Origin of the sequence: Streptomyces sp. CBMA152, from assembly GCF_014596475.1 — a bacterium.
GTDB lineage: Bacteria > Actinomycetota > Actinomycetes > Streptomycetales > Streptomycetaceae > Streptomyces.
Genome location: NZ_MECJ01000033.1, coordinates 114,367 through 169,309, shown reverse-complemented (window position 1 = coordinate 169,309; position 54,943 = coordinate 114,367). Strand labels below are relative to the sequence as shown.

Genomic DNA, 54,943 nt, shown 5'->3' with positions numbered 1-54,943 from the left:
GCGACCACCCACGGGATACCCATCCGCCGCAGCTTGGCGTCCGTCCGGCGGGCTTCGTCCGCATCCATTGCCCTCACCTCTCAGTCGTAGGTGCAGGAAGCCTAGCCATCGTCACCGTCCCCGCCGCCTCCCGAGCAGTGGGAAGCGCAGTTGCCGGGGTTGATCGGCCCGCACCCTCCCGGCTTCGGGGTGTGAGAGCAGTTCGCGGCCACGGCGACCAAGGCCGTGGTCGGTCCCGTCCACAGCTCGCAGTCCACGCCGTACCCCGCCTGTTCGATCAGCGCTACCGTGCGGGTCAGCGCGTGAGGGTCGTGCCGTTCCCGGTCGGGGCGCTCGGGCCAGTGATGCACGAACCGGCCGAGCCGGTCACAGAGCTTCTCGTACAGGTTCGTGTGCAGGATCAGCGCGTGCCATCCCTCGTCCACGATGTCGGACGGGGTGATCTTCACCGTGGGGAACTGGGCAGCAGCTGCCACGAACTTGATCGCTTCCGTCACGATCCGCTGTGCCGTAGCGTCGGGCATGTCGGGGTTGTTGTCGCGGACTGTTGCGACCACACCCCCGAACCCGTCAGGGGTCAGCAGGGTCCGTGCGTCGCGCATGTGCGGTACCTCCCTGATAGGGGCCCGCCCTGGTTGCTCGACCTGTCCAGGGGTTTCCACCAGCCGGGGCGGGCACTTGGACCTCACCCGGCCAACTCCGCTTCACGATCGCGTGCGGCCGGGCGAGGGATCTAGGAACGCGGGAGACGCTGGGCGTTACGGTGATGCCGGTGCAGGGCCCGCAGTTGGAGGAGTTCGCGGTCGTTTGCGTCCCGTACCGCGATGGCTCGTGTGTGCCAGCGAAGCCCGGACGGGCGGGTGAGTGTCAGCACGAGCCCGCGCTGCTCGCGTACCTCCCCGACCATCTGACTGGCCGCGTCGTACACCGGGGTCCCGGGCTTCCATGTCGTGTTCAGCGCGTCAGAGGTCACTTGCTACCCGCCTTCTCCGGAGCGCGTGTTGTAGCCATGCGCCGCATCGTGGCGCACCCTTCCGGACCTATCGCCGCATCTTCCGGGGACAGTTGGGGCGTTCGTCGGTACGGTCTTGAGAAGGCCCGAACGTCAGCGTCGAAGGGGTTGACTTGAACACCGCCTTACGCTCCGCCATGGACGATGCGGGTGTCACGCCCCGCCAGTTGGCACACCGGGTGGGGGTATCGCTGAAGCAGGTGGAACGATGGCTCGCGGACGCGGCACTGACACCGCACCTACGGAACCGCGAGGATGCCGCTCGGGCGCTGGGAGTAGATGAAGAGATGTTGTGGCCGCAGGCAGTGAAGGACCGGATCAAGACAGGCAACGACCGGGAGATGGTTCACAGTTATCCCTATCGGTCCGCCTGCCCATCGACCGTGTGGGCCGATCTCGTCGAAGGCGCGACGGCCGAACTGTTCTTCGCCGGGTTCACCAACTACTTCTTCTGGACCCAGGTTCCTCAGTTCTCCGAGACGATCCGGCGGAAGGCCGAGGCGGGGTGCCGGGTCCGCTTCCTGCTCGGGGACCCCGAGGGCGAGGTGACACGTCAGCGTGAGGCCATCGAGGATGTGGCGCTGACCGTATCCACCCGCATCAGGACCACGTTGGAGCATCTCGACCGCCTCGGCCCTGCGGAAGGCGTGGAGACGCGATTCTCATCGTCTCTCGACGCGATCAATCACGTGAGCCTGTCCGTGTTCCGGTTCGACCACGAAGCCCTCGTCACCCCCCATCTGGCGCGCCTGGTCGGCCACGACTCGCCCCTGTTGCATCTGCGCCGCCAGGGGGACGGGGGCATGTTCGACCGGTTCGCGGAGCACGGCGAGGAGCTGTGGGAACGGGGCAAGCCCCGACAGCCCTGATCATGCCGTTCTCCCCATCATCCCCAGGGGACCGTCATCCCCGTGCGGCCCCGTGTTCCGTCTCCAGCTCGGCTTCGAGCTCGGCGTCGAGCGGGTCTACCGGGAGTTCGGCGGCGACCTGGAAGCCGCCGCGCGGTCCGGGGCCCGCGTCGAGGGAGCCGCCGGCCGCCGCGAGGCGTTCGGTGAGACCCTTCAGGCCCGTACCGCCGATCAGTGGAGCGGTGGTGGCGGGCTGTTCGGATGGTACGCCGCGTCCGTTGTCCGTGATCTTCAGCCGTACGCGTTCGGGCGCGCCGTCGACGACGATCTCGCACTTGGTCGCGCCGCTGTGCCGTACGACGTTGGTCACCGCCTCCCGTACCACCCAGCCGAGCAGCGCCTCCGACTGCTTGGCCAGCGGGGGGCCCGACTGGCGTACGACGGGGGCGATGTCGGCCGCGATGAGCGCCGAGCGGGCCCGGTCGAGTTCGGTGCCCAGGCTCCCCTCGCGGTAGCCGGTGACGGCCTCGCGGATCTCGGTGAGCGCCTGGCGGCCGACCGACTCGATGTCGGCGACCTGGCTGAGCGCCGCGTCCAGATCGCGGGGGGCGAGGCGGCGGGCCGCCTCCGACTTCACCACGATCACCGAGAGGGTGTGGCCGAGCAGGTCGTGCAGGTCGCGGGAGAAGCGGAGACGTTCCTTCTCCACCGCCGCTCGGGCCAGCTCCTGCCGGGTGTCGCGCAGTTCGCGCACGGTCTGGGAGAGCGAGAGGACCGCCGCCGTCACCATGCCGGACAGGAACGTTCCGTACGCGATGGTCACGTCGTCCCACGGGTTGCCCGTGCGGATGCCGGAGATCGAGCTCACCGAGACGGTCAGCAGGACCATCACGGCGCTGAGCCGCCGGTTGCGCAGCACCGCGCCGCAGGCGAGCGCGAGCAGCGGGAAGAAGAGCAGCCAGGTGCCGCCGTAGCCGAGCGCGAGGCCGTACGTGATGACGCCCATCGTGGCGAGGGCCGCGTAGGTCCCCCGGGTCTCGCGCTTGTCCTTGTCGAAGGCGCGGAAGACCACCGAGATGTACAGGGAGTTGAAGGCGAGCAGACCCGCGCCGCCGATCCAGGGGTTCGGGGTCTGGCCGCTCACCAGGTTGGAGAACGAGCCGAGGCCCATCAGCAGCCAGGGCAGCATCGCGTAGCCGTTCGCCGGCGGGCCCGCGAGATCGTCGTCCCGGCGGCACTCGCCCTCGCGCCTCGGCTCTCGCTTCGACAGCTGCGGCAGTCTCGGCAGTCCCGGCAGGAGTTTCGCCACTGTCTTCTTCTCCCCGCTCATTGGCTCATACCGTCCTTGCGGACCGTCGGTAGGAGAACACGGCGTACGAGCCGAACGCCAGCAGCCAGCCGACCAGCACCGTGACCGTGACCGCGCCGGGCGCCGAGCCGTGCGAGACGGCCCAGCCGAGGTCGGCGAACCGGTGGGTCGGGGTGTAGCGGGCGATCGAGGCGAGCCAGCCGGGGAACGCGTCGACCGGGAACCACAGTCCGCCGATCACCGCGAGCCCCACCAGGCATGCCGGGTTGATCACGCCCACGGCCTGCGGGGTGAGCCGGTAGCCGTTGCCGAGCCCGAGGAAGGTGAACGGCAGGGCGCCGATCCAGAGCAGCAGCGTGAGCGCCGCCCACTGCCACAGTGCCAGATGTACGCCGTTGACGAACGCGCCCGCGGCGAACACCGCGGCGATCGCGGGCAGTACGGTCGCCGACGCGCTGATCGCCCGGCCGGTCACCACCCGGGAGGGGGCGATCGGGGTGATCCGCAGCTGCCGCAGCCAGCCGAAGTGCTTGTCGGCGGCGACGCCCGCGGCGCCGTTCAGGGACGCGCCGAGCGCGCCGTACGCCGCCATCCCGACCATCGACGCGACCTTCCAGTCGGCCGAATCGCCGTCCCCCGAGCCGATGTTGGTGAAGAGCAGGTACATCAGCACGGGCATGCCGATGCCGAAGACGACGAACGAGGTATCGCGGAAGGTCCGCCGCACTTCGAGCAGGATGTAGTCGAGCATGGGACGGTCTCGCTTTCAGGCTTTCGGGCGCGGAGCGGTTCAGACGCGGAACAGGAGGGGCGGCAGGCGGCGCAGCGAGTCCGAGTCGAACTCCGAGGTCAGCGAGAGGAACGCGTCCTCCAGGCTCGCCGGGGCCACTTCGAGGTTGCGTATCGCGCCCAGACGCGCCAGCTCCACGACCGTGGCGTCCGAGTCGTCCGTACGCAGCAGGGCGCGGTCGCCGCGCACCTCCACGCTGACCACGCCGGGCAGCGTCGGCAGATGCGCGCCGGACCCGCCCGCCAGGTCGAACGAGACGAGGCTGCCGCCCGCCGCCCGCTTGATCCGCTCGCCGGGGCCGTCGGCGACGATCTGGCCCTGGTCGATGACCACGATCCGGTCGGCGTTGTCGTCCGCCTCCTCCAGGTAGTGGGTGGAGAACAGCACGGTGTTGCCCCGGGCCGCGTACGCCCGCATCGACTCCCAGAACGCGCGGCGCGCCTCCACGTCCAGCGCGGCGGTCGGCTCGTCCAGGACCAGCAGGGCGGGCGACCCGGCGAGCGCCACCGCGAAGCGGACGCGCTGGGCCTGGCCGCCGGAGAGCCGGTCGACCCGGCGGTCCGCGAACTCGGTGAGCCCCGCGAGCGCGAGCGCCTCGTCGACGGGCATCGGCTCGGGGTAGGTCGAGGCGACGAACGTGACGAGCTCTCTGACGGTGACGCGGGGGATGGGCTGGCCCTCCTGGAGCATCGCGCCCACCAGGCCCGCGCGTACGGCCTCCTCGGGGGTGCGGCCGAAGAGCCGGACCTCGCCCGCGTCGGGCTCGTCGAGCCCGAGGAGCAGGCCGATCGTGGTCGACTTGCCGGCGCCGTTGCGGCCGAGCAGGGCGACGGTTTCGCCCCTTCGGATGTCGAGGTCTATGCCGTCGACGGCCCGCACGGGGCCGAATGCCTTCGCCACGGCGGTGAAGCCGACCGCTCGGTGTGATGTCTGCGTCATGTCTTCGACGGTACGGAGCGGCCGTGCGGCCCGGCAGATGTTGTTGTACGGGGTTCCGTGGGACAAATGTCCCGGTGCGTTGTTTGCTGCGGGCCGGTGGGGGCTTGTCGCGCAGTTCCCCGCGCCCCTGTAGGTGCAGGCATCTGGAATCTGACGGAGCGTCAGTGGGGTTCCCAATCCCGGAGTGCTGCGTTATACATGGGAGCCATCGAGCCCTAGAACGCGTTCTAGAACCGGCCGGGGGCCGGTCCCGCACGGCCTCGGTGCGGCCGACGGTGCGGACGGTCGCGCCGAGGTCTTCCCACCTCCAAGGAGCAGCCCGGTATGCCCATCGACGCAGCGCAGGCGCTCGCCGCCGAGCCCCGGTCCACCGAGATCGCCTGGGATCACAAGGATGTTCAGCTCTATCACCTGGGTTTGGGGGCGGGCAGCCCGGCCACCGATCCCGACGAGCTGCGCTACACGTTGGAGTCCCGGCTGCATGTGCTGCCCTCCTTCGCCACCGTCGCGGGTGCCGGGATGGGCGTGGTCGGCGGGCTCTCGGCGCCCGGTATCGACGTCGACCTCGCGGCCGTCCTGCACGGCGGCCAGGGCATCACGCTGCACCGGCCGATTCCGGTACGCGGTCGGGCCGTCTCCACGTCCAAAGTGGCCGCCGTGTACGACAAGGGCAAGGCCGCGATCCTGGTGCTGCGTACCGAAGTGGCCGATACGGACGGGCCGTTGTGGACCAGCGATGCCCAGATCTTCGTACGCGGCGAGGGCGGTTTCGGCGGCGACCGGGGCCCCTCCGTACGCGTCGAGCAGCCCGAGCGCGCGCCCGACCGGATCGTCGAGCGGGCCGTCCGCGAGGACCAGGCGCTGCTCTACCGGCTCTCCGGCGACTGGAACCCGCTCCACGCCGACCCCGACTTCGCCAAGCTCGCCGGGTTCGACCGGCCGATCCTGCACGGGCTGTGCACCTACGGCATGACGCTGAAGGCCGTCGTCGACACGCTGCTCGACGGCGAGGTGGGCCGCGTCCGCTCGTACACCACCCGGTTCACCGGGGTCGTCTTCCCCGGCGAGACCCTGCGCGTACGGATGTGGCAGGGACCGGGCCGGATCCAGGTGTCGGTGACGGCCGTCGAGCGGGACGACGCGCCCGTGCTCTCCGACACGGTCGTCGAACACGTCTGAATCGCCTCACGTACGGGTCAGTCATCAGAGGGGAGCCGCACCATGCGCGCAGCCGTACTGCACGAGATCGGCCAGGACAAACTCGATGTGCTCGACGACGTCGAGGCCGTGGGTTTCGGCCCGGGCAAGGTGAGGATCCGTATCCGGGCCACCGGCCTGTGCCACTCCGACATCTCGGCGATGAACGGCGTGCTGCCGCAGCCCGCGCCGTTCGTGCCCGGGCACGAGGGGTCGGGCGACATCCTCGACGTCGGCGACGGCGTCACCGGGCTCGCCGTCGGCGACCGGGTGCTGGTGTCGTGGCTGCCTGCGTGCGGCAGCTGCCCGTCCTGCAAACGCGGCCAGACCCAGCTCTGCCTCGCCTCGCTGATGAACGCGGGCACCCCCAACTTCAAGCGCCCCGGCGGCGACGTGTTCGGCTTCGCGGGTACGGGGACGTTCACCGAGGAGGTCGTGGTCGACGCCGGGTGCGCGGTCCCGATCCCCGAGGACGTCCCGTACGAGATCGCCGCGCTCATCGGGTGCGGGGTGACCACCGGGCTCGGCGCGGCGATCAACACCGCGAAGGTGGAAGCCGGTTCGTCGGTCGCGGTCATCGGCTGCGGCGGGGTCGGGATCTCGGCGATCCAGGGGGCGAAGGTGCAGGGCGCGGCGCAGATCGTCGCCGTCGACCCGGTGGCGTCCCGGCGCGAGGCGGCCCTCGCGTTCGGTGCCACCGAGGCTCTGTCGCCCAGCGAACTCGACGACGCCAAGGCCCGGATCACCTCCGGCGAGGGCTTCGACTACGTCTTCGAGGTCGTCGGCAAGTCCGCCACCGCCCGCACCGCCTACGACGCGACCCGGCGCGGCGGCACCCTGTGCGTGGTCGGCGCGGGCGCCATGGACGACTTCCTCCAGCTCAACATGTTCGAGCTGTTCTTCGACGAGAAGCGGATCCTGCCGTCGATGTACGGCGGCGGCGACGTACTGCGCTCCTACGAGCGGGCCATCGCGCTGTGGCGGGCGGGCCGGATCGACCTGGAGCGCCTGATCACCCACCGGGTGCCGCTCGCCGCGATCAACGACGCGCTCGACCAGATGCGTACGGGCGAGGCCCTGCGTACGTGCATCACCCTCTGATCCCTCCCATCCGAAAGGACGCGGTCGATCGATGGCACTGCCACTTGAAGGGCTCGGCGCGATCGTCACCGGCGCCGGGCGGGGTCTGGGCCGGGCCGAGGCCCTTGAACTCGCCCGGCTCGGCGCGTCCGTGGTCGTCAACGACTTCGGGCAGCCGGGCCGGGACGGCTCCGGCGAGGCGTCGGCCGGCCCCGCCGAGGAAGTCGCCGCCGAGATCCGCGCGGCGGGCGGCTCGGCCGTCGCCCACACGGGAGACGTGGCCGACCACCAACAGGCGCGCGAACTGGTCGAGTTGGCGATCTCCACCTTCGGCAAGCTGGACATCCTGGTCAACAACGCGGGCATCCTGCGGGACCGGATGATCTTCTCGATGAGCGAGTCCGAGTGGGACTCGGTCATCCACGTCCACCTCAAGGGCCACTTCAACACCACCCACTTCGCGGCCGCGCACTGGCGCGAGCGCTCCAAGGCGGCGGGCGGGCCGGTGTACGGCCGGATCGTCAACACCTCGTCGGAGGCGTTCCTCGCCGGGTCGGCCGGACAGCCCAACTACGCGGCCGCGAAGGGCGGCATCGTGGGGCTCACCACCTCCACGGCCCTCGCGCTCGCCAAGTACGGGGTCACCGCCAACGCGATCTGCCCCCGGGCCCGGACCCGGATGACCGAGGACGTCTTCGCGGGCTTCGAGGAGCCGGGCGAGGGGCAGCTCGACCCGCTGGCGCCCGAGCACGTCGCGCCGCTCGTCGGCTATCTGGCGTCCCCGGCGGCCGCCCGCGTCAACGGCCAGCTGATGGTCGTGCACGGCGGCATGGTCGCGATCGTGGAACGCCCGAAGGTGGCCGCCAAGTTCGACGCGGCCAAGGAGACCTTCTCGTACGCCGAACTGGACGAGCTGATCTCCCCGTACTACGCGGAGCGCCCGGAGAACGAGACGTTCGCGGCGGCGGAGGTGCTGGGGCTGAAACGCGGTTGAGCCAAAAGGGCCCGGGGTGTGGTGCACCCCGGGCCCTTTGTCGCTTGCCTTCGTCAGCCGAGGTCGCGGCTGCCGTCGACGTTCATCCGCCGGTGGCGGCCGTGTGCCTCGGTGGTCGACTCCTCGGTGGAGGCCGCGCCGCCGCGGTGCTTGCCGTGCCCGTCATCGTCCGTCATAGCGTCAGCGGCCGCCGCGGCGGTCAGTGTCTCGGACATGTGGTGCTGTCACCCCGTTGTAGATCGCCTATTGCGTTCGCCGTGGATTTTAACCAGGCGGTCCCGGCGATTGATCAAGGGCTAGGAGCGGCGGGTCAGGGGTGACTGCGCCAGGGGTACGGGTCGGGGGGCCTGCGGCTTCGGTGGTGCGGTGGCGGGGCGCGGGACGTCCGGCGGCGCCGGGACCCGGGCGACCGAGCAGCGCGCCGCCTCGGTCGAGCACGGCAGCCGCAGCACCCCGTCCCGGGTCCACAGACCCGATCCCGCCAACCACCCCTCGGGCGCGGCCAGTTGGTGCAGCCGACGCCCCGCCGGGCGCCACACGCCGAGCCACGTACCGGCCGCCGCGTCGATCCGCAGCGCCACCGCACAGCTCTCCGGCATCAGGACCTGCCCGGGCTGCACGGCGAACGGCGTGACCGCCGCGTCCGGCAGCCGCAGGCACTCCGGGAAGCGCACCGGCAGGGTGGACCCCAGCACGCCCCAGCCGAGCCGGTGGTGGCCCGGGGCGTCGGAGCGGAGCAGCAGCAGCCCGGTGTCCGGGTCGGCGAGCAGCAGCCGGTCCTCGCTCTCCTCGGTGATCTGGAGCAGCGGGGTCACCTCGCCGCCGCGTTCCAGGTCCACCGCGACCGTCTTGGTCCGCCCGTCCAGCTCCCGGTCGAGGGCGAGCAGCCGCCCCGTACGGTCCAGCCAGACGCCGCCCGAGCAGCGGCCCTTCACGACGGCCACCCGCTCCGGGCCGAAGGAGCCGCCCGCCACCAGCCACAGCGCGGTGCTGTCCGGGCCGACCGCGAGCGCGTACGCGCAGCTGCCGCCCGGGGACGGCGGCAGCAGCCTGAGATGCTGCTCGGGCGTGTCGGGGGTGACCGCGCCGAGGGCGAGCTCGCCGGTGCCGGGGCCGGTGGGGTAGAGCAGGGCGAAGGCGTCGCGGTCGGCGACGCGGCGGTGGATGAGGACCCGCCCGTCCGCCATCGGCAGCAGCGAGGCGTCGGGCTCCTCCGGCTGGTTGCCGGGCAGCGGCACCGCGTACGGCTCGGGGCCGTCCAGTGTCCACCGCTCCGGGAACCAGCGGTCCCCGGCCCCCTCGCCCCTTACCAGACGGGCCGCGTACGAGCCGTCCGCGGTGATCGTGAACTCCGAGTGCCGGACCGCGCCGTCGCCGGCCGCGGTCTCGATGGCCAAGGCAGTCATGAGATGGCTCACCTCCGGCCCATGAAGCTAGTTTTCGCACTTCCAGCCGAACAACACGAGACCACTGGCTTCACACCAAAGGATGGCCGTCGGGCGATTTCGCTGTGAGGCGGGCGGCGGGTGTGCAAGGGGAGGCCGGTACGGGAGGCGTCCTCGGGGCCCCGCTCCGGGCGACCCGCGCGGCCACCTGGGCAAGCGGCGGCCCGGAACCATCCCCGGAGCCATGGTGGGCGGGGGGCGCAGCGCGGGTAACCTGTCCCCGTGCCCCGTCTGTCTGAAGTCATCGCCGCGCTCGACGCTCTCTGGCCGCCAGAGCGGGCCGAGGGATGGGACGCGGTCGGTACCGTCTGCGGCGACCCCGACACGGAGATCCGGCGCGTGCTGTTCGCCGTCGACCCCGTACAGGAGATCGTGGACGAGGCCGTGAAGCTCGGCGCCGACCTGGTCGTCACCCACCACCCGCTCTATCTGCGCGGGACGACGACCGTCGCGGCCGGCCACTTCAAGGGCCGGGTCGTGCACACCCTGATCAAGAACGACATCGCCCTGCACGTCGCCCACACCAACGCCGACACCGCCGACCCGGGCGTCTCCGACGCCCTCGCGGGCGCCCTGGACCTCCGGGTCGTGGGTCCGCTCGTGCCGGACGCGTCCGACCCCTCGGGCCGCCGGGGCCTCGGCCGGATCTGCGAGCTCGACCACCCGATGACGCTCGGCGAGTTCGCCGCGCACGCCGCCGCCCACCTGCCCGCCACCGCGCAGGGCGTCCGGGTCGCGGGCGACGTCGAGGCCCAGGTCAAGACGGTCGTGGTCAGCGGCGGCTCGGGCGACAGCCTCTTCGACGCCGTACGGGCGTCGGGAGCCGACGTCTTCCTCACGGCCGACCTGCGCCACCACCCGGTGTCGGAGGCGACCCAGCACACTTCCCTGGGCCTGGTCGACGCCGCCCACTGGGCCACCGAGTGGCCCTGGTGCGAGCAGGCGGCCGCCCAGCTCGACGAGATTTCCGACCGCCATGGCTGGGACCTGCGGGTCCACGTCTCGAAGACGGTCACCGACCCCTGGTCATCCCACCACTCTTCTGGAGCCCCCAACTGAACGCCGCGCCCGCCGACCAGATCCGCCTCCTCGACGTACAGGCCCTCGACGTACGCCTGTCGCAGCTCGCGCACAAGCGGAAGTCGCTGCCCGAGCACGCCGAGATCGACTCGCTGAACAAGGACCTCACGCAGCTGCGCGACCTGCTGGTCGCCGCGCAGACGGAGGAGAGCGACACCTCCCGCGAGCAGACCAAGGCCGAGCAGGACGTCGACCAGGTGCGCCAGCGCGCCGCCCGCGACCAGCAGCGCCTGGACTCGGGCGCCGTCTCGTCCCCCAAGGACCTGGAGTCCCTCCAGCGCGAGATCGCCTCGCTGGCCAAGCGCCAGGCCGACCTGGAGGACGTGGTCCTGGAGGTCATGGAGCGCCGTGAGTCCGCGCAGGAGCGGGTCGCCGAGCTGACCGAGCGGGTCTCCTCCGTCCAGACGAAGACCGACGACGCGATCGCCCGCCGCGACGCCGCGACCAAGCAGCTCGACGCCGAGGCCGCCGACGTGGCCAAGGAGCGCGCGGTCGTCGCCGAGGTGATCCCGGCCGATCTGCTGAAGCTCTACGACAAGCTGCGCGAGAAGCAGGGCGGCGTCGGCGCGGCCCGGCTCTACCAGCGCCGCTGCGAGGGCTGCCGCCTGGAGCTCAACATCACCGAGGTCGCCGAGGTCCGCGCGGCGGCCCCGGACACCGTGCTGCGGTGCGAGAACTGCAGCCGCATCCTGGTCCGTACGTCGGAGTCGGGCCTGTAGTGCGGCAGTTCGTTGTCGAGGCCGACGGCGGCTCCCGGGGCAACCCGGGTCCCGCCGGTTACGGCGCGGTGGTCCTCGACCCGGTGACGGGCGAGACGCTGGCCGAGGCGGCGGAGTACATCGGCGTCGCGACCAACAACGTCGCCGAGTACAAGGGCCTGATCGCCGGGCTCAAGGCGGCCAAGGCCCTGGACCCGGACGCGAAGGTCCGGGTCCGGATGGACTCCAAGCTGGTCGTCGAGCAGATGTCGGGCCGCTGGAAGATCAAGCACCCCGACATGAAGCCGCTCGCCGCCGAGGCCGGGCGGATCCTGCCGCCCGCGCAGATCACGTACGAGTGGATCCCGCGCGAGCAGAACAAGCACGCGGACCGGCTCGCCAACGAGGCGATGGACGCGGGCAAGCGGGGCAAGCAGTGGGAGCCGTCGGCTTCCATGGCGGCCCTGTCCTCCACGTCCTCGGACGCGGGCGCGGCCCGGGTCGTCGGGGACGCGGCGGCGGGTGCGGCGAAGGCACGGGCGGCGCTGGCGTCGACCGCCCCGGTCGCCACCGTCCCGGCTCCCACCCGGAGTTCGGGTACGGCTCCGACGGCGGGCTGGAGCGCCCCCGACCTGGGCACGCCCACCACGTTCGTACTCCTGCGGCACGGCGAGACCGCACTGACCCCCGAGAAGCGTTTCTCCGGCAGCGGCGGGACCGACCCGGAGCTGTCGGCGGCGGGCCGCCGCCAGGCCGAGCAGGTGGCCGCCGCGCTGGCGGCCCGGGGCACGATCCAGGCGATCGTCACGTCCCCGCTGCGCCGGTGCCGCGAGACGGCGGCGGCGGTCGCGTTGCGCCTCGGCCTGGAGGTACGGGTCGAGGAGGGCCTGCGCGAGACGGACTTCGGGGCGTGGGAGGGCCTGACCTTCGCCGAGGTGCGCGAGCGCTACCCCGACGACCTCGACGCCTGGCTCGCCTCACCGAAGGCCGCACCCACGGGCAACGGCGAGAGCTTCGCGACGGTCGCGCGCCGCGTCTCTTCTGCCCGGGACCGGCTGCTGTCGGCGTACGAGGGCCGTACGGTCCTGCTCGTCACCCATGTCACCCCGGTCAAGACGCTGATCCGCCTCGCCCTGGGCGCCCCGCCGGAGTCGCTGTTCCGGATGGAACTGTCGGCGGCGTCGGTGTCGGCGGTGGCGTATTACGGGGACGGGAACGCGTCGGTGCGGCTGCTGAACGATACGTCGCATTTGCGCTGAGGGGTGCTGGCTGCGCTGAGAAGTTGCCCGCGCCTAATAGGGGCGCGGGGAACTGCGCGACCAGCCCCCACCGGCCCGCAGCCGCACGCGCATCCCACTCCTAGCGGAGCGCCGCCGCCTCCCGGGCCAGGGACTCGACCCGCCCCCAATCCCGCGCGGCGAGCGCATCCGCCGGGAGCATCCACGTACCACCGACGCACCCCACGTTCGGCAGCGCCAGATAGTCCGGCGCCGAGGCGAGCGAGATGCCCCCGGTGGGGCAGAACCGCGCGCCGGGGAGCGGCCCGGCGAGGGACTTCAAAAACGCGGTGCCGCCGGAAGCCTCCGCCGGGAAGAACTTCATCTCACCCACCCCGCGTTCGAGCAGCGCCACCACCTCGGACGCCGTGGCGACCCCCGGCAGGAACGGCACCCCGGACGCGGTCATCGCGCCGAGGAGCGAGTCGGTCCACCCGGGGCTGACGAGGAACCGGGCCCCGGCGGCCACGGCATCACCGACGCCCGCGGCCGAGACGACCGTCCCCGCCCCGACCACGGCCCCCGGCACCTCCGCCGCGATCGCCCGGATCGCGTCCAGCGCGGCGGGCGTACGCAGGGTGACCTCGATCGCCGGCAGCCCGCCCGCCACCAGCGCCCGCGCGAGCGGGACGGCGTCGGCGGCGTCGTGGAGGACGACGACGGGGACGACGGGGGCGAGGTCCAGGACGGAGGTCATACGGGCATCGTGCCGGGCGGGATTGCAGGGCGCAACGAGCGTTGCACCCTGCGCAACGGGGCTAGTGGATCTGCTCCACGACAACATCCAGCGCCCACGACTTGCCCGCCTTGGCGGGTGCGGCGCACTCCACCACGTAACCGAGTCCGCTCAGGACGTCGACGAGCTCAGCGGGGTCGGTGGGTGCGGCCCCCGCCAGCAGCAGATCCCGCACGATCCGCCCCTTCGTGGCCTTGTTGAAGTGGCTGACGACCGAGCGCTTCTCGACGCCGTCGACGATCTGCGAGTGCAGTACGCGTACGGTCGCGGTCCGCCCGGCCACCTCGCCCTTGGGCTTCCAGGCGGCGGCGTACGCGGCGGAGCGCAGGTCGAGGACGAGCCCGGTCCCGGCCGCGTCGGTCATGACGGGGTCCATGACGCCGCGCCAGTACGTCCCGAGGGCGCCCAGGCCCGGCAGCTTCACGCCCATCGAGCAGCGGTAGGAGGGGATGCGGTCGCCCGTGCGGACGGCTCCCCAGAGCCCGGAGAAGACGAGCAGCGACTGGGCGGCGCGGCGCTTGGCCTTCGCGTCCAGGGTGGCGAGGCCGAGGGCGTCGTAGAGGACGCCGGTGTAGATCTCCCCGGCTGGCCGGGTGCCGGCGGTCCGCAACTGGGCGTTCTTGCCGACTTCCCCTCTCAGTCCCTCGCTGAGCCCGAGTACGTCCTTGGCCTTGTCCTCGTCGGCGAGGCACAGCTCGACCAGCTCGTCGAGGACGGCGGCGCGGGCGTCGGCCAGGTCCGGCAGCGACAGCCCCTCGGCCTTGAGCGGCGCCCCGCGCCCTCCGTCGGCCTTGCCTTCGGAGGGCGGCAGCAGCACGAGCACGGGTTCTCCTTGAAGTGTGTACGGGGGAGGGGGTGCGGCCCCGCCGCCCAGGTTACGGGGATCTGTTCGGCTGCGGATCGTGCCGGGTTGCTCGCGCAGTTCCCCGCGCCCCTAACTGCCTAGGGGCGCGGGGAACTGCGCGACAAGCTCCCACTGGCGGACAGCCGGCCTGACAGCCCCCGGCAGGGTTTCGGGAAGGGGCGGGGTGGGGAAAACGCCCGCCGCAGGCGGCAACCGCCCGCTCGGCCTACGCTCGGCACATGCCCCGCCGTCACCTCCATATGACCGGCGCAGCCGACCCGCTGCGGGCAGCGCTGCGCGACATCCGCACCGGGCTAGGCGTAACGGAGGGCTTCCCCCCGGACGTCCTCGCCGAGGCCGAGCACGCGGCCACCACCCCCCACCTCCCCGTCCGCGACGCCACCGACCTCCCGTTCTTCACGGTCGACCCACCCACCTCGATGGACCTGGACCAGGCCATGCACCTGGCCCGCCGCGCAGGCGGCTACCGCGTGCACTACGCGATCGCGGACGTCGCCGCGTTCGTCGAACCGGGCGGCCCCCTCGACACCGAGGCCCACCGCCGGGTGAACACGCTCTACTTCCCCGACGAACGCGTCCCGCTGCACCCACCCGTACTCTCCGAGGGCGCGGCCAGCCTGCTCCCCGGCGAGCCGCGCCCCGCCGTCGTATGGACCATCGACCTCGACGCCGACGGCCGCCAGAGCGCGACCCGCGTCGAACGCGCCCTCGTCCGCAGCCGCGCCAAACTCGACTACGACACGGTGCAGCGCCGTATCGACGACGGCACCGCCGAAGAGCCGGTCGCGCTGCTCAAGGACGTCGGGCTGCTGCGCGAGCGGCAGGAGGTCGCCCGGGGCGGCATCTCCCTCAACGTCCCCGAGCAGGAGATCGTGGAGCGGGACGGCCACTACGGCCTGGAGTACCGCGCACCCCTGCCCGCCGACGGCTGGAACGCCCAGATCTCCCTGCTCACCGGCATGGCCGCCGCCGACCTGATGCTGACGTACGGCACGGGCATCCTGCGTACGCTCCCGAGCGCCCCCGACGGCGCGGTGGCCCGGCTGCGGCGCGCGGCCCAGGCGCTCCACATCGACTGGCCGCACCACGTCCCGTACGCCCAGGTCGTCCGCTCCCTCGACCCGCGCGAACCCCACCACGCGGCCTTCCTCCAGGAGTGCACCGCGCTGCTGCGGGGCGCCGGGTACACGGTGTTCACCGGCGGCCGCGTCCCCGACCCGGCGATCCACGCGGCCGTCGCCGACGAGTACACCCACTGCACGGCGCCCCTGCGCCGCCTCGTCGACCGCTACGCCACCGAGATCTGCCTCGCCGCCGTGGCCGCCGCCGACGTCCCCGACTGGGTCCTCACCGCCCTCGACGCCCTCCCGAAGGAGATGGCCGAGGGCGCCCGCAAGGCCAACACGGTCGAGCGCGAGTCCGTCGACCTCATCGAGGCGGCCCTCCTCAAGGACCGCGTCGGCGAGGTCTTCGACGCGACGGTGGTGGACGTGAAGGAGGCCGAACCGGCCGTAGGCACCGTCCACTTGACCGACCCGGCTGTCGTGGCCCGCGTGGAGGGCACCACCCCCCTCCCCCTGGGCGAACGCCTCCGGGTCCGCCTCACCCAGGCCGACCCGGGCACGGCGAAGGTCCAGTTCGCGCCTGCGTGAGCGCGGCGACCAGCCCGGGCGCGTCGTCCGCGTGGAAGCGCACGGTGCGCACCTGCCGCCGCCCGCCGAGCAGCCGTACGTACGTGGCGCTCTCGTCGAGCTCGACGGTCACCGACGTCTGCGCCCCCACCGCCAGCTCCAGCACCCCGTCCTCCTGGGCCGCGCCCGGAGCGGTGAACCTCAGCTCCCGTCGTACGGAGACGATCCGGGCCAGCGGCAGGACCAGGTCGACATGCGCTCCTCGACGCACCCGCAGCGTGTCCGGGGTGATCACGTGCGGCCGGGTCACCGAGGCGGTGTGCAGCCCGAGCACCAGGACGAGGGTGGCGAGGTCGAGCACGAGGACGACGGCGTGCACGATCGGCCAGGACGGCAGCAGCAGATACATCCCGGCGGTCTCGACGGCGCAGACGAACGCGATGCCGTACGTGGTCGCCGTCTCGGGCGCGGTGTACCCGAAGGCGCGGTCGCCGGACCGCACCCCGTGCCGCCGCCGGACCGCCCACATCCCGAGACTGCCCAGCACCCGCGCCACGTGCCGCACCAGCCGCCCCACCGCCCCCGTCATGCCGTCCCCTCCGCCCACAGCCGCATCGCCTGCCGAACCGCCGCCGCCTGGGCGGGCGCAAGATCGGCGAGGAAGGCCCGCAGGAACGGGTGACCGTCGCTGTCCGCCGGTGCGGCCGTGCCGGTCGGATCCGGCGGCAGGCAGGCGGCGAGTGCCCGGGCCGCCTCCGGTACGCGCGGGTCGGCGGGGTCCGCGTCCGCGAGGGCGTCGAGCAACGCGTACACCTCCCGCGCGCGCTCGACGGCCCCCGGCTCCTCGGCCACCGCCCGCACCGCGCCCAGCAACCGCTCCCGCTCGCCCGGCTCCGCGACCGTGTCCAGGAGCGCGACCAGCTCCCGGTCGCGTACGGCCAGTGGGGACTCGGGGCCGGTTTCCAACCGGCCGAACACGTCGGCCAGTTCGGGCGAGAGTGGGGCGTCGGCGGGCAGCGGTCCCTGATCGGCGCGGGCCAGGATCCCGGCCAGGCGGGCTCGCCGGGCCCGGATCCCGGCCTCCTGCCCGGCCAGGTCGGCGTCCAGTTCGCCGAGGACCTCGGCGAGCTCGCGCCCGGCGTCGTCGGCGATCACGTCCCGGACCTCGTCGAGGCCGAGGCCGAGCTCGGTGAGCCGCCGGATCCGGGCGAGCGCGACCGCGTCCCGTACCCCGTACTCCCGATAGCCGTTGGCCCGCCGGGCGGGCTCCGGGAGCAGTCCGACGTGGTGGTAGTGGCGCACCGCGCGCGGGGTGACCCCGACCAGCGCGGCGATCTCTCCGATCCGCATGACTTCAGTAGAGACGTTGACGCTGCGGCAGGGTCAAGGGGTGGCGCGTGCGGTGACGGCGGGGGCGGAACGCGTGATGATCACGGGTAGCATGGTCACCACGGCAGACGAGTCGGCCGGACGGCCGCGTGGGGATCCTCGGATCCTCCCGAGGAACGTCCGGGCTCCACAGGGCAGGGTGGTGGGTAACGCCCACCCGGGGTGACCCGCGGGACAGTGCCACAGAGAACAGACCGCCGGGGACCTCGGTCCTCGGTAAGGGTGAAACGGTGGTGTAAGAGACCACCAGCGCCTGGGGTGACTCAGGCGGCTAGGTAAACCCCACCCGGAGCAAGGTCAAGAGGGAGCACCCCGGTGCTCCTGCGCGGACGTTCGAGGGCTGCCCGCCCGAGTCCGCGGGTAGACCGCACGAGGCCGGCGGCAACGCCGGTCCTAGATGGATGGCCGTCTCCCCGGCCGCCGCGAGGCGACCGGGCGACAGAACCCGGCGTACAGGCCGACTCGTCTGCCACTCAGCCTGCCGCGCCCGCTTTCTTCCCTGGCGCCGCAACCCCACTCGATTCCCCTCCCCTTCCACCGGACCCCGCTCCGGGCGCGCATCCATGCCGTAGCCGCGATCATGGGGCCACCAGTGGCTTGCGGAGGAGGTGGGCCGTGCGGCGACGACGCGGGCTCCTTCTGTGCGCCGTCGCGCTGGCGCTCGGCGGGTGTGCCGACGTGGAGGGGCTGCATCGGGACGGGGTCGCCGCGAAGGTGGCGCCGCCCGAGCCGTTGTGGCCGGGGGTCGTGCCCTCGCCGGCCGGGGCCGAGCAGCAGCGGGGGAAACCGTACGCCGTGCCGGGGGTGGCGGCCGTGCCCTCCGGTGACATGCGGGACGCCGACGCGCTCGCCGTCGTCAAGGCCGACCTGGCCGCCACCGAGAAGGTGGACCGGGGCGTCGGGCGGCTGGTGGACCGGCGGGCCGCCGAGCGGATGGCCGCCTGTTCCGGGCCCGCCGACTGCCCGATGCGCCCGCCCGAGCTGCGCGATCTGACCGGCGACGGCAAGGCCGAACTGATCACCGCCGTCGACATCGACGGGCGGCTGAGCGAGATGCGGGTGTACAGCGTGGCGGGCGGCGCCGTCACCCGGGTGTTCTCGCGGCGCGCGATCCTGGAGGGCGTCGAGGTCACCGCCGGGCACCTCGCCGTGCGCGAGCCGACGTCCAGCGACGCGTATGTGTACGTCTCGCACTATGTGTGGGACGGCCACATGATCGCCCTGCGCGAGCTCAAGCTCGACACCTGCCGGGCGCTCAGGGAGGCGTCCGGGATCCCGTGCACCGGCCAGGGCGGCGAGCGGTGACCGGCCCACGGGAGGACGGGACCGGCTCGCCTCCCGACGAGGCGGGGACCCGGGCCCGCTGGTCCGAGCGGCTGCGGCCCGCCTGGACCCACAGCCTCCGGTGGAAGATCGCCCTCACCGTCACCGCCGTCTCCTGCGCCGTCGCCGCGATCCTCGGCGTACTCGTCCACAACGCCCTGACCCGGCAGCGGGTCGAGGAGGTGCGCAAGGAGGCCCGGCAGGGGCTGGACGCCGCCCTCAAGGACTTCTCGTACGGGACCGACACGACCGGGCGGGCCGTCCAGCTCGATCCGTCTCAACTGCCGGGCTCACTGAGGGAGTTGGCCCGGCGCGGGGACCGGGGCGTCATGGTCGGGGAGCTGCACGGCGGCGCCGTCATGTGGGCGGCCGCACCCGCCGGTGGGCATGTGCTGGCGCTCTGGGTCCCGTACGAGAGCACTCGCGACCATCTGCGCCAGATGGACACCGCGATCCTCGGCTCGGCGGCGCTCGCGGCGGGCAGTGTGACGCTCGCGGGCACGTACTTCGCCACCAGGATCAGCCGCCGCCTCGGCCACACCGCCGCCGTCGCGCGCCGGATCACCGAGGGCGACCTGGACGTACGCACCGGGATCCCGGCGGGCGGCAAGGGTGCCGAGCACGACGCGGTCAAGGCGGTGGCGGTCGCCCTCGACTCGATGGCCGAGTCGCTGCAACAGCGCCTTGAGGCGGAGAAGCGGTTCACCGCGGACGTCGCCCATGAGCTGCGCACCCCGCTGACCGGCATGCTGGCCGCCGCCGGACTGCTGCCGGACGGCCGCCCCAAGGAGATGATCAACGACCGGCTGCACGCGCTGCACACCCTCACCGAGGATCTTCTCGAAATCTCCCGCCTCGACGCCGGGGCCGAGAAGGCCCAGTTCGCCGAGCACGAGCTGGGGGAGCTGGTCGCGCGGGCGGTGCGGGCGACGGGGGAGGAGTGCGAGGTCCGGGTCGTACGCGACGCACGCGTCCGCACCGACCGGCGGCGGCTCGACCGCGTCATCGCCAACCTGGTCGTCAACGCCCATCGGCACGGGGCGCCGCCGGTGACCGTGACCGTCGACGGCCCGGTGGTCGTCGTGCGCGACCACGGCCCCGGCTATCCGCCCGACCTGGTGGCGCGCGGCCCGCAGCGCTTCCGCACCGGCGACCCGGGCCGGGGCAAGGGGCACGGCCTGGGCCTCACCATCGTGGCGGGCCAGGCCCGCGTCCTCGGCATCGCCCCGCACTTCGCCAACGCGCCGGACGGGGGCGCGGTCACGACGCTGCGGCTGCCCGTGCCTGGCGCCGGGTCCGGTGGCGGGGCGAGCGGGGATGAGGTGAGCTGAGGGGGGTCCCCGTCGACCCGTACCCCGTAAGGAACACCGAAGGAGACGGCACATGACCATCGCGCTGGACAAGCTCAACGACCCGGCCGTCCGGGCCTTCGTGGGCGCGCTCAACTCGGGCGACCGCGCCGCCTTCCAGGCCGCCCTCAGCCCGGGCGCCACCATGTCCGACGACGGGTCGGACCGGGACATCGCCGACTGGACCGAACGGGAGGTCTTCTCCTCGGGCGGTCACATGGACATCGAGACGCAGAGCTCCGACGGCCGTTCGCTGGTCGCCAACTACCGCAACGACACCTGGGGCGAGATGCGGACGGCCTGGCGGTTCGACGTCGACGGCGGCCGGGTCACCCGCTTCGAGACCGGCCAGGCGTAGCCGGGGGCCCACTCCGGGATGCGGGCGCCCGCGCCGCCGTAGCGCTGGTCAGGCCGGGATACTGGTGCCCGCGCCGCCGACGCGTACGCGCGGGTCGCCCGTCCGGAGCGTCACCGTCAGGACGCCGGGGCGGCCCAGGTCCTCGCCCTGGTGGAGGGTGAGCACCGACTCCTCGGGAACCAGGGCGAGTTCGCGCAGATACGCGCCGAAGGCGGCCGCCGCCGCGCCCGTCGCCGGGTCCTCGACGACCCCGCCGACCGGGAACGGGTCGCGGACGTGGAAGACCGTGTCCGACCCGCGCCACACCAGTTGCACCGTCGTCAGGTCGAGGCGCAGCATCAGCGCGGCGAGCCGTTCGAAGTCGTACGCGAGGTCCGCGAGGCGTTCGCGGGTGGCGGCGGCGAGCACCAGGTGCCGGGCGCCCGCGAAGGCGATGCGGGGCGGGAGTGCCGGGTCGAGGTCTGCTTCGGGCCAGTCGAGTGCGGCCAGCGCCTCGGTGAGGTCGTCGGGGGAGACGTCCTCGACGTGCGGCTCGACGCTGGTGAGGGTGGCGCGCAGGGTGTCGCCGTCCTCGGTGACGGTCACCGGGACCGTGCCCGCGCGCGTCGCGAACACCAGCTCCCCGGGCCCGATCCGCTCACCGAGCGCCACCGCGGTCGCCACGGTCGCGTGCCCGCAGAACGGGACCTCGGCCTTCGGGCTGAAGTACCGGATGGTGTACGCCCGCCCGGGCTCGCCACCGAGCCCTTCGGGGGGTGCGGTGAGAAACGCGGACTCGCTGTATCCGAGCTCGGCGGCGATCGCGAGCATGTCGGCATCGTCGAGCCCGGCGGCATCGAGGACGACCCCGGCGGGGTTGCCTCCGGCGGGGTCCTGAGAGAACGCGGTGTAGCGCAGCACGTCGGTCATGCCGCGATCAACTCCCGGCGACAGCCAGGCATTCCGCTCCGCGGGGGCGCGCCCCTAAGGAGGGCCCGAAGGGCCCATCAAGGGGCGCGGGGAACTGCGCGACAAGCCCCCACCGGCGGTCAGACGAACGACTTCCGCCGGAGGCTTTCGGGAAGGGGCGGGGTGGGGAACTAGCCTCGCCCGATATACGGCATGGCCGTAGCCAAAACCGTCGCGAACTGGACGTTCGCCTCCAGGGGCAGCTCGGCCATGTGAAGGACCGTCCGGGCCACATCCGCCGCGTCCATCACCGGCTCGACCGAAAGCGAGCCATTGGCCTGGCGCACGCCGGAGGTCATCGCGGAAGTCATATCCGTCGCCGCGTTCCCGATGTCGATCTGCCCGACGGCGATCCGGTAGGGACGGCCGTCCAGCGAGAGGGACTTGGTAAGCCCCGTCATCGCGTGCTTCGTCGCCGTGTACGCCACCGAGTTAGGCCGCGGCACATGCGCCGAGATCGACCCGTTGTTGATGATCCGCCCGCCCTGCGGGACCTGCTCCTTCATCTGCCGGAACGCGGCCTGCGCGCACAGGAACGCCCCGTTGAGGTTGGTGTCGACGACGTGCCGCCACGCCTCGTACGCCAGGTCCTCCACCGCGACCCCGCCGGGCCCGAACGTGCCCGCGTTGTTGAAGAGGAGATCGAGCCGCCCGAACCGGTCCCGTACGGCCGTGAACAGGGCCGCGACCTCGTCCGGGGAGGTCACGTCCGTACGGACCACGAGGACGGACGCGTCCGGGCCGGCCAGTTCGGCGGTCTCCGCCAGGGTCTCCTCCCGGCGGCCCGCCAGCGCCACCGACCAGCCCGCGGCGGCCAGGGTGAGCGCCACGGAGCGGCCGATGCCGGAGCCGGCGCCGGTGACGACGGCGGTCTTGCGCGCTGCGGATGCGTTCATGGGCGCGAGCGTACGGGAGCGGTCCGCGCACCGGACGGTGTCGTCCGCGATGTGGGCGACACCTGTTGAACGCGTACGCGGTGGTGTCGAGCACCCCCGCCCGGCTGAGAGCATGGGTACTTGAAACAGCAACTAGGAGACACCATGGCGGAGCCCGGGCAGGCCACCGAAGGACACATACCGGCAGCGACGTCCGCTTCCGCGGCGGGCGTCGCCGCCCGCCGCGCCTCGCTCCTCGTCACCCTCGTCCTCGGCGGGCTCACCGCGCTCCCGCCGCTCTCCATGGACATGTACCTGCCCGCGCTGCCGGAGGTCACCGGCGCGCTGCACGCGCCCGCCGCCACCGTCCAGCTCACCCTCACCGCGTGCCTGGCGGGCATGGCGCTCGGCCAGCTGGTGGTCGGGCCGATGAGCGACAAGTGGGGGCGCAGGCGGCCGTTGCTCATCGGCATGGTCGTGTACGTGCTGGCCACCGCCGTGTGCGCGTTCGCCCCCGACGCCGGGCTGCTCATCGCCTTCCGGCTGCTCCAGGGCCTGGCGGGCGCGGCGGGCATCGTCATCGCGCGGGCCGTGGTGCGCGATCTGTACGACGGCGTCGAGATGGCCCGGTTCTTCTCCACGCTGATGCTGATCTCCGGCGCCGCCCCCGTCGTCGCCCCGCTCATCGGCGGTCAGGTACTGCGGCTCACCGACTGGCGCGGGGTGTTCGTGGTCCTCACCGTCGTCGGACTGCTGCTCACGCTCTTCGTCTGGAAGTTCCTCGGCGAGACGCTGCCGCCCGAGCGGCGGCACGAGGGCGGGGTCGGCGAGGCACTGCGCACCATGGGCGGGCTGCTCCGCGACCGCGTCTTCACCGGCTACATGCTGGCCGGCGGCCTCGCCTTCGCCGCGCTCTTCGCGTACATCTCGGCCTCGCCGTTCGTGATCCAGGAGATCTACGGGGCCTCGCCGCAGACCTTCTCGCTCCTCTTCGGGCTCAACTCGGTCGGTCTGGTCGCCGCCGGGCAGATCAACGGCAAGCTGCTCGTCGGCCGGGTCAGCCTCGACAAGGTGCTCGGCTGCGCCCTGGGCGTGGTCGTGCTCGCGGCGGCGGCGCTGCTCGTGATGACGTCCGGGGTGTTCGGGCGGCCCGGGCTCGCGCCGGTCGCGGCCGGGCTGTTCGTGCTGATGTCCGCGATGGGCATGGCCACGCCCAACACCACCGCCCAGGCCCTGATGCGCACCCCGCACGCGGCGGGCTCCGCCTCCGCGCTGCTCGGCACCTCGTCGTTCCTGATCGGCGCGGTGGCGTCGCCGCTGGTCGGCATCGCGGGCGAGGCCACGGCGGTCCCGATGGCGGTCGTCCAACTCGCCTCGGGCGTCGCCGCGCTGCTCTGCTTCCTGCTGCTGTGCCGTCCCTGGCAGCGCGCGGCCGAGGACGCGCCGCGACCGTAGAATCCCCAGGTGAACGAGAACGTGCCCGTCCCGGAAGCCCTGCGCTCCGCCCTCGCCGGACTGCTCGACGGGCTGCCGCCGTCGCAGGCCGCGCAGGCCGTCGACCGGCTGATCGCCAACTACCGGGGCGCCACCCAGACCCACGCCCCGGTGCTGCGCGACCGCTCCGACGTGGCCGCGTACGCCGCGTACCGCATGCCCGCGACCTTCGAGGCCGTACGGTCCGCCCTCGGCGCCCTCCAGGACGCGGCCCCGGACTGGGCCCCGGCCACCCACACCGACATCGGCGGCGGTACGGGCGCGGCGAGCTGGGCGGTCGCCGAGGCGTGGGACACCGCGACGACGGTCCTGGACTGGGCCGAGCCCGCGCTCGCGATCGGCCGCGAACTCGCGGACGCGTCGGGCATTCCCGGGCTGCGCTCGGTGCGCTGGGAGCGCGCGCGGATCGGTACGGCGCTGGCCCTGGACCCCGTCGACCTCATCACCGTCTCGTACGTACTGAACGAGCTGACCGTCCAGGACCGGCAGGCCCTCGTGGACGCCGCCGCGCGCGCCGCGACCGGCGCCGTGGTCATCGTCGAGCCCGGCACGCCCGACGGGTACGCCCGGATCATCGAGGCGCGGGACCGGCTGATCGCGGCCGGGTTCACGATCGCCGCGCCCTGCCCGCACAGCGCGGCCTGCCCCATCGAGCCCGGCACGGACTGGTGCCACTTCTCGGCCCGGGTCAGCCGTTCGTCCCTGCATCGGCAGGTCAAGGGCGGGTCGCTGGCGTACGAGGACGAGAAGTTCAGCTATGTGGCTGCGGTTCGCGTGCCCGCCGTGCCCGCCGCGAACCGGATCACCCGGCGGCCCCAGATCCGCAAGGGGCAGGTCCTCCTCGACCTGTGCACGGCGGAGGAGGTCCTGCGCCGCGACACGGTCACGAAGCGGCACGGCTCCCTGTACCGCGCGGCGCGGGACGCGGACTGGGGCGACGCGTGGCCTCCGGCCGAGTAGGGCGGATTTCGGCCGCGGGCCGGTGGGGGCTTGTCGCGCAGTTCCCCGCGCCCCTAAGGAGGGCCCGAAGGGCCCATCAAGGGGCGCGGGGAACTGCGCGAGCAACCCAGCACGGTCCGCGGTCAACAACGAACCTCAGGCCCGCAGCTCCTGCGTGCAGCACTTCACGCTGCCGCCGCCCTTGAGCAGCTCGCCCAGATCCATCCCCACGGGAACGAAGCCGCGCTCCCGCAGGGACGAGAACAATCCCACCGCGCCCTGCGGCAGCAGCACGTGCAGACCGTCGCTCACCGCGTTCAGCCCCAGCGCGGCCGCGTCCTCGTCCGACGCGATCACCGCGTCCGGGAACAGCCGGGCGAGGACGGCCCGACTGCCGGGGGAGAACGCGCCGGGGTAGTACATGATCTCGTCGGCCGAGTCGTCGAGGACGCACAGGGCCGTATCGAGGTGGTAGTAGCGCGGGTCGACGAGATCGAGCCCGATCACCGGGCGCCCGAAGAACTCCTGGGCCTCGTCGTGCGACAGCGGGCTGGACCGGAAGCCGCGCCCGGCCAGCAGATAGGACGCGGTGACGGCGAAGTCGCCCTCGCCCTCGTTGATGTGGGCCGGCTCGTGGATCTCGGTGAAGCCGTGCGTACGGAACCAGTCCAGATGGGCCTCGGCCTCCGCCTCCCGTTCGGGGTGGGCGAAGCGGGCGCCGAGGACCCGGCCGTCGATGACGGTGGCCCCGTTGGCGGCGAAGACCATGTCGGGCAGGTCGGGGCGTGGGTCGAGCAGCTCGACGGTGTGGCCGAGCGCCCGGTAGCGGTCCCGCAGGTCCTCCCACTGGGCCAGGGCCAGCGGCAGATCGACGGGCTTGGCGGGATCCATCCAGGGATTGATGGAGTACGTGACCTTGAAGTGTGCCGGTGGGCACATCAGATAGCGCCGGGGTCTGGCGACTCGGGGTGCGCGGAGGTCACGGGTCTCACTGAGCAATGAGGGCTCCTCACGGACGACTTCGGCCGCACGCGCCGCGACCGCGGCGCGTGGTCAGCCCATGGTGCGTCGTCACGGGCGTTAACGCAGTGATCCATCCGGGTGTTTTTCGCCGCGTAACGCACTGTTGCCCCGCGCGCGCCCCTTGACATCCCCGCGATCGCCCCACGTCGGAGACGATACGTTTCGCCTCCATGGCGCTAGGATCCGCGCCATGGCGAACAAGGCGCAGGCGGGGACAGGGGCAACAGCGGCGACCGGGAGCGGCAAGGCGCCCGACTCCGCCCGCCGCAGCGAGCGCTCGCGGCGCGCGATCTACGACGCCGCGCTCTCCCTCGTGGGCGAGGCCGGATACGCCAGGACGACCATCGAAGGCATCGCCGCCCGCGCCGGGGTCGGCAAGCAGACCATCTACCGCTGGTGGCCCTCGAAGGCGGCGGTCCTCCTTGAGGCGTTCGTCGACCTCAGCCACCAGGCCGTCCAGGGCGAGGTGTCGCTGCCCGACACCGGGGACCTGGAGGCCGACCTCAAGCACGTGCTGCGCGCCACCGTCGACGAGCTCAACGACACCGCGACCGAGGCGCCCTACCGCGCGCTCGCGGCCGAGGGCGTCGTCGACGCGGAACTGGGCGCCCAGTTCGTCCAGCAACTGCTCGAACCGCAACTTCGGCTGTACGTGGACCGGCTGCGGGCGGCCCAGGACGCGGGCGAGGTACGGGCCGACGTCGACCCCCGTACGGCCCTGGAACTGCTGGTCGGGCCGCTTGCCCACCGCTGGCTGCTGCGTACGCTCCCGCTCACGCACGCCTACGCGGACACCGTCGTGGAATACGCCCTGCGCGGATTGGCCCCCCGCTGAGGGTCCGGGATGGGGGGTACGGCCTCGGCGCGGGCGCGATGGTGGGACCATGGGTGGAGGTTCTCGCGGGGCAACGGTGAGGTGAGGGGATAGATGGGCGCGGAGTACGGGCGTTCCGGCAGCTCGCAGAGCAAGCTGTCCCGCTGGCTGCGCAGGCGCCCCAAGGACGCCCCCGGCGCCGACGCGGACCGCCTCGCGCAGCTGTTGGCCGTCGCCGCCGCGAAGCTGCCGATCGCGCCCGCCGCGTATCCGGCCGGGTATCGATGTTCGTGCGAGCGGGTCGGCTGTCCGACTCCGGCGCGCCATCCGGTCTCGTTCGCCTGGCAGACCCAGTCGACCACTGACCGCGCCCAGATCGAGCGCTGGGCCCTCGGCCAGCCCGAGGCGAACTTCATCACCGCGACGGGCATGGTCCACGACGTGCTCGACGTACCCCTTGAGGCGGGCCGCGAGGCGCTGGAGCGGCTGCTCGCCGAGGGCATCGACGTCGGCCCGGTCGCCGAGTCCGGCGGCACCGGCGACCAGGCCCGGATGCTGTTCTTCACGGCGACGCGGGGGACGCCGGAGGACGAGGACGAGTGGTGGCCGTGCGAGCTGGACTGCCACCCCGAGACGATGGACGAACACCCGGGCCTGCGCTGGCACTGCCGAGGCAGCTACGTCCTGATCCCCCCGGCCCGCCTCCCCGGCGACCACGAGGTCACGTGGGTACGCGGCCCGGAACATCCACTCCCGGACCCGCTGACGCTCCTTGAGACCCTGACGGACGCGTGCGGGCGCTATGCGGGTACGGGGGATGCCCACGCAGTGGCGTGGCCTTTGGGCCGCTGAGCACCGTCGGCCTTTAGCTTTTTAGGGGCGCGGGGCTGTGACATTTGCGGCTCCGCCGCGTGGGCGCGACCAGCCACGCACGGTCCGCAGTCGAAGGCTGAGCAGCCGTCGCTACTCGCCCTTGGCGGACGTCAACCCCTGCAAGCGGTTGATCACCGTGATCGGGCCCCGGCCCGCCGGGACGCGCGCCGCCTCGTCCGAGACGCGCTCCTTCGTCAGGACGGACTTCGCGTCGCCGGTCATGAGCGCGCGAACGTCCGGGCTGACGTTCAGGCGGACGCCCCTCGCCGCCGTCTGGCGTTCGAAGTGGCGGGTGGCGAAGAAGGCGAGGGCGCCGCCGTCCTGGGTGCGCAGGGCCAGGGGGGCGAAGTCACCGCTGTCCAGGGGCTGGTCCACGTACTGCGTGGACATACCGGGAAGCGTCGCGTTCTTCTTGCGCAGCGTGCGCCACTCGCTCGTGTTCGGGCCGGGAGCGAAGTTCTCCGGACGGCCGCTCTGCAGGTACGAGGCGTACTGCTCGCTCAGATCCTTCGGGGCCACGGCCAGCGACGTGTCGTCCGGTCGTACCGGCTCGGCCCAGCCGTCCTTGTCCAGGGCGAAGACCGGTATCTCCTTGGGGCCGAGCACCAGCAGGTGCGCGACCTTCCAGACGTCCTGCGGGCCGCTGCGTACGAAGACGAGCAGCCAGCGCGTGTCGCCCGCGCCCGTGTCCTGGTCGCGGTTGGAGTCGGTGTCCGCGACGAACCACCGGGGCCAGCCGGCCTTCTTCGGTATCGCGTACTTCGCGTCCGTCAGCGCCAGCGGCACATGCTGCGGATTGCCGCCGGGGTTCGTCACCCGGCGGGCCTTGAGACCGGCCTGGTTGACGGCCCCGAGCGGACCGGTGACCCGGCCCGCGTCGAGGGCCGGGTCATAGGCCTTGTCGGCCCTGTTGTACGCGTCCGTGAAGTCCCTGAGCGCCTGTGCGGCCTCAGCCTTGGTCGCCGACGGGACTACTTCCCGCTCGCCGTGCACCGTCACGCAGCCGCTCGCCGTCACCGTCAGCACGGTCACCGCCGCGAGCGCGGCCGTCAGCCGACTCACCCTGCTCATGGACTGCCTTCTGCCCCTCGCCCTGGACGTCCGCGGGCTTCTTGGCGCCCAAGGACTTCGCGAACCCTACCGGGGCGAAGAAGATGGCGAGCGTGGGGATGAGGTACAGCGCCCACACCGTGACCTGGAGGACGGTCGGGTCGGGCTGGAAGTTCAGCACGCCCTTGAGGACCGTGCCGTACCAGCTGTCCGGCGCGATCGTGGAACTGATGTCGAACGCCAGGCTGTTGATGCCGGGGATGAAGTCGGCCTCCTGGAGGTCGTGCACGCCGTACGCGAGCACGCCCGCCGCCACGACGACCAGCATCGCGCCGGTCCAGGTGAAGAACTTCGCCAGGTTGATCTTGAGCGCGCCCCGGTAGAAGAGCCAGCCGAGGAAGACCGCGGTGCCCAGGCCGAGGAGCGCGCCGATCAGCGGGTCGGTGTTGCCGCTGTCGGAGCCGGCCGCGTGCACCGACGTCCAGACGAACAGCGAGGTCTCCAGGCCCTCCCGGCCGACCGCGAGGAACGCGGTGGCGACGAGGGCGCCGGTGCCGAGCCGCAGCGCCGCGTCCAGCTTGCCGTGGAGCTCGGACTTCAGGAACCGCGCGGTGCGCCGCATCCAGAAGACCATCCACGTCACCAGGCAGACGGCGACGACCGACAGCGAACCGCCGAGCGCCTCCTGCGCCTTGAACGTCATCTCCTGCGAGCCGAACTCCAGCCCCGCGCCGAAGCCGAGGGCCACCAGGACGGCGACGGAGATGCCGATCCAGATGGGCCGCAGCGCCTCGCGGTGGCCGGTCTTGACCAGGTATGCGACGAGGATGCAGACGACCAGGCTGGCCTCAAGGCCCTCGCGCAGGCCGATCAGATAATTGCCGAACATTCGTTTCCCCTCAGCCCTCGGCCGATCAGCTGAACAGTGCCCGGCCCCACCAGTCGCCCTTGTCGCGGACGCCCGGCGGGACGGCGAAAATCGCCGAACTCACATGCTGGATGTACTCGTTGAGCGCGTCGTTGCGCGCAAGGCTCCGCTGCACCGGCAGGAAGCCCTTGCGGACGTCACGCTGGTACGCGAGGAAGAACAGGCCCGCGTCCAGGCGGCCGAGGCCGTCCGTGCCGTCCGTGAAGGAGTAGCCGCGGCGCAGGATCGTCGCCCCGTCGTTGGAGTCCGGGTGCGCCAGGCGCACGTGCGCGGTCGGCTTCATCGCCTTCAGGAACGGCTCGTCGCGCTCCTTGGCCTTGCCGACCGGGGCGCCCTCGCCCTTGTCGCGGCCGAAGGTGTCCTCCTGCTCCGTGAGGCTCGTACGGTCCCACGCCTCGATGTGCATCCGGATGCGGCGGGCCACCAGGTAGGAGCCGCCGGTCATCCAGGGCGAGCCGTCCTTCTCGCCGACCCACACGTGCTTGTCCAGAGCGGTGTTGTCGGTGCCCGAGACGTTCCGGGTGCCGTCCTTGAAGCCCATCATGTTGCGCGGCGTCTGCGCGTCGGGCGTCGTCGAGGAGGTCTTGCCGAAGCCCAGCTGCGACCAGCGCACCGCGGCCTTGCCCATGCCGATACGAGCCAGGTTGCGGATCGCGTGCACCGCGACCTGCGGGTCGTCCGCGCACGCCTGGACGCACAGGTCGCCGTCGCTGCGGGCCGGGTCGAGGTTGTCGTGCGGGAACTTCTCGATGTCGACCAGCGCCTCGGGCCGCTTGCCCTCCAGGCCGAACCGGCCCCTGGCGAACAGGGAGGGGCCGAAGCCGATGGTCAGGGTGAGCCGGGACGGCTTGAGGCCGAGGGCCTCGCCGGTGTCGTCCGGCGGCGCCTCCGCGAGCCCGCCGTACGCGCCCTCGCCGACCGTCTGGCCCGCGGTCATCCGGGCCGCGGCCGCCGTCCAGTCCTTGAGGAGCTGGATCAGCTCGCCGCGGTCCTTGGTGGTCACGTCGAACGCGGCGAAGTGCAGCCGGTCCTGGACGGCGGTGGCGATACCGGCCTGGTGGGCGCCGTAGAACGGCACGGCCGCGCCACTGTCGGCGGCGGGCACCGCGTCGGAGCTGTCACCGCGCACGGCGGCGACGGCGCCGCCGGCGGCCGCGGCCCCCAGGGCCAGACCCGCACCGCCCCAGCCGAGCAGTGAACGCCGGGACGGGGCCGGGGACTTGGCGTCCTGGGTGGCGTCGGTGGTGCCGGCGTCGGTGGTGTCGCTCATGGCTGATTCCCCTCCTGTTCCTCTGCGTGCTGGATTACTTGGCGACGGCCGCGGCGAGCTTCGACAGCGGCTCACCCAGGGCGTTCACCCCGTCGGAGAGCTGCTTGCGGTCGCTCTCACCGACCTTGTCGTACGCGGTGAAGTCGTACGAGGTCTTGTCGGTGCGGTACTTGTCGAGCTGGGCCTCGATCGCCGCGAACTGCTTGTCCAGCTCGGCCGTCAGCTTCGGGTCGTTCTTGGCGGCGACCGGCTTCAGGAGCTCGTACGCCTGCTGCGCGCCCTCGACGTTCGCCTTGAAGTCGACCAGGTCGGTGTGGCTGTACCGCTCCTCCTCACCGGTGATCTTGTTACGGGCGACCTCGTCCAGGAGCTCCTTGGCGCCGTTGGCCATGGAGGTCGGGGTGATCTCGGCGGTGCCGACGCGCTTGTGCCAGTCGGCGATGTCCTTGTCGAGCTGGACGCCGAGCTTCTTCTCGTCGTCGCCGATCTTCCCGTCGACCCACAGCGCCTTCTCAAGCCGGTGCCAGCCGGTCCACGTCTGGCCCTTCTCCAGGCCGTCCTCGCGGGTGTCGGTCTTCGGGTCGATGTCACCGAACGACTCGGCGACCGGCTCGGTGCGCTCCCAGCCGATGCGCGAGGGGGCGTACGCCTTCTTCGCGCCCTCGACGTCGCCCGCCGCGATGGCGTCGGTGAACGTCTTCAGCTTCGGCAGGGTGTCGTCGGCCTGCTGCTGCACGTACTTGCGGTACGCGGCGACCGCGGCGTCCAGCTTCGGGTCGCGCTTGGCGGTCTCGCCGCCACCGGTGACGGTGATCTTCTGACGGATGCCGTCGCCCTTCATGCCGGGCTTGCAGGCGATCTCGTACGAGCCGGCCTTCACCTCGGCGGTGAGGTTCTGCTTCAGGCCCGGGCCGATGTTCTCGCGCTCGGCGACGATGCGGTCGTCCGGGAAGAGCAGGTAGACCTCGGTGACCTTGGAGCCCTTGTTCTCGATGGCGAACTGCACGTGCCCGGCCGCGAACTCCGTCTTCGACACCTTGCAGGCGCTGTCGGACGCGGTGACCTGAATGGCACCGTCCGCGCTGGAGGAGTCGCTCTTCGAGGAGCAGCCCGTGACGGCGGCCAGAGCCGCGACGGTCGTGGCGGCGGTGACTACGGAGAGGCGGACGGCTCGCATGCGGGCTCCATGCTGGTTTCGGTCAGTGGGTGAGGCGGACCTAACTTAACCGAGGCTTACCTGACCGATACCCACCGGGTCGGTGATTCAGCTCTCACCATGTGCTCAGTTGTCGCCATCGATAACAGGCCAATCACAGGACGGCCATGACGAGGTCAAGGGACGGTCAAGGGGCGCTGCGCCCGCGCGCGTGTTGTTGAATGCGTACGTGATGCAAAACGCCGTACTGATCGACGTACTCAGGGTCTTCTGCGGCCCCGACGGCCACCACGGGAACGCTCTCGGTGTGGTGCGCGAGGGCTCCGTGCTGCCCGACGAGGCGGCGCGGCAGGCGCTGGCCAAGGAACTCGGCTTCAGCGAGACGGTGTTCGTCGACGACCCCGAGCGCGGCGCCGTCGACATCTACACACCGGGCGTGCGGCTGCCGTTCGCGGGCCATCCGCTGGTCGGCGCGGCCTGGCTGCTCGACGTCGACGTACTCGAACTGCCGGTGGGCGAGATCTTCGCGCGCCAGGACGGCGAGTTCACCTGGATCACCGCCCGCGCCGAGTGGGCCCCGCCGCGCACGCTCCGCCAGTACGCCTCGGCCGCCGAGGTGGACGCGCTGGCCGTCCCGGAGCCGGGGGAGTGGATATACGCCTGGTCCTGGGAAGACGAGGCGGCGGGCCGCGTCCGCGCCCGAGCGTTCCCGGGCCGCGGTGACGGCATAGACGAGGACGAGGCAACAGGCGCGGCGGCGCTGCTCCTCACCTCCACCCTGGATCGAGCCCTGAACATCACCCAGGGCAAAGGCTCCCAACTCCTGACGGCCCCGGCCCCGGCCGGCTTGATCGAACTGGGCGGCAGGGTCCGCTTGGAGCACAGCGTCACGCGCTGAGGGCCGAGGCGTGCTGCCTTGTTTTCAGGGCCGCGGGGGCGTGCGCCGCTGCGCTGTCGGCCGCCTTTAGGGGCGCGGGGAACTGCGCGACCAGCCCCCAACGGCGCCGCACCCGAAAACGCACCCCACAGCACCCCACAGCACAGCGCAGCGTCACGCGCTGAGCGGGAACTCATCCCCCAGCTCCCGGAACACCGCACTGTTGAGTGCAAAAGCGCGCTTGCACTCATCCACGATCCGCTTCCGTTCCAACTCATCCGCGTTCACCGCGTCCAGCAGCTCCCGGTACCCCCGCTTGAACGCCGCCGGGTTGGCGATCGACTCGAAGACGTAGAACCGCACGCCGTCGCCCTTGCGGGCGAACCCCCACGCGCGCTCCGCCCGGTCGCGGATGATCTGGCCGCCGGAGAGATCGCCGAGGTACCGGGTGTAGTGGTGCGCGACATACCCCCCGGGCCAGGTCACCGCACACTCGCGGACCCGCGCCGCATAGGCCCGGGTCGCGGGGAGCGGGGCGGCGGCCTGCTGCCAGCCCGCGCCCCGCAGATGCGTCAGATCCCGCTCCAGCGAAGCCGTACGCATCAGCTCGGGCCGGATGAACGGTCCCGCCACCGGGTCGTCGCGCAGCGCCCCCGCGCCCTCCTCCAGTGCCTGGTACACGAACCACAGCTGCTCGGTGTAGCGCGCGTACGCCTCGACGCCGAGCCGCCCGCCCAGCAGATCGCTCATGAACCGGGAGGTCTCCGCCTCGGTGTGCTGCTCGTGCGACGCCGTACGGATGAGGGTGGAGAAGGGCGTGTCCAAGGCGTGCCTCCGGAGACCGAGGGGACGGGAACCAGCGCCGATCCTTCTACTTAGGCTTACCTAAGTCAACTGGTTCCCGACATCCTGTCGGTAAATGTGTACCCCCTCGGGACGCCTGTGCAACGCGCGGTCACGGCAGGGTCAGGATCTCCGCGCCGGTCTCGGTCACCACCAGCGTGTGCTCGAACTGGGCCGTCCGCTTGCGGTCCCGGGTGACGACCGTCCAGCCGTCCTCCCACATGTCGTACTCGTGCGTGCCGAGCGTGAGCATCGGCTCGATGGTGAACGTCATCCCCGGCTTGATCACGGTCGTGGCGTGCGGCGCGTCGTAGTGCGGCACGATCAGGCCGGAGTGGAAGGCGGTGCTGATGCCGTGCCCGGTGAAGTCCCGCACGACGCCGTAGTCGAACCGCTTCGCGTACGACTCGATGACGCGGCCGATGATGTTGATCTGGCGGCCCGGCTTCACGGCCTTGATGGCGCGGTTCAGCGACTCCCGGGTCCGCTCGACCAGCAGCTTCGACTCCTCGTCGACGTCGCCGCAGAAGTACGTGGCGTTGTTGTCGCCGTGGACGCCGCCGATGTACGCGGTGACGTCCAGGTTCACGATGTCGCCGTCGTTGAGGACGGTCGAGTCCGGGATGCCGTGGCAGATGACCTCGTTGACCGAGCTGCACAGGGACTTCGGGAAGCCCCGGTAGCCGAGCGTCGAGGGGTAAGCGCCGTGGTCGCACATGTACTCGTGCGCGACCCGGTCGAGCTCGTCGGTGGTCACGCCGGGCGCGATGAGCTTGGCGGCCTCCTCCATCGCCCGCGCGGCGATGCGGCCCGCGATCCGCATCAGCTCGATCGTTTCGGCGGTCTGCACCTCGGGGCCGGAGTACGGCGTGGGCATCGGCTTCCCGACGTACTCGGGACGGCGGATGTTCCCCGGGACGGAACGGATGGGAGAGAGCTCCCCTGGTACGAGCAGCGACTGGCCAGACATACCGGCGAGTCTATCGAGCCCCCTTGGGGCAGCATGGTCCACAAGGCCCGAGGAAGGAGCCTCCCCATGGCCCTGTTCAAGAAGCGCACGGTCGGCAAACCGGGCGAGTGGTACTACTGCCTCGTCCACCACAAGGTCGAGGAAGGCCCGGAATGCCCGGCCAAGGACCGCTTCGGCCCGTACGGGACCCGAGAGGAAGCGGACCACGCGATGCAAACCGCCCAGGAGCGGAACCTGGAGTGGGAAACGGACCCGAAGTGGCACGACAAGCCGCCTGAGCAGGAGGACTGACGCGGCGCCGCGCGCCGTCGGGAGCGCGGTGTCACCACCGCGCCGGCGGCGGCGACGTCAGCTGGTCGGCCAGGCGCGACAACCGGTCACGGAAGCCGAGCCCGCGCTGCACCGGCACCCCGTTCTCCCCCGCCGCCGCGCTCACCAGATGCTGCACCGTGTCGAGGTCCACCTCCCCGTCCGGCTCGACCGTCAGGGACTCGTGGACCAGGCCCCGCACCTCCCGGTCGCCCCCGTCCAGCGCCAGCACCGTCGCCCCGGCCCGCCGGGCGTCGTGCATCCGCTCCAGGAGGCCCGGCGCGGGCCGGTCAGGCGCGACCACGAGCAGCGTCTCGCCCCGCCCGGCCGCCTCCAGCCTGCCGAGGCCGACCGACAGATGGGGTCCCCGGCCCGGCTCGACGTGGTGGCGGACCAGCGTCGGGGTCAGCTCCGCGACCCCGGACCAGGCGGCCTCGTCGGTGAGGTGGGCCGCCAGATGCCATGGCTCGTACGACTCGGTCCCCACAAGGAGCAGCCCCCCGCCGTGCGGCACCACGGACGCCCGCAGCACGCCCGCGAACCGGCGGGTGCTGCGCAGCCACTCCGTCCCGGCGAGGACTTCCCGTAACAGTGCGACGCGTACGGCATCCATGGCCCGGCATCCTGCCGCACCCCGCGCCCCGTCGGGGCTCAACGGCCGCATGGCCACCCGAATGGGCAAACCCGTAAGGTCGCTGCATGACTTCCACTGACAGCGCCGCGAACACCCCGAAGCCCGCCGCCAAGGACCCCTGGGACCTGCCCGACGTCTCCGGACTGGTCGTCGGCGTACTCGGTGGCACCGGTGACCAGGGGCGCGGCCTCGCCTACCGCCTCGCCCGGTCCGGCCAGAAGGTGATCATCGGCTCGCGGGCCGCCGAGCGCGCGCAGGCCGCCGCCGACGAGCTCGGCCTCGGCGTCGAGGGCGCGGACAACGCCGAGTGCGCGCGCCGCAGCGACATCGTGATCGTCGCCGTGCCGTGGGACGGGCACGCCAAGACGCTTGAGGCGCTGCGCGAGGAGCTCGCGGGCAAGCTGGTCGTCGACTGCGTCAACCCGCTCGGCTTCGACAAGAAGGGCGCGTACGCCCTCAAGCCCGAGGAGGGCAGCGCCGCCGAGCAGGCCGCCGCCCTGCTGCCGGACTCGCGCGTCACCGCCGCCTTCCACCACCTCTCGGCCGTCCTGCTCCAGGACGCCTCGATCGAGGAGATCGACACCGATGTGATGGTGCTCGGCGAGAGCCGCGCCGACACCGACCTCGTCCAGGCACTGGCCGGCCGGATCCCCGGAATGCGCGGTGTCTTCGCCGGACGGCTGCGCAATGCCCACCAGGTGGAGTCCCTGGTCGCCAACCTGATCTCGGTGAACCGCCGCTACAAGGCGCACGCCGGCCTGCGGGTGACCGACGTCTAGGACCGACGTCCAAAGACGTACAAGACCGGCGTACGCGACCTACGTCCCGGACCGATCGGGGCATGGGGGACACTGGACGGGCATCAGTGCCGTACCCGGACAGGAGCCGACCCCCATGCCCCGCCTCGCTCTGTACGCCCTCGCCGTCTGCGTCCTCTCGGTCGCCGCGGCCGTGGTCTCCTTCGTCGAGGGCAACTGGACCGGGATCGTCTGGATCCTGCTCGCCGGGCTCTCCTCCAACATGGCCTGGTACTACCTGCGCAAGGCCAAGGCGCAGCGGGCCGCCGTCAGCCGTTGAGCGACGGGACGTCGGCCGTGTGCTCCCAGAAGCGGTAGAGGCGCTGGCCCCAGTACGTGTCGTACTCGCTGACGCCGAGGGCGCGCAGGACGCTGTGTATCGCGTCGAAGAACGCGTGGTTGACCGGAGGCAGCAGCCACAGGCAGGCGAAGACCGCGAGCAGCCCGAAGGGCGCGATCGCCTCGAACTGGCGGCGCAGGCCCGGTGAGAGCCAGGGCTCGATCACGCCGTACCCGTCCAGGCCCGGGACCGGCAGGAAGTTCAGGATCGCGGCCGTCACCTGGAGCAGCGCAAGGAACGCGAGCGCGAGGCGGAACTCGGTCGGCACGCCGTCCAGCGCGTGCAGCCAGAACGGCGCCGTGCAGACGATGGCGAACAGCACATTGGTGAGCGGGCCCGCCGCCGAGACCAGGCTGTGCTTCCAGCGGCCCCGGATCCGGCCGCGCTCGATGAAGACCGCGCCGCCGGGCAGCCCGATCCCGCCCATGATCACGAAGATGACCGGCAGCACGATCGACAGCATCGCGTGCGTGTACTTCAGCGGGTTCAGCGTCAGATAGCCCTTGGCGCCCACCGAGATGTCGCCGCCGTGCAGCGCGGTGCGGGCGTGCGCGTACTCGTGCAGGCACAGCGAGACCACCCAGGCGGACGTCACGAAGAGGAAGACGGCGAAGCCCGGCTTGTTCGCGAACCCCGTCCACACCGCCCATCCGCTGACCGCCATGACGGCGACGATCCCCAGGAAGACCGGGCTGATCCTCCGGTCGCTGCGGCGGGAGGTGGCGGTGGACATGTGCGGGGCTCCTGGGATGGAGATGCGATCGGACGGGCCCGACCGTACAGGTGATACCCGTCGAACGTACGGCGATCCCGTACGAGTTCCGGCGCCGATCACCCTCCGGTGCCGCCCCGGTCACCTTGTGGGGGGCGGGTGTTGGAGGGCGGGGGCGTCGGGAGCCGCGCGCGTCACGGAGAATGGGCACGTGCGCTACCGGATTATCGGCACCACCCAGCTGTTGACCCCCGAAGGAACGGCCCTCGCCGTCGGCGGGGCGCGACTGCGCGCCCTGTTGACGGTGCTCGCCCTGCGCCCCGGCCGGACCGTGCCGGTCGCGCGTCTGGTGGACGAGGTGTGGATGGGTGAGCCGCCCGCCGACGCGGCCGGTGCGCTCCAGGCGCTGGTCGGCCGGCTGCGGCGGGTCGCCGGGCATGCGGCGGTCGCCTCGGCCGAGAGCGGCTACCGCCTCGACGCCGAACCGGACGACATCGACCTGTACCGCTTCGAGCGGCTGGCGGGGGAGGGCGTACGCGCCCTGGAGCAGGGCGACCCGGCGAAGGCCCTCGCGCTGCTCGACGACGCGCTGGCGCTGTGGGCCGGGCCGGTCCTCGGCGATCTGCCCGACCGGGCGGCCGAGGCGGCCCGCTGGGAGGCCCGCCGCCTGGATGCCCGCCGGGCCAGGCTCGCGGCCGCTCTCGCCCTCGGCCGGGCCGACGAGGTGCTGCCCGAGCTGGCCGCGCTCTGCGCCGCGCACCCCCTGGACGAGCCGCTGCACGCCCTGCGCATCCGCGCCCTGCGCGCGGCGGGCCGCACGGCCGAGGCACTGGCCGCGTACGACGACGTCCGCCGCACCCTCGCCGACCGTCTGGGCGCCGATCCCGGCCCCGAACTGCGCGCACTGCACGGCGAGTTGCTGCACTCCGAGGAGCCGCCCGCCCCTGCGGCGCACGACGTGGCCCCGCCCGCCTTCGGCAACCTCCGCGCCCGGCTCACCTCCTTCGTGGGGCGCGAGGCGGACATCGAGGTGATCCGGGGGGACCTGGGCCGGGCGCGGCTCGTGACGCTGCTCGGGCCCGGCGGGGCCGGCAAGACACGGCTCTCGCAGGAGGCCGCCGAGGCCGCCGACGCGGCCGGGGACGGCTGGCCCGACGGGGTGTGGCTGGCGGAGCTCGCGCCGGTGGCCGACCCGGCGGCCGTGCCCGCCGCCGTCCTCACCGCGGTCGGCGCCCGCGAGACCGTGCTGCACGGCGCGGGCGCCGAGGAGCTGCGGGCCGCCGACCGCACCGGCGCCGACCCGCTGGTCCACCTCGCCGGGTACTGCGAGCGCCGCCGGATGCTGCTGCTCCTCGACAACTGCGAGCACGTAATCGGCGCGGCCGCCGAGCTCGTCGCGTATCTGCTGGCCCGCTGCCCCGGGCTGACGGTCCTCGCCACCAGCCGGGAACCGCTGGGCGTGCCGGGCGAGTTGGTGCGGCCGGTGGAGCCGCTGCCCGGGCCCGTGGCGCTGCGGCTGTTCGCCGAGCGGGGCGCGTCCGCGCGGCCCGGCTTCCGGATCGAGGACGACCCCGAGGCCGCCGCCGAGATCTGCCGCCGCCTGGACGGTCTGCCGCTCGCCGTGGAGCTCGCGGCCGCCCGGCTACGGATGTTGACGCCTCGTCAGATCGCGGACCGGCTCGACGACCGCTTCCGCCTGCTGACCAGCGGCAGCCGTACCGTACTGCCGCGCCAGCAGACCCTGCGCGCGGTCGTCGACTGGTCCTGGGACCTCCTGGAGGAGTCCGAACGTACGGTCCTGCGCCGCCTCTCCGTCTTCGCGGGCGGCTGCGACCTCGCGGCGGCGGAGGAGGTCTGCGCGGACGGCGACTCCTGCGCGGCCGGGGCCGTGCACGCCGCCGACGTCGCCGTCCTGCTCGGCTCGCTCGTCGACAAGTCCCTTGTGGTGGCCGCACCCGGGGACGACGGCGGGATGCGCTACCGCCTCCTTGAGACCGTCGGCGAGTACGCGGGCGAGCGCCTGGACGACGCCGGGGACCGGGGCGCGGCCGAGCGCCGCCATCTGGTGCACTTCCGCGAGCTGGCCCGCACGGCCGACCCGAGGTTGCGCGGCCGGGGCCAGCGCGCCGCCGTCGCGTTCTTCGAGCGGGAGTACGAGAACCTGCGCACCGCGCTGCGCCGGGCCGTCGCCCTCGCCGACGAGCAGGAGGCGCTGTGTCTGGTCCACGCGCTCACCACGTACTGGCATCTGCGCGACATGCGCGGCGAGGCGCGCCGCTGGGCGCAGGCCACCGCCGAGCTCGGCCCCGACCCCTTCGCGCCGCCCACCGCCCCCGCGCCCCCGGTCCTCGCGCGCTGCACCGACAGCCCGCCGCCGATGGAGTACGAGGTGCTCCAGGAGGCCCGGCGCGGGGTGCGGCTGATCATGCTCGCCGACATGGACCACGACATGGACGCGTGGACGACCCCCGAGGCCACGGAGCGGCTGCGGGCCATCGCGAGCGTCTACCGGCCGGGGCTGCCGCAGACCTGCCGGATGCCCGGCGCGCTCTGGTTCTTCACGGTCGTGCTGACCGGCGACGCGGACGCGCTGAAGGACATGCTCAACGCGACGGTGGAGGCCTGCGCGGAGCTGGGCTACGAGTGGGACCTCGCCAACGCCCTCCAGATGCGGGCGAACGTCCTGGCCAACCGGAGCGACTGGGCGGGCGACGCGGGCCGTGACGCCGACCGCGCCCTGGACATCTTCCGGCGCCTGGGCGACGACTGGGGCATGGCCGAGTCGCTGTCCGCGCGCGGCGAGGCACGGGAGCGGCGGGGCGAGTACGCACCGGCGGCCGCCGACTACGACGAGGCCGTGCGGTACGCGGAACGCCTGGGCGCCCCGGGGCAGGTGTCGCTGCTCAAGGCGCGGCTCGCCGGGGTCCTCCTGGAGACGGGCGAGACCGAGCGGGGGGAGGCGATGCTGCGCGAGATCGTCGCCGCGGGCCGCCGGGCCGGGTACGAGGCGTTCCCCGCCGCGCGGCTGTTCCTGGCGATGTGGCTGGGCCGCAGCGGTCGGATCCCCGAGGCCCGCGAGCATGTCGCGGTGATGCTCGACGAGTTCAAGTCGGCCAACCTCTCGCTCTTCGAGGGCTTCGTCATGGGGGTACGGGCCTGGCTGAACAACGCCGAGGGGCTGTTCGCCGACGGTCTGCGGGACGCTCGCGACGCCCTTGACCGCGCCCTGGACCCGCTGGCCCGGATGGTCGCGCCGCAGATGATCCCGGTGCATCTGCTCAGCGTCGCCTGGCCGATGGCGGGGCTCGCGGAGCCCGGCGCCGACACCGCCCGTGACGCGGCCCGGCTGATCGGCGCGCACGACGCCCTGCTGCCGCCCGCCCATGTCCCCACGGGCCTGGAGAAGGAGCAGCGTGCCGTCGTGGAGTCGGCCGTCCGCCCGCTCCTCGACGAGGCCGCCTACGAGGCCGCGTACGCCGAAGGCGACGGCCTCTCCGTAGAGGAGGCCGTCGCCCTGGCGCGACGCGATCGACGAGGAGATCAGGACCCCCGTACCTGACACTCCATCAGAACTGACTGGACGTCACGATCAGGTCCGCTTGCGGAACTTGGCGACCGCGAGCGGGGCCGTCACGGCGGTGATCGCCACCGACCAGGCCAGGGTCATCCACACCGAGTGGGCGACCGGGCCGCCGTTGACCAGGTTGCGGGCCGCGTCGGCGAGGTTGGAGAGCGGGTTGTAGTCCGTGAAGGACTGCAGCCAGCCCGGCATCGTGGTCGGCTTGGCGAAGATCGACGAGCCGAACTGCAACGGCATCAGCACCAGCATGGCCACTCCCTGGACGGCCTGCGCCGTCTTCATGGTGAGACCCAGCAGAATGAAGATCCACATCAGCGAGGCGCCGAACACCAGCGACAGGCCGACCGCCGCGAGCAGTTCGAACACCGAGGTGTGGATGGACAGGCCCAGGATGAAGCCCATGACCAGCAGGATCGTGGTGGCGATGATCATGCGGCCGATCTCGACCACGATCTTGGCGATCAGCACCGACGACCGGGCTATCGGCATGGTCCGGAACCGGTCCATGACGCCCTTCTTGAAGTCGTCGTTGATACCGGTCCCCACCGCCATCGCGATGTTCAGACCCTGCATCGCCATCAGGCCCGGGATCAGGTAGTTCACGTACTCGTGCTGGTTGCCCTTGCCGGAGACCGCGCCGCCGAAGACGTACACGAACAGCAGCGTGAAGATGATCGGCATGAGCACGGCGTCGAACATCGACTCCGGGTCCTGCTTGATCTGGAGCGCGTTGCGCCGGGCCAGGGCGCCGATGTGGCGCAGGTTGGCCCGCAGGCCGATACGGGCGTCGGCGTCGGTGACGGGTGGACGGATGCCGGTGGGCGCCTTGCGGGAGGTCGCCTCGGCGGTGGTGGCGGTGGTGGTGCTCATGCCGCGACCTCCTCGGTGGTGTGGTTGCTCAGGGATTCCTGCGAGTCGGAGGTCTTCTTGCCGGTGATGGCCAGGAACACCTCGTCCAGACTGGGCAGATGGGTGCCGATGTGGGCGATGCCGAAGCCGCGGGCACCCAGCAGGCCGACCACCGCGGTCAGTTGCTCGTCGCTGAGGATCGGCACGTTCAGCAGGCCCTCGTCGGGGATCGCCTGGGAGCCGGCGACGCCGTCCAGACCGGCCTCGGCGATCGCCCGGGCCATCGCGCCCAGCTGGTCCGGGTCGGTGGGCCGGATCTGCAGGGTGCGGCCGCCGACCTTCGCCTTCAGCTCGTTGATACCGCCGTTGGCGATGACCTTGCCGCGGTCGATGACCGTCAGCTCGTTCGCCAACTGCTCGGCCTCTTCCATGTACTGGGTGGTGAGCAGCACGGTCGCGCCCTCGGCCACCATCCGCTGGACCTCGTCCCACACCTCGTTGCGGGTGCGCGGGTCGAGGCCGGTGGTGGGCTCGTCCAGATAGAGCACCGCCGGGTTGCCGATCATCGAGGCCGCGAGGTCGAGGCGGCGGCGCATACCGCCGGAGTAGTTCATCGCGGCCTTGTTCGCGGCCTCGGTGAGCGAGAAGCGCTCAAGGAGCTCGTCGGCGCGGGCGCGGGAGTCCTTGCGGGACAGATCGAGCAGCCGCCCGATCATGTACAGGTTCTCCCGGCCGGACAGCTTCTCGTCGACCGAGGCGTACTGCCCGGTCAGGCCGATGGTGCGGCGCAGCTGGCGCGGCTGGCGCACCACGTCGTACCCGGCGACGGTGGCGGTGCCCGAGTCCGGCACGATCAGGGTGGACAGACAGCGGACGAGGGTGGTCTTGCCGGCGCCGTTCGGACCCAGGACTCCGAGGACCGTGCCCTCGCGTACGTCCAGGTCCACGCCGTCCAGCGCCTTGGTGTCGCCGAAGTGCTTCACCAGCCCCCGCACCGTGACGGCGTTGGCGGCGCCGCCCTTGGGGTTCTTGTCGATTCGCGTCATGCCCACCAAGGTGCCAGGCCCCACTGACAAACCACCGACAGCCCACCGACAGAGACCGACAGCCCGCCGACAAGAGATGCCGACGGGCTGCCTTGTGTCCTGCCTTGCGTGTTGCCTTACGTCTTTAGGCGCGCGGGGAACTGCGCGACCAGCCCAAGACGGCCCGCAGTCGAACGTCAACCCCTAAAAAGCGCTCACGCCTAGTGGAACGTGTGCTCCTCGGCCGGGAACGCCCCGCCGACGACCTCACCCGCGAACTCCTTGGCGGCGTCGCCGAGGACCTGACGTACGTTCGCGTACTGCTTCGTGAACCGCGGCACCTTCCCCCCGGTCAACCCCACCATGTCGGTGTAGACGAGCACCTGCGCGTCACACGACACACCCGCGCCGATCCCCACCGTGGGGATGTGCAGCGAGCGCGTGATCTCGGCGGCCACCTCGGCCGGTACGAGTTCGAGGACGACCGCGAACGCGCCCGCGTCCTGCGCCGCCTTGGCGTCGCGCAGCAGCTGGTGCGCGGCCTCCTCGGAGCGGCCCTGCACCCGGTAGCCCATGGCGTTCACGGACTGCGGGGTCAGACCCAGGTGGGACATGACCGGGATGCCGGACTGCACGAGCAGCTCGGTCTGGGCCAGCGAGCGCTCGCCGCCCTCCAGCTTGACGGCCCCGACGCCGGCCTCCTTGATCAGGCGGGTGGCGCTGCGCAGGGCCTGCACCGGACCCTCCTGGTAGGTGCCGAACGGCAGGTCCGCCACGACCAGGGCGCGCTTGCTGCCCCGTACGACCGCGGCGGAGAGGATGGCGATCTCGTCGAGCGTGACCGGCACGGTCGTCTCGTAGCCGAGGTGGCAGTTGCCCATGGAGTCGCCGACGAGGAGGACCGGGATCCCGGCCTCGTCGAAGACGGACGCGGTCATCGCGTCGTACGCGGTGAGCATGGGCCACTTCTCGCCCCGCGCCTTGGCGGCGGCGATGTCATGGATGGACACGCGGCGCGTCGACTTGCCCCCGTACAGCGCCTTGCTGCTGTCGGAACGTTCCGCCTGATTCTGCGCAGCCTTGAGTTGTTGCGTCATCGCAACGGCTCCTGTTCGTCATCTCGAAGCGCCCTGACGGCGTCTCCGGACCACTTCCATGGTGGCATCCCGCCCCCGTCGACGGGAAGTGGGTGCCTCGGTCACATAAGTACGTGAGCTTTGAACCACTGTGGCCTGCAAATATGCGCGTTTTGTCACAGCCGCCGTCACAGGCGTGACCTCTGGAACCCCCGGTCGCGCCCTCTCGTCATCGGCAGTACGACGACAGGGAAAGCCCACCCGTCATCGCCTAGGGTCATCGGGGCGAGGGTGTGCGAGAACGCAAGGCAGTGAGGGCAGCGGTATGACGCGGGCGTACTTGGCGGAGACGGGGAACGGCAGCGCGGAGGGCGAGCGCTCCGGATCCCGGGTCCGGCGCCTGCTGGACGGCTGGCGCGGGGACACCGGCATCTGGCGGCGCGGCATCGTCCTGGCCGCGCTCGCGGTCCTGATCTCGCTGGTCATGCTGGTCCACGCGCAGATCCCCAACCGGATCGGCAACCTGGGCAGCCTCACCGAAACCTTCCTGCCGTGGCTGGGGCTGTTCGTCCCGGTGCTCCTGGGCTTCGCCCTGTGGCGTCGCTCGGCGACCGCCCTGATCGCCCTGCTGCTCCCCGCGACCGTATGGCTGAATCTTTTCGGCGGACTGCTCACCGACAAGGAGAGCAAGGGCGGCAACCTCGTCGTCGCCACCCACAACGTCAACGCCGACAACCCCGACCCGGCCGGCACCGCCCGCAAGCTCATCGCCTCCGGCGCCGAGGTGCTGGCCCTGGAGGAACTGCCGGGCGACAAGGTCCCCGCGTACGAGAAGGCGCTGGCCGGGGCCTTCCCGCACCACTCGGTGCAGGGCACGGTGGGCCTGTGGAGCAAGTACCCGCTCAGCCAGGCCGAGCCGGTCGACATCAAGATCGGCTGGGTCCGCGCCATGCGGGCCACCGTGAACGCGCCCGTCGGCCAGGTGAAGGTGTACGTGGCGCACATGCCCTCGGTACGCGTGAAGCTCAGCGCCGGGTTCACCGCGCGCCAGCGCGACGCCAGCGCCGACGCCCTCGGTGACGCGATCGCGGGCGACCCGCTGAAGAAGGTCGTCCTGCTCGGCGACCTCAACGGCACGATGAACGACCGCGCCCTGAACAACATCACCTCGCAGATGCGGTCCACGCAGGGCGCGGCGGGCAACGGGTTCGGCTTCACCTGGCCCGCGTCGTTCCCGATGGCCCGGATCGACCAGATCATGGTCAAGGGCGTCGAGCCGAAGTCGTCGTGGACGCTGGGGCGGACGGCGAGCGACCACTTGCCGATCGCGGCGCGCCTGAAGATCTGAGCGGCTTCCTGGTACGCGGAGGGGGCCGGGGCGATGCCCCGGCCCCCTCTCCGCTGTTGAGCCCGCTGTCGAGCCCGACCCTCACACCGACTCCCGCCACAGATTGGTGATCGGCAGCCGCCGGTCCTTCCCGAAGCCCTTCGCCGAGATCTTGGTGCCCGGCGGGTACTGGCGCCGCTTGTACTCGGCGGAGTCCACCAGGCGCAGGGTCTTCGCCACGACCTCCGGGTCGTAGCCCGCCGCGACGATCTCCTCGCGGCCCTGGTCGCGGTCGACGTACCGGGCCAGGATCGCGTCCAGGACCGGGTAGTCGGGCAGCGAGTCCGTGTCGACCTGGTCCGGGCGCAGCTCGGCGCTCGGCGGCTTGATGATCGAGTTCTCCGGGATCGGCGGGACCTCGCCGCGCGCCTCGGCGGCCTTGTTGCGCCAGTTGGCGAGCCGGAAGACCGTCGTCTTGTAGACGTCCTTGATCGGGCCGTACGCGCCCACCGAGTCGCCGTAGAGCGTCGAATACCCCACCGCCAGCTCGGACTTGTTGCCCGGCGCCATGACGATGTGGCCCTCCTGGTTGGAGATCGCCATCAGCATGGTGCCACGCAGCCGCGACTGCAGGTTCTCCTCGGCGAGGCCGGTCAGGCCCAGCGAGCCCATGTACGCGTCGAACATCGGCTCGATGGAGACGGTCCGGAAGTGCAGCCCGGCGCGCCGGGCCAGTTCGGCCGCGTCGCCCTTGGAGTGCTCCGAGGAGTACTTGGAGGGCATCGACACGCCGTACACGTTCTCCGCGCCGACCGCGTCGCAGGCGATCGCGGCGACCAGCGCCGAGTCGATGCCGCCGGACAGGCCGATCAGGACGGACCGGAAGCCGTTCTTGGCGACATACGCGCGCAGCCCCACGACCAGTGCCGAGTAGACCTCCTCGTCGTCGTCCAGGCGGTCGCTGTAGCCACCCGCGAGCTCCGGTTCGTACGCCGGGACGGGCTGCTCGGAGAGGATCACGTGCTCGATCCGCAGGCCGTCGTCGACCGTGCCCGACGGGACGGGACCGGCGGCCGGGAGTTCGAGGTCGAGCAGCACGCAGCCCTCGGAGAACTGCGGGGCGCGGGCGACGACCTCGCCGTCGCGGTCGACGACGATCGAGTCGCCGTCGAAGACCAGCTCGTCCTGGCCGCCCACCATGGCGAGGTAGGCGGTGGTGCAGCCCGCCTCCTGGGCCCGCTTGCGGACCAGTTCGAGGCGGGTGTCGTCCTTGTTCTGCTCGTACGGCGAGGCGTTGATGGAGATCAGCAGCCCGGCCCCGGCGGAGCGGGTGGCCGGGACGCGGCCGCCGTCCTGCCACAGGTCCTCGCAGATGGCGAGCGCCACATCGACGCCGTGGACCCGTACGACCGGCATGGTGTCGCCCGGCACGAAGTAGCGGAACTCGTCGAAGACGCCGTAGTTGGGCAGGTGGTGCTTGGCGTAGCGCAGGACCACCTCGCCGCGGTGCAGCACCGCGCCCGCGTTGCGCGGCGCGCCAGCGGGCTGGCCCAGGCGCGCCTGGGCGGCCGTGGAGCGGTCGAGGTAGCCGACGACCACCGGGAGCTCGCCGAGGCCCTCGGCGGCGAGCCGCGTCGCCAGCTCGTCGAGCGCGGCCCGGGACGCCTTGACGAAGGACGGGCGAAGCGCCAGGTCCTCGACGGGGTAGCCGGTCAGCATCATCTCGGGGAACGCGACGAGATGCGCCCCCTGCTCGGCGGAGTGCCGGGTCCAGTGCACGATCGCCTCGGCATTGCCGGTGAGGTCGCCGACGGTCGAGTCGATCTGATTCAGAGCGAGGCGTAGTTGAGGCACCCGGCCAGTGTAATCGTCAGAGCGACGCAATGTCGGGTGAACGAGCCGGACGGCGTCGCGGTCCGCCTGTGGACGGCGACCGGTAAGTACCATCGGCACCACTATGCCCCCCTCCGGTACGCACGCCCGGCCCGCCGTCGTCCTCCTGGCGCTCGGCGCGCTCGCGTACACCGCATGGGTGCTCGAAGTGCTGCTCCACACCGGGCTCGACCCCGTCCAGACGTACGTCAGCGAGCTCGCCGCGGTCGACCAGCCGCTCGGCGGACTCTTCCGGGCCACCGACCTCACCGCGGGCGTCCTGGTCCTCGCCGGGTCCGCGTGGGCGCTGTGGCGGTGCGAGCGGCGGCCCTGGACGGTGACCGGCTGGGCGGCCCTGGTGGTGTTCGGCGCGTCGACCGTTGCCGACTCGCGGCTGCCGCTGAGCTGCGCGCCGACCGTCGACCCCGAGTGCGCGGCCCGCGAGACGGCCGGTCTCGTCCCGGCCACGCACACCGCGCACGCCGTGAGCAGCAGCCTCGCCATGGCGGGCGCGCTCGTCGGGATCGTGGCGCTCACGATCGCGGCCCGCCGCTACGGCCACTGGGCCCCGCTCGCCCGCTTCGGCCCGGTCCTGGTCGTCCTCGAACTCGCCGTCACCGTCTGGACGCTGGCCGCGATCGCCGCGTTCGAGGCCGGGCGCGGCACCTGGTCGCTGGGGGCCGGGCAGCGGGCGCAGGTGCTGCTGGTCGCGGTGTGGCTGGGGGTGCTCACCTACGCCGTGGCGCGGGAGAATCGAGTATGACGTTCGTACGGATCGACGGGGTCCCGCACCACGTGGTGGTGGAGGGCAGCGGTCCGCCCGTGGTGCTCAGCGCGGGCCTGGGCATGGCGTGGTTCGACTGGGACCCGGTGGTGCCGCTCCTTGCCCCGCACCGCACGGTCGTACGCTTCGACCGCCCCGGCCACGGCCTGTCCGGCCCCGCCTGCGCCCCGCCGACGGCCTCGGGTGAGGCCCACCGGATCGCGGCGGTCCTGGACGCGGTGGGAGTGGACGAGCGGGCGACTGTGGTCGGCCACTCGATCGCGGGCTTCCACGCGGAGGCGTACGCGCGCCTGTACCCGGACCGCACGGCCGCGCTCGTGCTGATCGACTCCAGCGTGGAGGCCGATGTACGGCCGCCGCTCGCGCCCGGGGTGCGGGTGGTGTCGGCGCGGGTCGCGGGGGCGGTGCTCTCGGGGACGGGGGTCCCGGCGGCGCTGGGCCCGCTGCTGCGCCGCGCCACGGTCCGCCTCTCCCGCACCGGCGGCCCCGACCCGGCCCCCCGCGCCCTGGTCGACCGCTGCTACCGCACCTCGCGGGTGTGGCGCGGCCTGATCCTGGAGAACGCGCGCTACCGAGCGGTGGCGGCCGAACTCCTCACCCTGCGCGACAAGTTCCCCCTCCCCGGCGGCGTCCCGGTCCGCGTCCTGGCAGGCGCCGCAGCCGGCCCGTCCTGGCTGAGCCGCCAACGAGACCTGGCCGACCATCTGGAAGCGGACTTCCAAGTGGCGGAGGGCGCAGGGCACTTGGTGATGCTGGACAGGGCGGGGATGGTGGCGGAGACGGTACTGGGCTGAGCGCAAAAAGCCCCGCCCCGGGCCGAGTTAACGGTCCCGGGGCGGGGTTTGGTGCTGCTAGCGGGCTCGTGGAGTCCAATGCGGTCCCGAGTCACTTAAGGGGCGCGGGGAACTGCGCGACCAGCCACGCACGGTCCGCAGACGAAACCGCACCCAGCAAGGGCTAGCGGTGGTACCGCGAGGCGAACGACGAAACGTACCCGGGGGCGGGCGAACCCACACCGGTCACGTTGTCGTACCCACGAGTCGCAGACAGCGAGCTGTCGTGACCGAGGGTACGAACAGACGTGAGCAGGCCACCCGACGCGTCGACACCGTTCGCGAAGTCCACCCGAACGACCGCGAGTTCACGGGACTTCCCCAGCGGGTGGTCCGTGACGTCGTGGAACAGCGGCGAGCCGTACCGCGCGTAGATCGACGGGTTCGCGAACCCGATCGGGAAGTTGCGGGCCTGCTGGGCCAGCGCCTGGACACCCGCGATGACCGGGGCGGCCAGCGACGTACCACCGATGCGGTACTCGTCGTACTTCACCGACTTGTCGGGGAAGGTCTGCGTCTGGCCGACCAGGAAGCCGGTGTTGGGGTCGGCCACGGCCGCGATGTCCGGAACCGTACGCATCCGGTCCGCGCCGTTCGCCTTGGCGAGCGCGTCCGGCACGATGCCGTGCTGGTAGAACGGCTGCTTCACGGTGGAGCTGGTGCCGCCGCCCGCGCCCGAGGTGAACGCGCCCGGGAAGTTCGTCCAGCTCTTGCCGTCCGCCGACAGCGAGGACTTCAGGGTGCCCCAGCCGGTCTCGAACTGGTACTTGTCGCCCTTGCCGACGGCCAGCGAGGTGCCGCCGACGGCCGTCGCCCACGCCGAGTTGGCGGGGGTGCCGACCTGCTTCTTGCCGCTCTTGGCGGCTTCGTCGCCGTCGTCGCCGGAGGAGAAGTAGAAGCCGATGCCCTCGACCGCGCCGAGCTTGAACGTCTGGTCGTAGGCGGCCGCGACGTCCGGGGTCTCGTTGGACTCGACGTCGCCCCACGAGTTGGAGACGATGTCGGCCAGGTGGCTGTCGACGACCTTGTTCAGGGAGTCGAGCAGGTCCGGGTCGTTGCAGGACGCGCCCGCGACGTACACGATGTCCGCCTCCGGCGCGACCGCGTGCACGGCCTCGACGTCCAGGGACTCCTCGCCGTACCAGCCGGCCGCGCCGCACGCCTCGGTGCTGTTGTAGGCGGCGGGCGTCACCTCGGTGTACTGGCCGTGCTTGTACGACTTGTCGCCGTTGCGCAGCGCGTACTGCTGGGCGTCCTTCGCCATCGTCGGCGAGGCGTACGCGTCGGTGATCGCGACGGTCACGCCCTTGCCGGTGTAGCGGCCCGCGCCGTACGCGGCGCGCAGCTGCTTGCCGGTGTACCCGTGGACCGCGTACGAGAGCTTCTTGCCGTACGCGTCCGGCAGGGTGGAGGCGGTGTTCGAGCCGTAGTACGTGGAGAACGGCCCGGAGTTCTTGAACGCGGGGCCGGGGCCCGGCAGCGTGTCCTGGTGCGACGCCTGGTGCGGGGCGGTGTCCAGGCCGCTCACGGTGAGCACCGCGTCGGCCAGCGCGCCGGGCGCGGAGGCGGTCGCCACCGGGGCGCGGTAGGTGCGGCCGCCCTTGCGGAAGTTGTGCAGCTTGGTGCCGAACGCCCTCTCGGCCGCGGCGACGTCGCCGGAGACCGAGACGTAGTGCTCGTTGCTGCCCGTGACGGTGAGCCCGGCCGACTTCAGCCAGCTGGTGACCGCCGCGATCTGCGCCTTGGTCGCGCCGAAACGCTGCTGCGTCTGCGCGGGGCTCAGGTACTTGCCGTACGCGTCCGACGCCGGGTCGGACACGGCCGCGGCGTACGCGGCGAGGCCCTTGGCGTCGCGGCCCGCGAGGTACACGCGCGCGTTGACCTTGTTCGTGTTCGCCGTGGCGCCTTGGTCAGCGGCGCCGGTGGCCCATGCGGGCTTGGTGCCCGTGAGGGCGGCCCGCCCGGACGGCACGGGGTCCGCGGCGTGGGCGGACGGTATGCCGAAAGCGAGTGCGCCGGCGAGCATGGGCAGTGTCGCTGCCATGCTCACGGCACGCCGCTTGGTGCGGCTTGTTCTCATTTGACCCCCTGCTGAGGCTCTTCACCTGTGAGGCATGCGCACTTGATCTGCACATGCACAGCGTCACTCTGGTGAGGAACGGTTCATGCGGGGGGCATGTGAAACCCAAGAGAAACCCAAGTCCCGCCCAGGTGGCGGGACTTGGGTCGTTTTGATGGCTGAAAGTCGGACTGGGGCGGATTCCTTACGTAATCCGTGGCGACGCCGGGTACGTGGTTACGTACGCGGCTTGGCCCCCCGTGCGGTCAACATGGTGGCCATCAGGTCGATCTCCGAGCGCTGCGAGTCGACCATGCCCTGGGCGAGGTCGCGCTCCACCTTGGTGGCGCACTTCTCGGCGCAGCCCTGGGCCATGTGGATCCCGCCCTTGTGGTGCTCGGTCATCAGCTGGAGGTAGAGGATCTCGGCCTGCTTGCCGTCGGCCCTGCGCAGCTGGTCGAGCTCGGTGTTGGTGGCCATGCCGGGCATCAGCGCGCCGTCCGCGCCGGGCTCGGTGCCCATCCCCATCCACGCCATCGGCAGCTGGTCCGGCTGGGACTTCGACAGCTTCCACAGATCCAGCCAGCCGAGCAGCATGCCCCGCTGGTTGGCCTGGGTGTTGGCGATGTCGTAGGCGAGCCGGCGCACGTCCTCGTCCTGGGTGCGGTCGCGCACGATGAACGACATCTCCACCGCCTGCTGGTGGTGGACCGACATGTCCCGCGCGAAGCCCGCGTCCGCCGAGGTGGCGACGGGCGTGCGGGGCGCGGCGGGGGAGTCGTCGCCGGTGGCGCTGGCGACCGTGGCCACCGTGGCGAACACGAGCGCCGCCGCTACCGCCGAGAGGGACGCCCAGTAGGTGCGGTTCACTTCTGGTCCAGCCCGCCCGTGCACGCCGCGCCCGGCTCCGGGGTCTGCGCGCCCTGCACGTACTTGTTGAAGAACTGGTTGACCCGCGGGTCGTCCGCGCTGGTCACGGTGACCTGCTTGCCCCAGGCGCTGAGCATGATCGCCCCGGCCTGGTCCTGGAACGGGCTCATCAGCGAGTACGGCGTCTTGGAGACCTTGTCGGAGAGCTTCTGCACATCCCCGGCCGGCGCCTTGTCGTTGTACGTCACCCAGACCGCGCCGTGCTCCAGCGAGTGCACCGCGTTCATGTCCGGGACCGGCTTCTTGTAGACCACGCCGCCGCAGTTCATCCAGACCTGGTCGTGGTCACCGCCGACCGGCGGCTTCATCGGGTACGACACCGTCTTGGTGACGTGGTTGCGGCCGAGCTTCTTCGGGTCCCAGTCCTTCTCGCCGGCGATGGTCGCCTTGGCGTCGTCGGCCTTCTGGGCCTGCTGCTGGTCCTTCTTGTCGGACTCCCGGTTGAGCAGGTACGCGCCGACGCCGACGAGCCCGGCGACGATCGCCACCGACGCGGTGATCGCGACGATCTTGTTGCGGCGCTCGCGGGCCTGCTCGGCGCGGCGCATCTCGGCTATCCGCGCCTGGCGTGAGCTGTTCGATTCCTTGGTGGCCATGATGGCTCAAGTCCTTCTGGTGACGGGGAAGTTGGGGGTGTGAGCGGAACGCAGAAGGTCCGCCTAGGTCCGTAGCACTTGAAGAACGTGGAGATCGGGAGCGCGCGGCCCCGCGCCGCGGCGCACCGGGGCCACGGCGGGAGGCGCCGCCGCCGTCCGTACGGCCTGCGCGGCGCTCGGCGCCGGGGTGTCCAGCGGCGGCGCGGTGAGCACGGCCGGGTCGGCGTGCGGGAAGAGCCCGCAGTCGCCGCGGTCGTACGGGCAGCTGTACTGCGCGGGACCGACGGCGAGCGTGATGTGGTGCGCGGCGGGAACGGCGTCGGCGCTCGCGCGGCCGCCCGCGGTGAGGCAGAGGAAGAGGGCGGCGAGAAGCGTCGCCATGGCGCTCAGCAGCGCCACAGGACGTGTGATGCGAAGGCGTCGCACTCCCCCCATAGGCGCAGATGGTAAGGGAGGGAGCGCGACGCGCGGCAGGGCGGGGTCGGCCAAGATCAGGCCAACCGGCCGGAATCAGCCGACGTGGACGCGGGGCCGGCGCTTGCGGTCCGGCTCGGCCCGGCGCAGCACCTCACGGGTGACCGGCGCGACCTCGCCGTCGCCGAAGACCAGGAAGCGCAGCAGATGGCTGAGCGGATGGCCCTCGGTCCAGTTGAAGTACGCGTGCGGCACCTGCCCGGTGCGGTCGCGCAGCTTCATCATCACGGCCGCGATGGTGTTGGGCACGACCGCGCCCTCCACCCGCAGCCTGCGCACCCCGTGCTTCTCGGTGCCGTGCACGGTGAGCTCGGTGGTGAAGTCCGAGGAGTTCTGCACGAACACCTCCAGGAACAGCACCGGCCGCCCGTCGGGGATGTGCGTCTCCTCGCGCTGGCTGTACTCCTTGGCGCGGTACTCCGCCGTGGAGTGCTCCTGCGGCTCGTTGGCGATCAGTCGCAGCGGGCCGCTCTTCGCCGCCTCGTCGATGAACCGGCTCGCGGCCTCGTCGAAGGTGACCTCGGTGGCCCGCAGCTCGAAGGCCCGGTGCACCCGGGAGGCGAACGACGACAGCAGGATCGCGACGATGAAAAGCAGCGCGATCTTCAGTCCGTCGGGCCGCTCGATGACATTGGTGACCAGCGTGTACGCGAACACCGCGGTGATCGCGCCGAAGCCGAGGGCCGCGCCCCGCTTGCCCCGGTGCAGCACGGCCACGGTGGAGGCGAACGACGCCGAGAGCATCAGGACCAGGACACCGGTCGCGTACGCACCGCTCTGCGCGTCGACGTCGGCGTCGAACCACCAGGTGATGAAGAAGGCGATCGCCGCGAAGATCAGCACCAGCGGGCGCACCGCGCGGGTCCACTCCGGGGCCATGCCGTAGCGCGGCAGATAGCGCGGCACCAGGTTGAGCAGTCCGGCCGTCGCCGAGGCGCCGGCGAACCAGAGGATCGCGATGGTCGAGATGTCGTAGACCGTGCCGAACGCCTCGCCCAGCTGCTGATGGGCGAGGAAGGCGAGCGCGCGCCCGTTGGCGTCGCCGCCCGCCTTGAACTCCGCCTCCGGGATCAGGATCGTCGTGGCGAGGCTGGAGACGAGCAGGAAGCCGCTCATCACGATCGCCGCCGTGGTGAGCAGCTTGCGGGTGTCGCGGATGCGGCCCAGCGGCTTGTCGTGGGTGTCGGAGGCGTCGCCGGTGATCTGCGGCATCACCGCCACGCCCGTCTCGAAGCCGGACATGCCGAGCGCGAGCTTGGGGAAGACCAGCAGCGCCACGCCGACCATGGCGAGCGGCGAGGAGTGCGCGGCGCTGGCGGCGTGCCACCAGTCGTCGATCACCACGGGCTCGGTGGCGATCTTCCCGACGGCGGTGGCGAGCACCACCAGGTTGAGCGTCAGATAGACGGCGACGAGCACCACGGCGACACCGATGGCCTCCTTGAACCCCTTGAGGAAGACCGCGCCGAGCGCCGCGACGAGAGCCAGCGTGATCCAGAGGTTGGAGCCGTGCAGCCAGCTCGGGGCGAAAGGATTCTCCACAACGTGGGCCGAGGCGTCCGCGGCCGACAACGTGATGGTGATCATGAAGTCGGTGGCCGCGAACCCGAGCAGCACCAGGACGAAGATCTTCCCCGCCCACCACGGCAGCAGCCGCTCCAGCATGGCGATGGAACCCTCGCCGTTCGGCGACTCCTTGGCCACCCGGCGGTAGACCGGCAGCGCGCCGAGCAGCGTCAGGGCGATCAGGACGAGCGTGGCCATCGGCGAGAGCAGCCCGGCCGCGAGCGCCGCGATGCCCGGCTGGTAGCCGAGCGTCGAGAAGTAGTCGACACCGGTGAGGCACATGACACGCCACCAGCTGTGGCCCTTGTGCTCCTGGGGCGGGGTGCCGTGCGGCCCCTGGTGGCGTGCGGACTGCTCCGAGAGCCCGTCCAGCAGCCAGGCCCGCCAGCGCGCGGCGGCAGGTGCCGGCGCGGGCGGTGCGGTGACGGTATCCGGGGGCTCCATCTGGGTGCCGGTCATGCTGCGGTCTCCATAGCGGTACGGAGGTCAGCCGTACCAAGTCGTTCTGCGGGCAACGAGGAGCGAGTATCCCTCACGCCCTCGCCGGGAACGGCACCCGGTGCGACTGTGGGGAGGGGACGTGCCGCACGTCATATCGGGTGCGTAATGTGTCGGTAATCCCGGGCCTCGATACTGATGCTTCCCTCTCATGCCCGGGCGGTGGTGCACAGACCGTCTGAACTGCAAGGATGTGGCTATGGACAAGCAGCAGGAGTTTGTGCTCCGCACTCTCGAAGAGCGTGACATCCGGTTTGTGCGTTTGTGGTTCACCGATGTGCTCGGCTTCCTGAAGTCGGTTG

At 71.8% G+C, this 54,943-nt stretch carries 56 protein-coding genes and 1 other RNA gene (2 of these 57 running past the window's edge); 25 read left to right on the top strand and 32 right to left on the bottom strand.

Annotated elements, in window-relative coordinates:
* The 3 genes from BG418_RS33790 to BG418_RS33780 all read right to left on the bottom strand — a co-directional run.
* Positions 1–68, bottom strand: partial view of a hypothetical protein gene (locus BG418_RS33790; protein ID WP_188277880.1) — the start only. Its footprint begins 190 nt before the window's first position; 68 of the gene's 258 nt are visible here — the first part of the coding sequence; its start codon is at positions 66–68; its stop codon lies off the left edge, out of view.
* 33 nt (positions 69–101) lie between these two features.
* Entirely contained in the window at positions 102–602 is a 501-nt protein-coding gene (locus BG418_RS33785) for a hypothetical protein (RefSeq protein ID WP_188277879.1), read from the bottom strand.
* 131 nt (positions 603–733) lie between these two features.
* Positions 734–973: a hypothetical protein gene (locus tag BG418_RS33780; protein ID WP_188277878.1), complete on the bottom strand. Its 240-nt coding sequence runs from the start codon at positions 971–973 to the stop codon at positions 734–736.
* A 326-nt stretch (positions 974–1,299) separates the two neighbouring features.
* Here BG418_RS33780 and BG418_RS33775 point away from each other — a divergent pair, with 326 nt between their 5' ends.
* On the top strand, positions 1,300–1,881 hold the full coding sequence (locus BG418_RS33775; protein WP_317453873.1) for an XRE family transcriptional regulator: 582 nt from the start codon (positions 1,300–1,302) through the stop codon (positions 1,879–1,881).
* A gap of 34 nt (positions 1,882–1,915) precedes the next feature.
* On the opposite strand, the gene BG418_RS33770 is transcribed toward BG418_RS33775, so the two are convergent.
* From BG418_RS33770 to BG418_RS33760, 3 genes are read right to left on the bottom strand one after another with little or no spacing between them, the layout of a single operon-like run.
* Complete coding sequence (locus BG418_RS33770) at positions 1,916–3,190, bottom strand: sensor histidine kinase (RefSeq protein ID WP_188277877.1); 1,275 nt, start codon at positions 3,188–3,190, stop codon at positions 1,916–1,918.
* A gap of 4 nt (positions 3,191–3,194) precedes the next feature.
* On the bottom strand, positions 3,195–3,920 hold the full coding sequence (locus BG418_RS33765) for an ABC transporter permease (protein ID WP_188277876.1): 726 nt from the start codon (positions 3,918–3,920) through the stop codon (positions 3,195–3,197).
* A 39-nt stretch (positions 3,921–3,959) separates the two neighbouring features.
* Complete coding sequence (locus tag BG418_RS33760) at positions 3,960–4,898, bottom strand: ABC transporter ATP-binding protein (RefSeq protein ID WP_188277875.1); 939 nt, start codon at positions 4,896–4,898, stop codon at positions 3,960–3,962.
* Positions 4,899–5,222: 324 nt separating this feature from the next.
* Here BG418_RS33760 and BG418_RS33755 point away from each other — a divergent pair, with 324 nt between their 5' ends.
* Genes BG418_RS33755 through BG418_RS33745 form a run of 3 tightly spaced genes read left to right on the top strand, consistent with a single transcriptional unit; the run spans position 5,223 to position 8,169 of the window.
* On the top strand, positions 5,223–6,077 hold the full coding sequence (locus tag BG418_RS33755; protein WP_188277874.1) for a MaoC/PaaZ C-terminal domain-containing protein: 855 nt from the start codon (positions 5,223–5,225) through the stop codon (positions 6,075–6,077).
* A gap of 42 nt (positions 6,078–6,119) precedes the next feature.
* Complete coding sequence (locus BG418_RS33750; RefSeq protein WP_188277873.1) at positions 6,120–7,196, top strand: Zn-dependent alcohol dehydrogenase; 1,077 nt, start codon at positions 6,120–6,122, stop codon at positions 7,194–7,196.
* 31 nt (positions 7,197–7,227) lie between these two features.
* Positions 7,228–8,169 (top strand): 3-oxoacyl-ACP reductase, encoded by a 942-nt coding sequence (locus BG418_RS33745; protein WP_188277872.1) that lies wholly within the window; start codon positions 7,228–7,230, stop codon positions 8,167–8,169.
* Between the two features lie 53 nt (positions 8,170–8,222).
* On the opposite strand, the gene BG418_RS33740 is transcribed toward BG418_RS33745, so the two are convergent.
* Together BG418_RS33740 and BG418_RS33735 are read right to left on the bottom strand one after the other, a co-directional pair.
* Positions 8,223–8,384: a hypothetical protein gene (locus tag BG418_RS33740; RefSeq protein ID WP_188277871.1), complete on the bottom strand. Its 162-nt coding sequence runs from the start codon at positions 8,382–8,384 to the stop codon at positions 8,223–8,225.
* Positions 8,385–8,465: 81 nt separating this feature from the next.
* Positions 8,466–9,575 (bottom strand): hypothetical protein, encoded by a 1,110-nt coding sequence (locus BG418_RS33735; protein ID WP_188277870.1) that lies wholly within the window; start codon positions 9,573–9,575, stop codon positions 8,466–8,468.
* A gap of 261 nt (positions 9,576–9,836) precedes the next feature.
* On the opposite strand from BG418_RS33735, the gene BG418_RS33730 reads away from it, so the two are divergent.
* The 3 genes from BG418_RS33730 to BG418_RS33720 are packed head-to-tail and all read left to right on the top strand — an operon-like array spanning position 9,837 to position 12,651.
* Positions 9,837–10,673 carry a Nif3-like dinuclear metal center hexameric protein gene (locus BG418_RS33730; RefSeq protein WP_188277869.1) on the top strand — a complete coding sequence of 279 codons (837 nt, stop codon included), beginning with the start codon at positions 9,837–9,839 and terminating at the stop codon, positions 10,671–10,673.
* Positions 10,670–11,413 (top strand): zinc ribbon domain-containing protein, encoded by a 744-nt coding sequence (locus BG418_RS33725; RefSeq protein ID WP_188278318.1) that lies wholly within the window; start codon positions 10,670–10,672, stop codon positions 11,411–11,413. Before BG418_RS33730 ends, BG418_RS33725 begins: the two co-directional genes overlap by 4 nt.
* Positions 11,413–12,651 (top strand): bifunctional RNase H/acid phosphatase, encoded by a 1,239-nt coding sequence (locus BG418_RS33720; RefSeq protein ID WP_188277868.1) that lies wholly within the window; start codon positions 11,413–11,415, stop codon positions 12,649–12,651. Before BG418_RS33725 ends, BG418_RS33720 begins: the two co-directional genes overlap by 1 nt.
* Positions 12,652–12,751: 100 nt before the next feature.
* Here BG418_RS33720 and eda read toward each other — a convergent pair whose 3' ends face one another.
* Positions 12,752–13,366, bottom strand: a complete 615-nt coding sequence (gene eda, locus BG418_RS33715; protein WP_188277867.1) for a bifunctional 4-hydroxy-2-oxoglutarate aldolase/2-dehydro-3-deoxy-phosphogluconate aldolase — start codon at positions 13,364–13,366, stop codon at positions 12,752–12,754.
* Positions 13,367–13,427: 61 nt separating this feature from the next.
* Positions 13,428–14,228 (bottom strand): peroxide stress protein YaaA, encoded by an 801-nt coding sequence (gene yaaA, locus BG418_RS33710; protein WP_188277866.1) that lies wholly within the window; start codon positions 14,226–14,228, stop codon positions 13,428–13,430.
* A gap of 260 nt (positions 14,229–14,488) precedes the next feature.
* Between yaaA and BG418_RS33705 the strand changes: the two genes are divergently transcribed.
* Positions 14,489–15,922 (top strand): RNB domain-containing ribonuclease, encoded by a 1,434-nt coding sequence (locus BG418_RS33705; protein ID WP_188277865.1) that lies wholly within the window; start codon positions 14,489–14,491, stop codon positions 15,920–15,922.
* Here BG418_RS33705 and BG418_RS33700 read toward each other — a convergent pair.
* Positions 15,873–16,490, bottom strand: a complete 618-nt coding sequence (locus BG418_RS33700; protein ID WP_188277864.1) for a hypothetical protein — start codon at positions 16,488–16,490, stop codon at positions 15,873–15,875. The genes BG418_RS33705 and BG418_RS33700 overlap by 50 nt on opposite strands.
* Positions 16,487–17,251 (bottom strand): MerR family transcriptional regulator, encoded by a 765-nt coding sequence (locus tag BG418_RS33695; protein ID WP_188277863.1) that lies wholly within the window; start codon positions 17,249–17,251, stop codon positions 16,487–16,489. Before BG418_RS33695 ends, BG418_RS33700 begins: the two co-directional genes overlap by 4 nt.
* A gap of 108 nt (positions 17,252–17,359) precedes the next feature.
* Between BG418_RS33695 and rnpB the strand changes: the two genes are divergently transcribed.
* The 4 genes from rnpB (at position 17,360) to BG418_RS33675 (ending at position 20,320) form a co-directional block, all read left to right on the top strand.
* An RNA gene (rnpB, locus tag BG418_RS33690) (RNase P RNA component class A) lies at positions 17,360–17,759 on the top strand.
* A 146-nt stretch (positions 17,760–17,905) separates the two neighbouring features.
* Positions 17,906–18,595, top strand: a complete 690-nt coding sequence (locus tag BG418_RS33685) for a hypothetical protein (protein ID WP_188277862.1) — start codon at positions 17,906–17,908, stop codon at positions 18,593–18,595.
* Positions 18,592–19,944, top strand: a complete 1,353-nt coding sequence (locus BG418_RS33680) for a sensor histidine kinase (RefSeq protein ID WP_399001326.1) — start codon at positions 18,592–18,594, stop codon at positions 19,942–19,944. Before BG418_RS33685 ends, BG418_RS33680 begins: the two co-directional genes overlap by 4 nt.
* Before the next feature lie 52 nt (positions 19,945–19,996).
* Positions 19,997–20,320 carry a nuclear transport factor 2 family protein gene (locus tag BG418_RS33675; protein ID WP_188277861.1) on the top strand — a complete coding sequence of 108 codons (324 nt, stop codon included), beginning with the start codon at positions 19,997–19,999 and terminating at the stop codon, positions 20,318–20,320.
* 48 nt (positions 20,321–20,368) lie between these two features.
* Here BG418_RS33675 and BG418_RS33670 read toward each other — a convergent pair whose 3' ends face one another.
* Both BG418_RS33670 and BG418_RS33665 read right to left on the bottom strand, forming a co-directional pair.
* Positions 20,369–21,229 (bottom strand): PhzF family phenazine biosynthesis protein, encoded by an 861-nt coding sequence (locus tag BG418_RS33670; protein ID WP_188277860.1) that lies wholly within the window; start codon positions 21,227–21,229, stop codon positions 20,369–20,371.
* Between the two features lie 170 nt (positions 21,230–21,399).
* Positions 21,400–22,164, bottom strand: a complete 765-nt coding sequence (locus BG418_RS33665) for an SDR family oxidoreductase (RefSeq protein ID WP_188277859.1) — start codon at positions 22,162–22,164, stop codon at positions 21,400–21,402.
* A 144-nt stretch (positions 22,165–22,308) separates the two neighbouring features.
* Here BG418_RS33665 and BG418_RS33660 point away from each other — a divergent pair, with 144 nt between their 5' ends.
* Both BG418_RS33660 and BG418_RS33655 read left to right on the top strand, forming a co-directional pair.
* On the top strand, positions 22,309–23,598 hold the full coding sequence (locus BG418_RS33660; protein WP_188277858.1) for a multidrug effflux MFS transporter: 1,290 nt from the start codon (positions 22,309–22,311) through the stop codon (positions 23,596–23,598).
* Between the two features lie 9 nt (positions 23,599–23,607).
* On the top strand, positions 23,608–24,597 hold the full coding sequence (locus tag BG418_RS33655; RefSeq protein ID WP_188277857.1) for a small ribosomal subunit Rsm22 family protein: 990 nt from the start codon (positions 23,608–23,610) through the stop codon (positions 24,595–24,597).
* 135 nt (positions 24,598–24,732) lie between these two features.
* Here BG418_RS33655 and ddaH read toward each other — a convergent pair whose 3' ends face one another.
* Complete coding sequence (gene ddaH, locus BG418_RS33650) at positions 24,733–25,575, bottom strand: dimethylargininase (RefSeq protein ID WP_399001320.1); 843 nt, start codon at positions 25,573–25,575, stop codon at positions 24,733–24,735.
* 214 nt (positions 25,576–25,789) lie between these two features.
* Here ddaH and BG418_RS33645 point away from each other — a divergent pair, with 214 nt between their 5' ends.
* A complete protein-coding gene (locus tag BG418_RS33645) occupies positions 25,790–26,434 on the top strand; it encodes a TetR/AcrR family transcriptional regulator (RefSeq protein ID WP_188277856.1) in 645 nt (214 codons plus the stop codon).
* A gap of 93 nt (positions 26,435–26,527) precedes the next feature.
* Positions 26,528–27,265: a bifunctional DNA primase/polymerase gene (locus BG418_RS33640; RefSeq protein WP_188277855.1), complete on the top strand. Its 738-nt coding sequence runs from the start codon at positions 26,528–26,530 to the stop codon at positions 27,263–27,265.
* A 111-nt stretch (positions 27,266–27,376) separates the two neighbouring features.
* On the opposite strand, the gene BG418_RS33635 is transcribed toward BG418_RS33640, so the two are convergent.
* The 4 genes from BG418_RS33635 to efeO are packed head-to-tail and all read right to left on the bottom strand — an operon-like array spanning position 27,377 to position 31,711.
* On the bottom strand, positions 27,377–28,348 hold the full coding sequence (locus BG418_RS33635; protein ID WP_188278315.1) for a hypothetical protein: 972 nt from the start codon (positions 28,346–28,348) through the stop codon (positions 27,377–27,379).
* Complete coding sequence (efeU, locus tag BG418_RS33630; protein ID WP_188277854.1) at positions 28,236–29,225, bottom strand: iron uptake transporter permease EfeU; 990 nt, start codon at positions 29,223–29,225, stop codon at positions 28,236–28,238. Before efeU ends, BG418_RS33635 begins: the two co-directional genes overlap by 113 nt.
* Positions 29,226–29,250: 25 nt before the next feature.
* Complete coding sequence (gene efeB, locus BG418_RS33625; protein ID WP_188277853.1) at positions 29,251–30,534, bottom strand: iron uptake transporter deferrochelatase/peroxidase subunit; 1,284 nt, start codon at positions 30,532–30,534, stop codon at positions 29,251–29,253.
* A gap of 34 nt (positions 30,535–30,568) precedes the next feature.
* The gene (gene efeO, locus BG418_RS33620; protein ID WP_188277852.1) at positions 30,569–31,711 is read right to left on the bottom strand and encodes an iron uptake system protein EfeO; all 1,143 of its coding nucleotides are present in this window, start codon (positions 31,709–31,711) and stop codon (positions 30,569–30,571) included.
* Positions 31,712–31,922: 211 nt separating this feature from the next.
* Here efeO and BG418_RS33615 point away from each other — a divergent pair, with 211 nt between their 5' ends.
* Positions 31,923–32,588: a PhzF family phenazine biosynthesis protein gene (locus BG418_RS33615; protein WP_188278314.1), complete on the top strand. Its 666-nt coding sequence runs from the start codon at positions 31,923–31,925 to the stop codon at positions 32,586–32,588.
* 153 nt (positions 32,589–32,741) lie between these two features.
* Here BG418_RS33615 and BG418_RS33610 read toward each other — a convergent pair whose 3' ends face one another.
* Both BG418_RS33610 and map read right to left on the bottom strand, forming a co-directional pair.
* The gene (locus BG418_RS33610; RefSeq protein ID WP_188277851.1) at positions 32,742–33,392 is read right to left on the bottom strand and encodes a heme oxygenase (biliverdin-producing); all 651 of its coding nucleotides are present in this window, start codon (positions 33,390–33,392) and stop codon (positions 32,742–32,744) included.
* A 130-nt stretch (positions 33,393–33,522) separates the two neighbouring features.
* Entirely contained in the window at positions 33,523–34,380 is an 858-nt protein-coding gene (map, locus tag BG418_RS33605) for a type I methionyl aminopeptidase (RefSeq protein ID WP_188277850.1), read from the bottom strand.
* Positions 34,381–34,446: 66 nt separating this feature from the next.
* On the opposite strand from map, the gene BG418_RS33600 reads away from it, so the two are divergent.
* Entirely contained in the window at positions 34,447–34,671 is a 225-nt protein-coding gene (locus BG418_RS33600; protein ID WP_188277849.1) for a hypothetical protein, read from the top strand.
* A 31-nt stretch (positions 34,672–34,702) separates the two neighbouring features.
* Here the strand turns inward: BG418_RS33600 and BG418_RS33595 are convergent, their stop codons facing one another.
* Positions 34,703–35,302, bottom strand: a complete 600-nt coding sequence (locus BG418_RS33595; protein WP_188277848.1) for a hypothetical protein — start codon at positions 35,300–35,302, stop codon at positions 34,703–34,705.
* 86 nt (positions 35,303–35,388) lie between these two features.
* Between BG418_RS33595 and npdG the strand changes: the two genes are divergently transcribed.
* Together npdG and BG418_RS33585 are read left to right on the top strand one after the other, a co-directional pair.
* Positions 35,389–36,102, top strand: coding sequence for an NADPH-dependent F420 reductase (gene npdG / locus BG418_RS33590; RefSeq protein ID WP_188277847.1), 714 nt, complete (start codon positions 35,389–35,391; stop codon positions 36,100–36,102).
* Positions 36,103–36,217: 115 nt separating this feature from the next.
* On the top strand, positions 36,218–36,400 hold the full coding sequence (locus tag BG418_RS33585; protein WP_188277846.1) for a hypothetical protein: 183 nt from the start codon (positions 36,218–36,220) through the stop codon (positions 36,398–36,400).
* Here the strand turns inward: BG418_RS33585 and BG418_RS33580 are convergent.
* Entirely contained in the window at positions 36,390–37,193 is an 804-nt protein-coding gene (locus BG418_RS33580) for a site-2 protease family protein (protein ID WP_188277845.1), read from the bottom strand. The two genes, BG418_RS33585 and BG418_RS33580, sit on opposite strands and share 11 nt — an antisense overlap.
* A 190-nt stretch (positions 37,194–37,383) precedes the next feature.
* Between BG418_RS33580 and BG418_RS33575 the strand changes: the two genes are divergently transcribed.
* A complete protein-coding gene (locus BG418_RS33575; RefSeq protein WP_317453849.1) occupies positions 37,384–40,731 on the top strand; it encodes a BTAD domain-containing putative transcriptional regulator in 3,348 nt (1,115 codons plus the stop codon).
* A 30-nt stretch (positions 40,732–40,761) separates the two neighbouring features.
* Here BG418_RS33575 and BG418_RS33570 read toward each other — a convergent pair whose 3' ends face one another.
* The 3 genes from BG418_RS33570 to panB all read right to left on the bottom strand — a co-directional run bounded on the left by BG418_RS33570 (position 40,762) and on the right by panB (position 43,723).
* Positions 40,762–41,622 (bottom strand): ABC transporter permease, encoded by an 861-nt coding sequence (locus BG418_RS33570; protein ID WP_188277844.1) that lies wholly within the window; start codon positions 41,620–41,622, stop codon positions 40,762–40,764.
* Complete coding sequence (locus BG418_RS33565; protein ID WP_188277843.1) at positions 41,619–42,647, bottom strand: ATP-binding cassette domain-containing protein; 1,029 nt, start codon at positions 42,645–42,647, stop codon at positions 41,619–41,621. The genes BG418_RS33570 and BG418_RS33565 overlap by 4 nt, the downstream gene beginning before the upstream one ends.
* 200 nt (positions 42,648–42,847) lie before the next feature.
* Positions 42,848–43,723, bottom strand: coding sequence for a 3-methyl-2-oxobutanoate hydroxymethyltransferase (panB, locus tag BG418_RS33560; RefSeq protein WP_188277842.1), 876 nt, complete (start codon positions 43,721–43,723; stop codon positions 42,848–42,850).
* Between the two features lie 304 nt (positions 43,724–44,027).
* Here panB and BG418_RS33555 point away from each other — a divergent pair, with 304 nt between their 5' ends.
* Entirely contained in the window at positions 44,028–45,050 is a 1,023-nt protein-coding gene (locus BG418_RS33555; RefSeq protein ID WP_188277841.1) for an endonuclease/exonuclease/phosphatase family protein, read from the top strand.
* A gap of 81 nt (positions 45,051–45,131) precedes the next feature.
* Here the strand turns inward: BG418_RS33555 and BG418_RS33550 are convergent, their stop codons facing one another.
* Entirely contained in the window at positions 45,132–46,883 is a 1,752-nt protein-coding gene (locus tag BG418_RS33550) for an NAD+ synthase (RefSeq protein ID WP_188277840.1), read from the bottom strand.
* Positions 46,884–46,986: 103 nt separating this feature from the next.
* Here BG418_RS33550 and BG418_RS33545 point away from each other — a divergent pair, with 103 nt between their 5' ends.
* Positions 46,987–47,664 (top strand): DUF998 domain-containing protein, encoded by a 678-nt coding sequence (locus BG418_RS33545; protein WP_188277839.1) that lies wholly within the window; start codon positions 46,987–46,989, stop codon positions 47,662–47,664.
* Entirely contained in the window at positions 47,661–48,479 is an 819-nt protein-coding gene (locus BG418_RS33540; RefSeq protein ID WP_188277838.1) for an alpha/beta fold hydrolase, read from the top strand. The genes BG418_RS33545 and BG418_RS33540 overlap by 4 nt, the downstream gene beginning before the upstream one ends.
* Positions 48,480–48,642: 163 nt before the next feature.
* Here the strand turns inward: BG418_RS33540 and BG418_RS33535 are convergent, their stop codons facing one another.
* The 5 genes from BG418_RS33535 to BG418_RS33515 all read right to left on the bottom strand — a co-directional run bounded on the left by BG418_RS33535 (position 48,643) and on the right by BG418_RS33515 (position 54,602).
* Complete coding sequence (locus BG418_RS33535) at positions 48,643–50,598, bottom strand: protease pro-enzyme activation domain-containing protein (RefSeq protein WP_188277837.1); 1,956 nt, start codon at positions 50,596–50,598, stop codon at positions 48,643–48,645.
* A gap of 216 nt (positions 50,599–50,814) precedes the next feature.
* Positions 50,815–51,447, bottom strand: coding sequence for a DUF305 domain-containing protein (locus BG418_RS33530; RefSeq protein ID WP_188277836.1), 633 nt, complete (start codon positions 51,445–51,447; stop codon positions 50,815–50,817).
* Positions 51,444–52,103, bottom strand: a complete 660-nt coding sequence (locus BG418_RS33525) for a DUF3105 domain-containing protein (RefSeq protein WP_188277835.1) — start codon at positions 52,101–52,103, stop codon at positions 51,444–51,446. Before BG418_RS33525 ends, BG418_RS33530 begins: the two co-directional genes overlap by 4 nt.
* A gap of 63 nt (positions 52,104–52,166) precedes the next feature.
* Positions 52,167–52,502, bottom strand: coding sequence for a hypothetical protein (locus BG418_RS33520; protein ID WP_317453848.1), 336 nt, complete (start codon positions 52,500–52,502; stop codon positions 52,167–52,169).
* 111 nt (positions 52,503–52,613) lie between these two features.
* Positions 52,614–54,602: an amino acid transporter gene (locus tag BG418_RS33515; RefSeq protein WP_223185813.1), complete on the bottom strand. Its 1,989-nt coding sequence runs from the start codon at positions 54,600–54,602 to the stop codon at positions 52,614–52,616.
* A gap of 238 nt (positions 54,603–54,840) precedes the next feature.
* Between BG418_RS33515 and BG418_RS33510 the strand changes: the two genes are divergently transcribed.
* Positions 54,841–54,943 carry the beginning of a glutamine synthetase family protein gene (locus BG418_RS33510; RefSeq protein ID WP_188277833.1) on the top strand. Its footprint extends 1,259 nt past the window's final position, so 103 of the gene's 1,362 nt are visible here — the first part of the coding sequence; its start codon is at positions 54,841–54,843; its stop codon lies beyond the right edge, outside the window.

Bases quoted from the DNA above. Each gene is read 5' to 3' on its own strand.
- BG418_RS33785 (WP_188277879.1), bottom strand. From the start codon at position 602: ATGCGCGACGCACGGACCCTGCTGACCCCTGACGGGTTCGGGGGTGTG.
- BG418_RS33775 (WP_317453873.1), top strand. From the start codon at position 1,300: ATGTTGTGGCCGCAGGCAGTGAAGGACCGGATCAAGACAGGCAACGAC.
- BG418_RS33770 (WP_188277877.1), bottom strand. From the start codon at position 3,190: ATGAGCGGGGAGAAGAAGACAGTGGCGAAACTCCTGCCGGGACTGCCG.
- BG418_RS33765 (WP_188277876.1), bottom strand. From the start codon at position 3,920: ATGCTCGACTACATCCTGCTCGAAGTGCGGCGGACCTTCCGCGATACC.
- BG418_RS33760 (WP_188277875.1), bottom strand. From the start codon at position 4,898: ATGACGCAGACATCACACCGAGCGGTCGGCTTCACCGCCGTGGCGAAG.
- BG418_RS33755 (WP_188277874.1), top strand. From the start codon at position 5,223: ATGCCCATCGACGCAGCGCAGGCGCTCGCCGCCGAGCCCCGGTCCACC.
- BG418_RS33750 (WP_188277873.1), top strand. From the start codon at position 6,120: ATGCGCGCAGCCGTACTGCACGAGATCGGCCAGGACAAACTCGATGTG.
- BG418_RS33745 (WP_188277872.1), top strand. From the start codon at position 7,228: ATGGCACTGCCACTTGAAGGGCTCGGCGCGATCGTCACCGGCGCCGGG.
- BG418_RS33740 (WP_188277871.1), bottom strand. From the start codon at position 8,384: ATGTCCGAGACACTGACCGCCGCGGCGGCCGCTGACGCTATGACGGAC.
- BG418_RS33735 (WP_188277870.1), bottom strand. From the start codon at position 9,575: ATGACTGCCTTGGCCATCGAGACCGCGGCCGGCGACGGCGCGGTCCGG.
- eda (WP_188277867.1), bottom strand. From the start codon at position 13,366: ATGACCTCCGTCCTGGACCTCGCCCCCGTCGTCCCCGTCGTCGTCCTC.
- BG418_RS33705 (WP_188277865.1), top strand. From the start codon at position 14,489: ATGCCCCGCCGTCACCTCCATATGACCGGCGCAGCCGACCCGCTGCGG.
- BG418_RS33700 (WP_188277864.1), bottom strand. From the start codon at position 16,490: ATGACGGGGGCGGTGGGGCGGCTGGTGCGGCACGTGGCGCGGGTGCTG.
- BG418_RS33695 (WP_188277863.1), bottom strand. From the start codon at position 17,251: ATGCGGATCGGAGAGATCGCCGCGCTGGTCGGGGTCACCCCGCGCGCG.
- BG418_RS33675 (WP_188277861.1), top strand. From the start codon at position 19,997: ATGACCATCGCGCTGGACAAGCTCAACGACCCGGCCGTCCGGGCCTTC.
- BG418_RS33670 (WP_188277860.1), bottom strand. From the start codon at position 21,229: ATGACCGACGTGCTGCGCTACACCGCGTTCTCTCAGGACCCCGCCGGA.
- BG418_RS33665 (WP_188277859.1), bottom strand. From the start codon at position 22,164: ATGAACGCATCCGCAGCGCGCAAGACCGCCGTCGTCACCGGCGCCGGC.
- BG418_RS33660 (WP_188277858.1), top strand. From the start codon at position 22,309: ATGGCGGAGCCCGGGCAGGCCACCGAAGGACACATACCGGCAGCGACG.
- BG418_RS33645 (WP_188277856.1), top strand. From the start codon at position 25,790: ATGGCGAACAAGGCGCAGGCGGGGACAGGGGCAACAGCGGCGACCGGG.
- BG418_RS33640 (WP_188277855.1), top strand. From the start codon at position 26,528: ATGGGCGCGGAGTACGGGCGTTCCGGCAGCTCGCAGAGCAAGCTGTCC.
- efeU (WP_188277854.1), bottom strand. From the start codon at position 29,225: ATGTTCGGCAATTATCTGATCGGCCTGCGCGAGGGCCTTGAGGCCAGC.
- efeB (WP_188277853.1), bottom strand. From the start codon at position 30,534: ATGAGCGACACCACCGACGCCGGCACCACCGACGCCACCCAGGACGCC.
- efeO (WP_188277852.1), bottom strand. From the start codon at position 31,711: ATGCGAGCCGTCCGCCTCTCCGTAGTCACCGCCGCCACGACCGTCGCG.
- BG418_RS33615 (WP_188278314.1), top strand. From the start codon at position 31,923: ATGCAAAACGCCGTACTGATCGACGTACTCAGGGTCTTCTGCGGCCCC.
- map (WP_188277850.1), bottom strand. From the start codon at position 34,380: ATGTCTGGCCAGTCGCTGCTCGTACCAGGGGAGCTCTCTCCCATCCGT.
- BG418_RS33600 (WP_188277849.1), top strand. From the start codon at position 34,447: ATGGCCCTGTTCAAGAAGCGCACGGTCGGCAAACCGGGCGAGTGGTAC.
- BG418_RS33595 (WP_188277848.1), bottom strand. From the start codon at position 35,302: ATGGATGCCGTACGCGTCGCACTGTTACGGGAAGTCCTCGCCGGGACG.
- npdG (WP_188277847.1), top strand. From the start codon at position 35,389: ATGACTTCCACTGACAGCGCCGCGAACACCCCGAAGCCCGCCGCCAAG.
- BG418_RS33585 (WP_188277846.1), top strand. From the start codon at position 36,218: ATGCCCCGCCTCGCTCTGTACGCCCTCGCCGTCTGCGTCCTCTCGGTC.
- BG418_RS33580 (WP_188277845.1), bottom strand. From the start codon at position 37,193: ATGTCCACCGCCACCTCCCGCCGCAGCGACCGGAGGATCAGCCCGGTC.
- BG418_RS33570 (WP_188277844.1), bottom strand. From the start codon at position 41,622: ATGAGCACCACCACCGCCACCACCGCCGAGGCGACCTCCCGCAAGGCG.
- BG418_RS33565 (WP_188277843.1), bottom strand. From the start codon at position 42,647: ATGACGCGAATCGACAAGAACCCCAAGGGCGGCGCCGCCAACGCCGTC.
- panB (WP_188277842.1), bottom strand. From the start codon at position 43,723: ATGACGCAACAACTCAAGGCTGCGCAGAATCAGGCGGAACGTTCCGAC.
- BG418_RS33555 (WP_188277841.1), top strand. From the start codon at position 44,028: ATGACGCGGGCGTACTTGGCGGAGACGGGGAACGGCAGCGCGGAGGGC.
- BG418_RS33545 (WP_188277839.1), top strand. From the start codon at position 46,987: ATGCCCCCCTCCGGTACGCACGCCCGGCCCGCCGTCGTCCTCCTGGCG.
- BG418_RS33540 (WP_188277838.1), top strand. From the start codon at position 47,661: ATGACGTTCGTACGGATCGACGGGGTCCCGCACCACGTGGTGGTGGAG.
- BG418_RS33535 (WP_188277837.1), bottom strand. From the start codon at position 50,598: ATGAGAACAAGCCGCACCAAGCGGCGTGCCGTGAGCATGGCAGCGACA.
- BG418_RS33525 (WP_188277835.1), bottom strand. From the start codon at position 52,103: ATGGCCACCAAGGAATCGAACAGCTCACGCCAGGCGCGGATAGCCGAG.
- BG418_RS33515 (WP_223185813.1), bottom strand. From the start codon at position 54,602: ATGACCGGCACCCAGATGGAGCCCCCGGATACCGTCACCGCACCGCCC.